The following is a 56784-nucleotide window of genomic DNA, read 5'->3' on the forward strand; positions in this document are numbered from 1 at the left end:
AGGACGAGGTGTTCGCGGAGGCCGGCACAGGGCTCTGCGCCACCATCGGGCCCGGGACCGCGACGGCCGTCCCCGTTCCCGGCGGTGTCCTGGTCAACGGTTCGTGGCCGTTCATCAGCGGCGCCCTCAGCAGCACCTGGCAGCAGGTCGCGGCGATCTTCCTGGACCCGGACGGGCAGCCGTACCCGGTGATGGGCCCGGTCCCGGTGTCGGAGCTGGAGATCGTCGACGACTGGCACACCGGCGGTCTGCGCGGGACCGGGAGCGTCACCACGACCGCGAAGGACCTGTTCATCCCGCAGGAACGCATCCTGCCGGCGCCCATGGTGCTCGGTGGCCAGTCGGTCTCCAAGCTGAACGCCGACTCGCCGATGTACCGGGCTCCGCTCATCGTGGTGGGCGCGGCGTCCACGGTCGGGGTCGCCGTCGGCATGGGCAAGGCGGTGCGGGACCTCTTCTTCGAGCGGCTCCCCGGCCGCAAGATCACCTACACCGAGTACCCGAGCCAGAGCGAGGCCCCGGTGACCCATCTGCGGGTCGCCGAAGCGGTGATGAAGCTCGACGAGGCGGAGTTCCACGCGACCCGGCTGGCCGCCCAGCTGGACGCCAAGTGCGCCTCGGCCGAGCCCTGGGAGATGGCGGAGCGCGGCCGCAGCCGCGCGGACGAGGGCTCGGCCGTGCGGCTGACCCGGGAGGCGGTGGAGATCCTCGCCTCGTCCAGCGGCGGCTCCGCGGCCTACACCAAGGTGCCGCTCCAGCAGGTGGCCAACGACCTCCAGACCTTCGGCCTGCACGCGATGATGAATCCGGATGTCAACGCCGAGACCTACGGCCGGATCCTCTGCGGCCTGGAGCCCAACACCTACTACATCTGACCGGTGCCGAGCCGCCCCCGGCACGAGAGAGTCCACCAAAAATCCTGAGGAGTCGTCATGTCCACCCTTGGAATCATCGGCAGCGGAGTCATGGGCACCGTGATCGCACGGCTCGCCGTCGGGAACGGCATTCCGGTCGTGATGTCCAACTCCCGCGGTCCCGAGAGCCTCGCCGGCCTCGTCGCGGACCTGGGCCCGCTGGCCACGGCCGGCACCGTCGAACAGGCCTCCAGGGCCGGCGAGTTCGTCGTGATGGCCCTGCCGGTCACCGACTACCGGTCCGTCCCGGCGGCGCCGCTGCGGGGCCGGACCCTGCTGGACACCAGCAACTACTACCCGATCCGCGACGGCCGCATCGAGGAGCTGGACTCGGAGAAGCTGACCACCAGCGAGCTGATCCAGCAGCACTTCGACGGGGTCCACCTGGTCAAGGCGTTCAGCGGCATCCTGGCCCACCACATCACCCAGCTCGCCCGGCCCTCCGGCCATCCGGAGCGCAGCGCCGTGGGCATCGCCGGCAACGACGCCTCCGCGAAGACCGGGGCGTCGGCGCTGATCAACACGATCGGCTTCGACACCGTCGACGTGGGATCGCTGGCGGACAGCTGGCGCATCGAGCCGGAGACCTCCGCCTACACCTGGCTCTACATGGCCGACAAGGACACCGCCTTCGAGGACCGGACCGAAGCCCTCGGGGCTCCCCTGCCGGCCGCCGAGCTGCGAGCGGCGCTGGTGAACGTCGAGAGGGTACGGGTGGCGGACCGCACCTTCTGACCCCTGCCCGGTGCCCGGAGGAAGCGGGGAAGCCCGCCGGCGACAGCGGGCTTCCCCGCGGGGGCACAACCGACGGACCGAGAGCGTGGGGACACCACGATGAGCGAGATGGACCAGCAGCAGACCCGTACCGGCGGCTGCCTGTGCGGGAAGATCCGGTACAGCGCGCACAGCCGGCCGTTCTACCCCCATGTGTGCAGCTGCCCGCACTGCCGGAAGCTCTCCGGCGGCCCGATGATGGCTTTTGTGGGCTTCCCCCTGTCCGGCTTCGCCTGGGACGGTCCGGGCGGCGAGCCGACCTGGTACGCGACCTCGCCGGGCGCCGGGCGCGGGTTCTGCGGCGAGTGCGGCTCCCGGGTGTGCGCGCTCGACGACGGCTCGGACGCCGTATTCGTGACGATCATGAGCCTGGACGACGACCGTGTGCTCGTCCCGCGGAACCAGCACTTCCGCGACGACGCCGTGTCCTGGCTCCCTCAGGTGCCGGAGCCCGCGGCCGCCGTGTGACCGGGGCCCCGCACCCCCTGCGGCCAGGTACGACGAGAGAAACGGGCGTCCACGACGTCCCGTGGAGCGGACCGAGAGTTCCGCCCGGCGAGAAGGAGCGGTATCCATGAACTACGCCGAGATCGTGCACCTGATGGAGACGGACCCGGTGATCCGGACGCTGATCGAGGCACCGATCCCGATGCGGCTCGGATACGTGGGGCTGGACGGCCACCCACGTGCGGTGCCGGTCTCCTACATGTGGAACGGCAAGGCCTTCGTCTTCGCCACCCCGACCGGAGCGTACAAGGTCAAGGCGCTCAGGGCGCACCCGCAGGTCGCCTTCACGGTCGACACCACCACCTACACACCGCTGATCATGAACGTACGCGGAACGGCCTCGATCGAGATCCGGCAGGGGATCCCCCAGGAGCACATCGACGCGTCCCGGCGGAACATCGGCGACGAGGCGCAGATGGAGGAGTGGATGCGGGTGAAGCGGGAGAGCACCAGCGAGATGGCCGTGATCTCCATCGTCCCCACTCATGTCGTCGTGTGCGACTTCGTCACCCGCTTCCCGCCGCCGCGGGCCGTGAACTACGCCCAGGCCTACGGCGCGGAGCGGGACTGAGGCCGGCCGGAAGGCGAACGCCCTCGGCGGCCTGCACCGCTGTCGGCCCGAACGAGCAGCCCCTCTTCCGGTCCGCACCGGACCGGAAGAGGGGCTGCGGGAGCACCCGGGCTCAGGCGTCCTACTTCCACTGGATGATCTGGAGGTAATTCCCGTCGGGGTCGGCGAACGTACCGAACTTGCCCGGCTCGCGGTCCTCGATCGAGATCCACTCCGCGCCGGCGGCGCTCAGCTGGGCCTCCACCGCGTCGAAGTCGTCGACATGGAAGTTGACGATCGAGCGACCCGGCTGGTCGTTCTTCGCGTCGATGTCGTCGCGCTCGCAGACGACCAGGTGGAAGCCGCCCAGGTCGATCGGGCCATCGCCGGTGAACTCCGGGGCCAGCGCCTTGATGTACCAGGCCTTCAGTTCCTCGGGACGAGTCGAGCCGACCAGCATGCTTCCGGGCTTCAGTGTCGCCATGTCGAATCTCCTTGATGTGTGATCTCAGGTCGCGGCAGCGGCTGTCGCCACGCCACGCCTCTCGGTGCTGTGCGAAGTCATCCGCCTCGACGGCGCGCTCGACGACCACCGCCCGGTGGCACCGGCCGGCCGCGGAGACTTCCACCGTAAGGTGCCGTCCCGCCGGGAAGCCGCAGGTTGCCGCACCGCGCGCCCGATCCGGTCGCCGAGGACCAGCCGACCTGCCCGGCGGCTGGTCCGTCGGATTCCGCAACCAAAGTGTTGCACGTCACTCAAGTCTCACGCAACCCAAACCTTGCGCAACACCCTGCCACCTCCGGAAACGCGGCTACACGTGTGCGCAGATCCCACACGGCATCCCTCCCCCGCGGCAGTACCGCCCGCCCCCGCTGAACGCAACCTTTCGATTGCGCCTGACGATCCGATGTGCAACCATCGGGTTGCTGGCAAGAGCACCAATGAAGGAGTCCCTCATGAGCGAACGGCTGATCGAACGCGAAACCCTGATCGCAGCCCCCGTGGACCGGGTGTGGTCGCTGGTGACCGAGCCGGGGTTCTGGGTGGCCGACCCGTCCAGCCCGTCCGGCACCGCTGCCGTCGAGGGCGAATCGACGGTGGCCAAGAACGCCGAGTACGGCAGCTTCCCCGTGCGGGTGGAGAAGGTGCGGCCGCAGACCTATGTGGCGTACCGCTGGGCCAGCGCGTTCCCCGGTGAGGAGCTCAGCGAGAACAACAGCACCCTGGTGGAGTTCACGCTGACCGCCGAGGGTGACAAGACGCGGCTGCGTGTCGTCGAGAGCGGGTTCGCGGCGCTGGCCGGGTCCGAGGATCTGCGGGCCAAGGCGCACAGCGACAACGCCGACGGCTGGCCCCAGGTGCTCGACGCGGTCAAGACGCGCGTCGAGGCGTCGTCCGTGTGACGGACGAACGCCAGGGCTCCGTCGGGGTGGTCGACAGCGTGCTGGTCGCGCTGGCCGACAACACGCGACGTGAGCTGTTGCAACTGCTCGCCGCACAGGGCGAGGCCACGGCGACGACACTTGCCGAGAGTCTTCCGATATCACGGCAGGCGGTGGCCAAACACCTCGCCGTCCTGGACGCCGCCGGACTGGTCTCCGGCAGCCGGGTCGGACGCGAGGTCCGCTACGCGGTGAAGCCGGCGACCCTCGACGCGACGGCGCGGTGGATGACCATGCTCGCAGCCGACTGGGATCGGCGTCTGGCGAAGATCAAGCACGTCGCCGAGTCAGCGGAACGGCACGACACCCCTTAGACCCTGTCGTCCCATTCCCCTCCGTCGCACGGCCCGCCCTCCGGGCGAACGACGGGAATGGGGCGGCAGCCCCCAGCACTCCCCCAGCTCCAGGTCACCCCGGCAGGGGAACCGGACTGACGGCCGGTCAAGCGTCGGCCCGGCGCCCGGTGACGCGTGCCGCCGGGCGGCACGGTCGGCCGACGCGGTGACCGTTCACGAAATCGGACTCTCGATCGAGGGAACCATCTCATGACGACCGACGCAGGTAAGAGCGAAGCGAGCTCAGCTCCACGTTTCAACAGCAGGGAACGGATGATCCTCTTCCTCCTGCTCGGGTCCGGATTCATGCTGTCCGTCGACTTCTCGATTCTGAACGTCGCGCTGCCCGAGGTCGGCGCGGGCGTCGGGCTGGGGCTGTCCGGGCTGCCCTGGATCACCTCGGCCTACGCCCTCCCGGCGGCGGGCTTCGCCCTCCTCTTCGGACGGATGGGTGACCTGTTCGGCCGCCGCCGGCTCTTCATAATCGGCCTGGCACTGCTCGGCGCAGCCTCACTGCTCGGCGGATTCGCCCAGAACCCCGAGGTACTGCTGACGGCCCGCGCACTTCAGGGCTTCGCTACCGCGATGGCGATCCCCGCGTCCCTGTCCCTGCTCACCAGCACCTTCGCGGAAGGCGCACAGCGAGACCGGGTCCTCGGCCTCAACGGCGCGCTGCTCTCCGGCGGCTTCACGGTCGGCGCACTGGTCGGCGGAGTCCTGGTCAGCCTGCTCAGCTGGCGAGCCGCGTTCTTCATCAACGTCCCCGTGGCGGTGGTCATCCTGGCGTTCACCCCCTCGCTGCTCAAGGAGAGCAGCGTCCCCGACCGGGTGAAGCTGGACGTGCCCGGGGCGGTGACCGCGGCCGGCGGTCTGCTGGCCGTCATCTACGCGGTCATCGAGACGAACATCTACGCGGCCGTCATCGGTGTGGTTCTGCTGGCCTCGTTCTGGATGATCGAGCTGCGTTCACCCGCGCCGCTCGCCCCGGTGCGCATCCTGAAGCGGCCGACGGTGAAGTGGGGCAACTACGCGGGTCTCGTGGTCTTCTCCATGGGGACCGCCATGATCTTCCTGATGACCCTCTACCTTCAGAACGTCCTGGACTACTCCCCGCTGATCACCGGCCTGGTCTTCGGTGTCCCGGGGCTGGCGGCCATGGTCGCCGGGGTCATCGCCGGGCGCTCCATCGGACGCCACGGCAGCCGGAAGGTGCTGGCCGTGGGCATGTCCGTGCAGGGCCTGGCGATCGTTCCGCTGATCTTCCTCGGCACCGACCGGGTGGCGCTCGCGATCGTGATCCCCGCGCTGTTCATCGCGTTCTTCGGGCATGTGACCTCCATCGTGGCCTACACCGTGACCGGCACCTCGGGCCTGCCCAACGAGGAGCAGGGCCTGGCCACGGGCATGACCGCGATGACCCAGCAGGTGGCCGTCACGATCGGCATCCCGATCCTGAGCACGGTCGCCGCGACCCAGGCGGTGGAACTGGACGGCCTCCACCTCGCGCTCATCGTGAACGTCGCGGTGACCCTCGCGAGCGTGGTCCTGGTCTGGCTGGGGTTGCGTGCCCGCGGCGCGGACGCTCCGGCGGCAGTCGTACCGCTGCCGGGGCAGGCCGACGAGGCGTTGGCCCGTCCGCTGGACTGACACCTGGCCCCACCGGAGTCGCACTCGACGGAGTGCGACTCCGTCGTCCTCCGGGCCGGACCGGTGCGCCCGGATGACTGCCCGGCGGCCGTCCCTGGCGGGCCCCGTGGCCCCCGCGCCGCTCACCGCTCCCCCGGCACCCACTGCGCGTGGAAGCCGTGCGGCACCCGCACCGGCAGCGGGACCACGGCGACGGGCGGCCCCGTGAAGTCGGCGGTGTCCAGGACCACCAGTTCACTGCGGTCGGTGGCGGGGTCGTACACCAGGGTCAGCAGCCAGCCGTCGGCCTCCGCGGCCCGCGCCTCGCGCGGCAGGAAGACGGGTTCCCCGGTCAGCCGTCCGCCGGCGAGGACATGACGTTCCGAACGGCCGGTGGCGAGGTCGTGCCGCAGCAGTGCCGGGCCGCAGAGGGCGGCGCCCTGGCCCGCGTCGAGTTCGACGGTGAAGGCGTACCGGTACGGCAGTCCCGTGCACCGCTCGTCGATCAGCGGGAACTCCTGCACCCGGCTGTCGAGTTGCCGCTCCGTCACGGCGCTCTCCCGCGGATCGAGGGTCCAGCGCCACAGGGTGGGCGCCGACTCGCTGGCGTGCAGCCGGTCACGGTCGAAGGCCCGCTCGTGGCGGATCACGTCCACGGTGATCCGGCCGTCGCCCTCTTCGAAGGCGTTGACCGGGTGGAAGACGAAGCAGGGTGCGACGTCGAGCCAGAGTGCGGACGCGGCCGTGCCGCCGCGGGGCACGATCCCGATCCGGGCGCCGTGGTCGTGCTGCCAGGAGTACGGCACGGGCGAGCCGGCCCGCGCCTCGGCGGGGTCGTGGGTCACCGGCAGGTCGAAGAGGACGGCGTGGCGTTCGGTGAGGGCGAAGGAGTGCATCCAGGGGCGGCCCTTGACCGGGATCGGCAGTGCTTCGCGGACCCGGCCCGCGACGTCGAGGGTGAGCAGGACCGCCTCGTCCCTCGCGTGGTCGGTCGCGACCGCGAGGAGTTCGCCGGTGACCGGGTCGGTGAGGGGGTGCGCGCAGAAACCGCCGGGCAGGGTGCCGTCGAAGTCGGTGCGGGCGCGGGTGGCGAGGCCGGAGTCGATGACGAGCGGCAGGGCGGTTGCGGCGGCCACGGCCAGGGTGCGGCCGGCGTGCCGGACCAGGTTCGCGTTGACGTTGTCGTCCGGTCCGTTGCGGGGCCCGGGAGTGGGCAGTTCGTTGAGCGCGCCGCTGATCGCGTCGGTCCGCAGCCAGCGGTTGCGGTACGACAGCGCGCGGCCGCCGCCCAGCCGGATCGCGTGCACCATCCCGTCGCCCCCCAGGGCGTGGTCGACGGCGGGGTCGTGGGCGCCCCGGGCATTGGGCCCGATCCGCAGGAAGGTTCCGTCGAGCTGCGGCGGCAGCGTGCCGCGCACCGTCAGCTCGGTGTGGTCGGTCTCGGCCGACACCGGCTGGTAGCCACGCCCGAGAAGGTGCACCGTGCTGTGCGGGAGTGTGCCGCGGGCAGGGTCAGTGGTGCGAGGCATGGCCGCCTCCTCCGTTGAGTATCACCGTTACGTAACGCTGTCACGGAATAGCGTCACAGCCGCCCGCCATACTGTCAAGGGTGAGCCCACGCCGAGTTGACCCGAACCTCCGCCCCCAACTCATCGACGCCGCGGCGAAGCTGCTCGGCGAGGAGGGGCCGGCCGCACTGTCCACCCGCAAGCTGGCAGCCATGGTGGGCACCTCGACCACGGCCGTCTACACGCACTTCGGTGGAATGGACGACCTGGTGCGCGCGATGGTCCACGAGGGGTTCAGGCTGCTCGGTGACAGGATGAGGGCGGTCGAGGAGAGCGACGACCCGGTGGCCGACGTGCTCGCGCTCGGCTGGGCGTACCGGGACAACGCCCGGGAGCACTGGCACCTGTACAACGTGATGTTCGGCGGTTCGGGCCTCAGCGGCTTCTCCCTCACCGACGCCGACCGGCAGCACGGCCGCTACACTCTGGACATCCTCGTCGGAGCGGTCAAGCGCTGTGCCGCGACCGGCCGCTTCCGTCCCTTCGACCCCGAACTGGTCGCCCATCAGCTGTGGATCGCCCTGCACGGCCTGGTCACCCTGGACCTCGGCGGCTACCTGGTCGAGCCCAACACCGCGGACGTCTGCTTCGAGGCGCAGGTGAGCGGAATGATCCTGGGCGCGGGGGACGATCCGCGGCGGGCCCAGGAGTCCCTGGCCAGGGCCGCACAACGGCGGCTCCGGACCCAGTAGGGCCCAGAGCCGCCGTCGGTGGTTCCGCCGGGGCGGAGGGAAACCCGCTACGCGTTCCAGGGAGCCGTCGGGAACCATATGTAATCGAGCTTGCCCAGCATCCGGATGTCCCAGTAGATGACCGTGAACGCGCCGGCCACGAGGAACGCGGACGCGGTCAGCGTCGCCACCCGGCCCGGCTTGGTGGCCAGCCAGCGCTGGACGGGCCGGCTGAGGCTGTAGGACAGGAGCAGGAAGATCACCGCCATCACCAGGAAGTTGCCGATGGACTGGAGCGAGAAGGCGACCGCCCCGAAGAGCGGGTTGTGTTCCTCGGCCGCCTGCCGGAACAGGTTGCGGAACAGCGGGTAGGGGCGGCCGATCAGGAAGGCCCCGACCATGACGCCGATCAGTACCAGCGGAGCGTTCGGGTGCCGGCGCGAGAGTGCCGCCAGCGGGTCGGGGACCAGACCGGCCGCGGCGAGCCCGAGCACCAGCATGAACAGGCCGAGCACTCCGTACACGATCATGGCCTGGGCGATCCGGGGCGAGATGCCGTGCGTCTGCGCCGTCGAGAACTGCGGCATGTGGGTGCCGACCAGACCGACCAGCACCCCGTAGGCGGCCGAGACCGGCAGCATGCCGGCCGCCATCCAGCCCAGCGGCCGCAGCGCGTGTGCCAGCCGCTGACGGCGGGTGAGGCTGATCTGCCCGACCAGCGGGCCCACCGCCCCGAACACCGCCACGTTGCAGGCGGTGAAGGAGCCGGCCAGGCCGGACACCAGGGCGAAGAGCACCCCGGCGCCGATGCCGGACAACTCCGTTTCCTTGGCGTCATGGCCGAGCAGTTGGCTGGCGGTGCGGAAGCCGATCTCGTCGTCCGCCAGCTTCGAGGACCATGCGTAGGCGATCAGTAAGCCGCCGAGCAGGCTGAGCACGAGGAGCAGGACCCGGCGGCGCGGGAACAGGCCGTTGACGAAGAGCGACGTGGCGTGCGGCGGGGCCGTCGGGGCCGGAACGGAGGTGGTGTCGGTCACGTGAGGTCTCCTCTGGGGCTGGGCGGTGCCGGAACCGGTGCACGAGGTCCGCCACCCCGGCCGCTCCCGTTCGGAACGGCCGCATGCGAGACCTCGGATGTGGGGACGTGCGGGCGACGCGACTGATTGTCGGGACCCGGCCCGCTCCGTGCCTACTCCTGAATTGCCCGGTACCGGCACGGCAGAAGTAGTACGGCGGGCCGCGGAACCGGAGCATGTAACCGGAGAGCTGCGGCCGTCCGGGCGCGCGGCGGGCTGGAGGGCAACGATGAGCGCGAGCTGGCGAGCGGTCAGGCGCCGTCTGATGACACCGAGCCACAACGAGACCAAGCTGTCGACCCGGGGCTTCCACGAGAAGAGCCCCGAGGCGCGGGAGACGCTCGAAACGGTCGGGGCGACCTTCCTCGACGGGTACGCGTTCGCCGTCGAGGCACGCGACCAGGACGAGGCGCACGAGCGGCTGGAACGGATCCCGGTGCGGTTCCGCGGCTTCGCCTACGAGGGCGCGGCGATGGGACTGGCCATGCTGGACGGACTTCCGGTACCCGGCAACGGCCGGGTACCGGCCTTCCTGGCGGGCCACGGCGCCCCGCACGGCTACATGGTGCACGTCGGGGTCGGCTGGGCGATGGCCCGGCTGCCCCGCTTCCGGTGGGCGTCCATCGCGCCCGCCGACCCGCTGCTGCGCTGGCTGGCCCTGGACGGATACGGCTTCCACCAGGCCTACTTCCGTACCCAGCGCTATGTGCGCGAGCAGTACCGGGACCCGTCCTTCCGGTGGCCCGGCGACGAGACCCGGCGGTACGCCGGGCACGCCGTCGACCAGGGCATCGGGCGGGCGCTGTGGTTCATCGGCGGCACCGACCCGGCCGTGGTCGCGGACCTGGTGGACAGCTTCGCGGCGGACCGGCGGGCCGATCTCTACAGCGGGGTCGGCCTGGCCGCCTGCTACGCCGGCGGTGCCGGCGAGGCCGAGCTGCTGTACCTGCTCGAACGGGCCGGTCGCTACCGGCCGCAGCTCGCCCAGGGCGTGGCCTTCGCCTCGACCACCCGGGTGGAGTCCGGACTGCTGACACCGCACACCGAGATGGCCGCGCAGCTGATCTGCGGTATGAGCCCGCGGCAGGTCACCGAGGTCTGCTCGCACGCCCGGCCCGATCCCGTCGTGGACGGCCGGCTGACGGCGTACGAGGTATGGCGCCGGGAGATCGCCGAGCGGGTCTCCAGCGACGCCCCCGAGGCGCGGGCATGACCGGCGTGGACTCGGCCCCGGCCCCGGCCCCGCCGGGCGGCGGCCGGCCGCGTCGGCCACCGGGGCCGTCGCGGGCCGGCACCCCGGTGCTCCTGGCCCGGATGGCATCCGACCGGCTGGCGGTGATGACCGAGGCGGCGGCCACCTACGGCGACGCGGTACGGCTGCCGCTCGGCCCCAAGACCCTGTACTTCTTCAACCACCCCGACCACATCCGCCGGGTGCTGACCGACAACAGCGCCAACTACCACAAGGGCATCGGTCTGGTGCACGCCCGCCGCGCGCTCGGCAACGGCCTGCTGACCAGTGAGGGCCCGCTGTGGCGTGCCCAGCGCAAGGTGATCCAGCCGGCGTTCCAGCCGCGCCGGATCAACCGGCAGATCGGGGCCATCGGCGAGGAGGCGATGCTGCTGGCGGACCGGCTGAGGCGGTCGGCGGGCGAGGGAGCGGTGGACATCCGGCAGGAGATGACCGGGCTCACCCTCGGGGTGCTCGGCCGCTCGCTGCTGGACGCGGACCTGGGCGCGTACGAGTCCATCGGCGAGGCCTTCGAAATCGTCCAGGACCAGGCCGTCTTCGAGATGATGAGCCTGAGTTCGGTGCCCACCTGGGTGCCGCTGCCCCTGCAGCTGAGGTTCCGCAGGGCGCGGGCCGAACTGAACCGCATCGTGGCCGCGCTCGCCCGGGAGCGGGAACTGCACCCGGCTTCCGACGGCACTCGCGACGACGTGCTCTCGCGCCTCATCGACGCGACGGCCGACGAGCGGGATCCGGCGGTCCGGCAGAACCGGATGCGCGACGAGCTGATCACCCTGCTGCTCGCCGGGCACGACACCACCGCCAGCACCCTCAACTGGACGCTGTATCTGCTGGACCGGCACCCCGAAGCGGGCGACCGGGTACGCGCCGAGGTCGACGAGGTGCTGGGCGACCGGCTGCCGGCCATCGAGGACTTCCACCGGCTCACGTACACGTCGATGGTGCTCCAGGAGGTGATGCGGCTGTACCCGGCGGTGTGGCTGCTGCCGCGCAGGGCGCTGGCGGCGGACGAGATCGGCGGCTACCGGGTGCCGGCCGGCGCCGATGTGGTGCTGTGCCCCTACACACTGCACCGGCACCCGGACTTCTGGGAGGACCCGGACCGGTTCGACCCGGAACGCTTCGCCACGGGCCGCTCCGCGGGCCGGCACCGGTACAGCTACGTACCGTTCGGTGCGGGACCGCGGGTCTGTGTCGGCAGCAGCCTGGGGATGATGGAGGCCACGGTGGTGCTCGCCGTCCTGCTGCGCCGGCTGCGGCTCTCGGTCCCCCCGGGTCACAAGGTGCGGGCCGAGCCGATGCTGACCCTGCGGGTCAAGGGCGGCCTGCCGATGACCGTGGAGGCGCGGAACTGACGGTGTGCCGGCGAGGACGGACCGGTCACGCCAACGGCCGCCCCGGGCAGCAGTGGCCCGGGGCGGCCGTTCGTGTTCCGGAATCCGCCGCGAGGTGCGGCGGGCAAGCGGGAAGCCCGGCCGGGGCAGTCGGCCGGGCTTCCCGATCGAACCGGGGTCAGGCGGCGACGCGGCGGAAGGCCCCGCCCAGGAAGAGCAGCGGGTCCTCGCCCGACGCGTTGCCCGCGCCCAGTACCGAGCCCACGAAGATGGTGTGGTCACCCCCGTCGTGGATGGCGCTGAGCCGGCACTCCAGCCATGCCTGGACGTGGCCCAGCACGGGGGCTCCGGTGTGCCGGCCGGGTTCGTGGTCGATGCCGGCGAACTCCGCCGCACCGCGCGGGCGCGAGTGGTCGGCGAAGTGGCGGGCCACCCACTCCTGGTCCCGGCTGAGCACCGAGACCGCGAACGCCTGCTCGGCCAGCACGAGTTGGTGGATGGCCGCCGACTTCACGACGCACACCAGCACCTGGGCCGGTTCGAGGGAGACGGAGGTGAAGGAGTTGGCGGTCATGCCGCGCGGAGCGTCGCGTCCCGCGGTCAGTACGGTCACCCCGGTGGCGAAGCGCCCCAGCACCCCGCGCAGTGCGCGACGGTCGTGGATGTCCGCCTCGGGCGCCTCCGCGGGAAGTGGCGGCAGGTCGAGCGGACCGGGCAGCGGAACGGAGGCGGATGGGACGATGGACATGTGGATCACCCCGCAGTAGTTGTGAGCGTCCGGGAGGACGCCGTACCGGTGACGCTGTAAGGGACCAGGGCGAGCCGCAGGGGCTCGGGGACCCTGGTCGGGCGGGTGTCGGTGTTGGGGCCGCGCATGCAGGCGATCCTCTGCTGCCCGCGCGCGACCAGGGTTTCGCTTCCGTCCGGCCCGAGCCGCACGTAGTCGAAGGTGAAGGCGATCTGGGTCTGGGTGAGGTCCAGCAGCCGCATCCGGATGGACAGTTCGTCGAAGGCGGTGATCTCGGCGAAGAACTCGCAGTCCACCTTCAGGGTGAACAGTTTGAGGTCGGCCCGGATGTCGGCGAGCACGTCGGGTGCCCGGTCGCGCAGGAACATCTCCCGGCAGCGGCCCTGCCAGCGGAGGTAGTTGACGTAGTAGACGTTGCCGACGAGGTTGGTCTCCTCGAAGCCGACCAGGTGGCGGTACTCGTAGTAGGCCGGTTGCGTCATCGGGTCCCCTCGGTCAGCACGGTGAACGACACCGGATCGGCGACGCCCTCCAGGGCGGTCGCGAAGGACGTGATGCGGTGTGCGCCGCCGCGGAAGGCCACCCAGCCGGCCGGCAGTCCCGCGTCGCCGTCCAGGCTCGGCGCGGCCACCGCGTGGCCCGCCTTGCGCAGCGTCTCCACCGCGCCCCACACCCGGGTGGCGGCCAGGCTCAGCGCCTCGCCCCGTCCCTCGGCGAGCAGCCGGGCCAGCGCCAGGCCGTCGGCGCCCAGCAGCGCGGCCCACTCGTCGGCCGGCCGCTCGGCGGCCACCTCGACGTCGCAGGTGACGGCCCGGTCGGCGACCACGGCGAAGGTGACGCCCGCCGCGTGCGAGGAGGACACCCGTCGTGGGCCGGCCAGTTCGGGCCGTCCGTCGGGCCGGTGGTGCACCTCGGTGGTACGCCCCAGCGCCCAGCTCACCGCCTGGGCGGTGCGCTGCCGGCGCTCGTCCACCGAGGACCCGTCCACCGGGCCTCCGGGCAGCACGACGCACCGCAGTGGGTGGCCGAGCGCCGCCTCGGCGCGCCGTTCCAGGAAGGGGCCGAGCAGGGCCGGCAGCCAGGGACCGGCTCCGTCCTGCTTGCGCACCGCCTGTAGCAGCAGGCCCTCCCAGCGCTCGACCAGCCGGCCCGCCTCGTCGCGGACGTCCAGGTCGTAGAGGTAGCTGTCGCCGTCCCGGGACCGCTCGCGGGCGTCGAGGAACAGCAGTCGCCCGGTGTCGTCCGCCGGCCGGTCCGCGAGATGCAGCCGTGCCACGCTCACCGGCAGCAGTGTGGCGTCGGGCACGCACGCCTGGATGGAGTGCATGAGCGCGTCACGGGTACCCGGGTCGGCCAGTACCAGTTCGCCCGGGTGGTAGGCGGCGAACCAGTCGGCCCGGGGAGTGTCGTCGATCTCGGCCAGGCAGTGCTTGGCGGCCAGGTCCCGGTAGCCGAGCAGCCGCTGGAAGCGGTCGCCCTGGAAGAGCACCGGCCCGTACAGCTCACCGGGTGCCAGCGGCACCCGTGGCACCTCGTCGGTGACCGGCGCCGGGTCACCGGCCGGCCCCGGCCCGCCGAAGCGCAGGGTGGCCCGGAAGTGGTCGGCCTGGAAGCCGGTCTCACTGCTGCGCACCACCGCCTCGACCGTGTCGGGTCCGGTGACCAGGGCGGCCACCCGCAGAGTCGTCGTGCCGTTCACCGGGACCACGATGGGCCGCAGGAACCCCATGTCCTCCAGCACCGGGGTGGACCGGTGGCCGGTCAGCGCGGTGGCCACCTGGGTCATGGCCTCCATGCCGAGGACGGCGGGGAAGAGCAGGTCGCCGTCCAGCAGGTGGTCGGCCAGATAGAGATCGCTGCCGGCGCCGAGTTCGGCGTCCGCGACCAGTTCGATGCCGGGGTAGTGCACCTGGACGCGTTCCAGGAACCGCAGCAGCGGGGGTTCGCGCTGCTCCAGGGTGAGCGTCGGCAGGCCGCCGGCCCGGCCCATCACCACCAGGGCCGGCGGGACGGTGGTGTCGGCCAGGAGCCGGCCGAGCAGTTCCACGCCCTGGTCGGCGGGGATCGGCTCGATGCCTTCGCGGACCAGCCCCTCCAGGACGCCCAGCCGCTCCCCCATGCCGGCACCGGACCAGACCGACCACTCCAGTGCCAGGCAGCGGCAGTCGGGGTAGTCCTGCTGGAACTGGACGGTCAGCTCGGTGAGCCAGTCGTTGGCGGTGGCGTAGTCCGCCTCGCCGCGCAGTCCCGCCCGGCCGATGATGCTGCCGAAGGTCACGAAGAGCCGCAGCGCCGCCGGGTCGATCGCGGCCAGTACGGCCTCCACGCCGTCGATCTTGGTGGCCAGTGTGCGGCGGAACGAGTCCTCGTCCAGGTTGGCGAGTGCCTGCGGCTGGTTGCGGCCCGCGCCGTGCAGCAGGCCGGTGACCGGGCCGAGCGCCTGGGTGATCTCGCCGACCGCGGCCTTGACCTGGTCGACGTCGGTGACGTCGGCCCGCGCGTAGTGCACCCGGACACCCGCCGCCTCCATCCGGGCCAGGTTGTCCGCGAGTTCGGCGTCCTCGGCGGGGTCGGAGCGGCCCATCAGGCCGATCGCCGCGCCGTTCTGCCCGGCCAGCGAGATGGCGCACTCGGCGGTGATGCCCTTGCCGCCACCGGTGATCAGCAGGACGTCGCGGGCGTCCAGCGCCTGGTGGGTGGAGTCCCTCGCCAGCTCCACCGCCCGCAGCACCGGCTCCCGCCGCACGCCGTCGGAGTCGTAGTGCACCCCGCTGAACCCGGTGGTGGCCAGCACGTCCGCGGTGATCCGGACGCTCATCCGCTCGGCGGCGTCGGCCGTCATGTCCTCGGGCAACGGCAGGGTGACGACGGTGACCGGGATGTCCGGTGCCTCCAGGTGCAGTGTCTTGGCCAGGCCGGCCGCTCCCCTGCGGTCGCCGACGGCGACCAGCCGGGTGCCGGCGGCACGCCGTTCCGGGTCTAGTGCGGCTCGGGCGGCGTCGAGCATCAGACCGATGTGCTCGTGACCGCAGTCGCGGGGCAGGGCGAGCAGGACGCCCGCGCCGGGCCCGGTCGCGCGCAGCTTCTCGGCCAGCGGGCCGGCCAGCGGATGCCGGTCGGAGGCGAAGACCTCCCAGTCGCCACCGGGCCCGGCAGCGGGGCCGCCGGGCAGCTCGGCCGGTGTCAGATCGACGACGAACGGGCGTACCCAGCTCGCGACGCCGGGGGCGGCGGACGGCTGGTGCTCGTCGGGCGACTGCTCGGCCAGCTCGTCGAGGAGTTCGGCGAGCTGCCCCAGCGTGGAGGTGGCGAACGCGGTGGTGACCATGGGGGCGGAGATGCCCAGCTCCTGGGCGGCCTGGTTCATGATCTGGCCGACGGTGATGGAGCTGAGGTGCAGTTCGTCGAGCGGGTTGGCCGCCGGATCGACCGTTTCGACCGGGAGTTCGGCACGCTCGGCGGCCAGCCGGAGCAGTACCTCCAGGCTGGAGGCGTCCTCCCCGTCGGCTGCCGCGGTGCCGGCGGTGGCCGCGAGAGCGGTGGGCTCGGGCAGCGCGGCCGGCATCGACTGCTCCAGCACGAAGTCCTCGCCGTTGGACTCGCAGGGGCTGGCGAAGAACAGGAACTCCTTGTCCAGCGGCAGCGGCCGGGTGAAGCGCCCGGCGAAGAGCCGGCTGTGCCGGACCGGCGCGCCCATCGTCCAGGCGGCGGCGACCGTGCCGAGCAGCCCGGTCAGTGACAGGGCGTCCGCCTCGGTGGCGACCGCGGGCACATCCGGCAGGATCTCAGCGGCCAGCGACTTCAGCACGTGGCCCGGTCCGACCTCGATCAGCAGGTCCACCTCGCCGTCCATCTTCTGGAGCGCCTCGGTGAACCGGACCGGTTGCAGTACCTGGCGGGTGAGCAGGTCCACCACGTCGGTGTCGGCGGGCAGCAGCCCGCCGGTGACGCTGGAGACCAGGCCCTCGCCGACCGGGCCGAACCGCTCGGTCGCCAGGTGCTCGGCGAGTCCGGCCGCGGCCGGGGCGACGGCCGGTGAGTGGAAGGCGTGCGAGACATTGATCCTCGCCATGCCGACGCCCTGTGCCGCCGCCAGCGCGCAGACCCGTTCGACCGCCGCGACCGGGCCGGACACCACGGTCTGCCGCGGGCTGTTGTAGCCGGCGATCACCACCGGCTCGCCGGCGGTCAGCGTCTCGGCCAGTTCGGGGGTCGTCGCGAGCGCCGCCATCGTGCCGTCCCCGTCGCTGGCCTCGGCCATGATCCGGCCACGGGCGCCGGCCGCGCTCAGCACGGTCGGCTCGTCCATCGCGCCCGCCCAGTGCAGGGCGGTCAGTTCCCCGAGGCTGTGCCCGGTGGCCCGGACCGCCTCGATGCCGAGGATGTCCAGGATCCGCAGGCCCGCGACCGAGGCGGCCACGATACGGGGCTGGGCGACGTCGGTGGCGACCAGGTCGCCGTCGGTGGGCAGCGAGAGCCGGTCGTACAGCTCGTCCACGGCGGCGAACCGGCGGCGCAGCGCGCCTCCGTCGCCCCGCTTTCCGGCGCCCTGGCCGGGGAAGAGGAAGGCGATCCGGGGGGCCGATCCGGCGCTGCCCAGGAAGACGCCCCCCGGGGTGTCCAGCAGCGAGCGGACCCCGGCGGCCAGTTGACCGGCCAGCTCGGTGAGCCGCTCGGTGGCCTGTTCGGGCGAGGCCACGAGCACCGCGGCGCGCAACGGCCGGCCGTCCAGCTCGCCCTGCAACGTGGCTGCCAGGTCACCGAGTTCGGCGTACGACAGCTGGGCGCAGAACTCGGCGAGGCGGGTCGCCTTCTCCCGCAGTTCCTCCGGGTCGGCGCCGTCCAGCAGGAACAGCTCGGCGTCCTGCCGGGAGGCGACCAGTTTGCGGGTGACGCTCGGCACGGCGCTGCGCCGCAGGCCGTCGGCGTGCTCGACCACGACGTGGGCGTTGATGCCGCCGAAGCCCATGGAGGAGACCCCGGCCCGGATGGGCATGTCCTGGGGCCACAGCTCGGCGCGGTCCGGGACCCGCAGCGCGGGCTCGGGGCCGAGGAGTTCGGGGTGCGGGTCGAAGTGGCTGGTGGCGGGCGGAATCACCTGGTGGCGGACCGCGAGGATCGCCTTGAGGAGCCCGGCGACGCCGGCCGCCGCCTTGGTGTGGCCGAAGTTGCCCTTGACAGTGCTCAGGGCGGCCGGGGCGAGAGCCCCGGAGGCGCGGCGGGCCTCGGTGAAGGCGCGCAGCTCGGTGGCGTCACCGACGGCCGTTCCGGTGCCGTGGCCCTCCAGGAGGCCGATGGTCTCCATGCCGAAGCCGGCCGTGCGGTAGGCGCGTCGGATGGCGAGCCGGTGGCCACTGGCCTCGGGCCGGGTGATGCCGCCCTTCCCGTCGGAGGAGTAGCCCCAGCCCGCGATGGTGGCGTAGCGGAACCGGCCCTGCGCGCGGGCGTCCTCGTCCCGCATCAGGACGAGCATGCCGCAGCCCTCGCCGGGCCAGAAGCCGTTGGCGCCCTTGTCGTAGACGCGCATCTCGCCGGTGGCGAGCGCGCCGGTCTTGGCGAAGCCGATCACCTCGAAGGGGTCGATGCTCAGGTCCACACCGCCGGCCACCGCCACGTCCATCGTGCCGCGGGCCAGCGCGTCGCACCCGGTGGAGACCGACAGCAGGGAGGACGAGCACGCGCCGTCGACGGTGAAACCGCCGCCCTTGAAGTCGAAGTGGTTGCAGATGCGGCCGGCGATGGTGTTGGCCAGGCCGCCGGCCAGGGTGTCCTCGCCGATGGGCGGGAAGGCGCTCTTGTAGCGCTGTTCGAGGCCGTCGAGGAACGCGGTGAGCGCCTCGTCGTCCCAGCCCTGCTCGCGCAGCGCGGCGCCGACGGTGCGGCGGACGTACGGCCAGCGCAGTCGCATCAGATTGGCCCGGCTGAACTCCCCGGTGAGGGTGTTGCCGATGATGACGCCGGTGTTGACGTCCGCCAGCCCCTCGCCGAACGGGAAGCCGGCGTCCTCCAGGGCGCGGGCCGCGGTGTCCAGGGCGAGCCAGTGGGTCATGTCGGTGGAGCGGAAGGTGCTGCCCGCCACCCGGTAGCGGACCCGGTCGAACTCGAATCCCTCGATCACCGCGGCCTTGGCGCTGTAGAAGCGGTCGGGGGCGGTGGGGTCGGGTGAGTAGTAGTCCTCGGCGCGCATCCGCTGGTCGGGCAGTTTACGGAAGGCACGGCGGCCCGCCAGCACGTTCTGCCAGAGCTGTTCGGGGTTCTCGGCGTCGGGGTAGCGGCAGGCGATGCCGACCACCGCGATCCGGCCGGAGGGTTCCCGCTCGTCGTTCTCGGCCGTGGTCACGGGCCTCGGTCCGCTTGCGGTCATGCCGCCACCGCCTCGTTGCCGGCCAGACGCCGTGGCTCGGCGGGCTGCTCCACCGTGCCGCTCGTCGTGTCGTTGCCCCGGCGCCGTTGCAGGCCGTGGGCGACCCACCAGCCGATACCGCGGACGGCACACACGATCGTGGTGGCGAAGAAGAGGGTGTAGACGACGTTGAAGACCATCAGCAGTCCGTAGACCATGGCGACCGAGGAGCCGAACATGAACTGGTTGAGGGGCTTCGAGGGGGTGGTTCCGGGGTCGGTGATCATGTAGTTGGTGAAGAGCACGAAGGCGACACCGCTCATCGGTCCGAGCGCGGACCAGATCGCCACGTCCCATATGAAGTGGCGCAGCACCGCTTGGATGACGAAGGCGCCGAGCCAGCCGACGATCAGCGGTATCCGCTTGGTCAGCATGGCGTTGATGACCGTGCCGGCGGTGGCGATGACCAGCGGGATGCCGACCCGGAAGAACGTGTTCGCGTTCTCGGTGAACTCGTACGGCGGGGCGATGCTGATCCAGGAGCCGAACATGAGCAGTGAGACGGTGATACCGAAGTTGGAAGGGTTCATGTAGTGCCGCATGCGCCCGTTGATCGGTGCCTGGAGGACGTGTTTGCCGGCCACACCGATGAAGACACCGAGCAGGATGGGCAGCAGCAGGTCGTTGGCGTAGAGCAGCATGTTCACCGCGAGCGCGGTGATGTGGGCGGGCAGCAGGAACTCGTACACCCTGCGGAACCCCCCGCCCAGGAAGCGGGCCCGGCGGTTCTGGGCCCAGGCGCTGATCACCTCCAGCACCATCTCGACCGCGTAGGCGAACGGCGCGCAGATGATCGGCCACAGCCAGGGCTGCTCGAAGCCGAGCAGGGTGTAGCCCAGGATGTTGAACACGCTCATGGAGATGGCGAAGTTGCGCAGTGCCAGGTAGCGGGGGTCCCGGTTGGGTTTCTTCTTCTCGGTGGGGGGCTGGGCGGCGTGCGGAGCCGCCTTGACGGTCTGGGAACGGTTGTCGGTCATCGGCTCGTCACCTCCTGGATGTCGTCGGTCAGCATGAGGGTGTGGCTGCCCGCGGTGAGCTGCTGGGTCTTGGTGTGCAGGCCGCCCTCGCTGTCGTGCCATGTGAAGTGCGCCTTCACCGGGCCGGTGTAGGTGTCGAGGCCGAAGCGCACGTCGAAGCTGCGGAAGCCTCCGTGCCCGCCGCCGCCGTCGAGCTGGGCGATCTGCCGCCCCTGCGGCGTGGTGATGCTCACCGTGGTGCCGTACGCGGGCGAGCCGGGGGCGGCCAGTCCCTCTCCGGCGGTGGCGTCCGGCGCGGGCCGGTACAGCCGCAGTGTCAGGTCGTTGCCCAGCTTCGGGGCCTGGTTGGCGTAGAAGGCCGGCGGGCCCCACTGGCGGGCTATCGCGAAGTCCAGCGCGCCGCTGCCGGTGGTGTCGGCGGTGGCGATCGCACGGGTCGGGATCGGGACGTCGAGGCCGAGCTGCTTGCTCACGTTCGCGTACTTGCCGCTGCTGGTCCGGGCGTAGAACGCCATCACCTCGTCGCCGGCCAGGTCGTCACCGGGGCCGACGTGCGGCCACATCGCGGGGTTGGAGAGCAGGTTGTCGTTGGTCATGGCCAGTTCCTGGAGCCATGGCCAGCGGTCGATCTCGCCCTTGACGAAGCCGTCGGCCTGCAGGATGTTCTGCTGGCCGTTGTTGAGGAAGTCGCCCATCTTGGCGTCCCAGCCCCAGCCGGTCCAGGCGACGCCGTTCTTCTGCGCCTCCTGCTTGAACGGGGCGATGCCGTCCCGCAGTTCGGCCTTCGCGGCGGCCGGGCTGTCGGCCTTGTTGATCCAGAGGAAGTTGCTCTCCTCCAGGCCCCAGGCGACGGTGATGTTGCTGACCATCATGTCGAAGCTGCCGTTGCCGTCGACGTCACCGAAGTCGACCCCCATGCCCTTGAAGGAGCCGTTGCCGAGCACGAACGACTTCGGGGTCGTCGCGGTGCGCTCGCCCTTGGCCTCCGTGAAGCGGATGTTGCCGGGGGTGGAACGGTTGTGCAGCAGGTGCCCGTGGCCGAAGTCGTTGGCGATGTAGACGTCGGGCAGACCGGAGCCGGTCAGGTCGGCGCCGGAGATGGCCAGCGTCCAGCCGGTGGAGTTCTCGTACGGGATGGCGTCCTTCTCCTCGACGAAGGAGACGTCCGGGTCGGTGCCGGCCGAGCCCTTGTACCAGCGCAGCACGTGGTCACCGCCCGCGTTCTTCGCGCTGGACAGCGAGTCGTTCATCTCGACGTTGTTGAGGCCGTTCGGGTCGAGCACGTCGGAGTCCGGGAAGTAGTTCCCGACGATCATCGACGGGTGGCCGCTGCCGTCGAGGTCGGCGACGTAGACGGCGTCGGTGTTCCACCTCGGTCCGTGGTACTTGCCGTCGAGACTCTGCGAGGCGACGACCTCGCGCGGGACGTACGCGGACTCGGACGGGGTCTTGGCGTCGGACTTCGCCAGGAACAGCACCGGGGTGCGTCCCCAGTAGGTGACCAGGAAGTCGTTGCGGCCGTCGCCGTTGAAGTCGCCGGGGGTGCAGCCGGTGGGCGCCATGGCGTCGTCCATCGGCAGCGGCTTGCCGTCCAGCACGAACGGGGTGAACCGGTCGGCGGTACGAGCGGTCGGGGTGTAGGTGACCACGACCGAGTCGGTACGGGTGTCGACGATGCACATGCCGTTGGCGAGTCCGTGGCCGGTGACATCGTTGACCGCGATGCTGGCGCCGACCGAGGAGATCCAGGCGCGGATCTTCTCGTAGGCGGGGTTCACCTCACGGATCGTCTTCTTCGGCTGCGAGTCGTATCCGGGCGGCATCGCGATCGGCATTTCCTTGAACTTGTACGCCGCAGCAGCCTCGTCACCGCCCGCGACGGACACCGATGTACGGACGACGAAGAACAGCGAGGTCGCCACCAATATCGTGACCACCCCTGGTATGAGCCTGCGGAATCGCTGTCGGTACGACATCCCAATTCCCTCCCGTGAACGAGAAATGAACGGCTGGCCGAGGTCATTGCGAATGTAATTCCGAAATTACTGTCGCAGTACCTGGCACTTGAGGATCTACCACCCCGGCAAGGGCTGCTTCTCTGACGTTGCCACGGTTCGAAGGGGGCACTTGCCTTCAGTGCGGGGAATATCCACGGCCCTGGCCATTGAGCAGTCTCGGAGAAGACCGGATGCGGGCGGCCTGTAAAACTCGGGTGAGATCGGACCCTGTCGAATCACAGTCTGGCGAGGTTTAAATCCATGACGCACACGTATGACGCGATCATCGTCGGGTCGGGCTCCGCGGGTGCGGCGCTCGCAGCCCGGTTGAGCGAGGACCCGGCCCGTTCGGTGCTCCTCATCGAAGCGGGCCCGGACTTTCCCGATGCGGCCGACATCCCGCACGACATCACCAACGGCAATGCCATGTCGATGAGCAAGCACGACTGGCACTACCGCGCGGAGATCATGGACGGCCGGCGCATCCTCTTCCCCCGAGGAAAGATCACCGGCGGCTCGTCCGCGGTCGGTGCCACCATCGCGCTGCGGGGTGTGCCCGAGAACTACGACAAGTGGGCGGCGGCGGGCAACCCGGCGTGGGCGTACGAGCAGGTGCTGCCGTACTTCCGCCGGCTGGAGGACGACCTGAACTTCGAGGGCCGGTACCACGGCAAGGGCGGCCCGGTACCGATCCGCAGGTTCCAGCCGGACGAGATGACCACCATGCAGCGCGCCTTCACCGAAGCGAGCCTGGCGGCCGGATTCCCCGAGGTCTCCGACCACAACCACCCCGAGGCGACCGGTATCGGCCCGATCCCGTCCAACCGGCGCGACCCCCGCTTCCGGGTCTCGACGGCGATGGCGTACCTGACGGGCGAGGTACGGGCGCGGGAGAACCTGACCATCCGCAGCGGGACGCTCGTGCACGAGGTGCTCTTCGAGGGCGACCGCGCGGTCGGCGTCCTGGTCTCGGCCGGTGCCGGCGAGCCGGAGGAACTGCGGGCGCACAAGGTCGTCCTGTCGGCCGGAGCGGTCAACACCCCGACGCTGCTGATGCGTTCGGGAATCGGCCCGGCCGACGACCTGACCGGGCTCGGGATCGACGTCCGGCTGGACCGGCCCGGGGTCGGCGCCCATCTGATGGACCACCCGCGGACCGGGGTGTTCATGCGGCCCAAGGAGGGGGCCCTGGACGAGAACGTGCCGTTCCTGCAGTCCATGGTGCGGACCACGGCCAAGGGGTCGACCGACTTCAACGACATGCAGTACTACATGGTCAACCACTTCGACCTGGAACTCTTCCCCGAGCTCCAGATGCTGGCCGGCGCTTCGATGATCTTCGGTGTGATGGTGGTGGACCAGCAGCCGGAGTCGGTCGGCCGGCTGCGGCTGGCCTCGGCCGACCCGGCGGCGGGGCCGGACATCCAGCTCGACTTCCTCTCCACCGAACGGGACCTGGAGAAGATGGTCCAGGGCGTCCGGACCTGCTGGGAGCTGGCCAACCACCCGGGGATCGCCTCGCGGGGCGACGGCTTCATCGTGCTGAACGACAAGCTCATCGAGAAGGACGCGATGGTCGAGCAGTACGTGAAGGTGAGCCTGGACAGCGGCTACCACCCGGTGGGCACGGCCCGCATGGGCACCGCTGACGACGCGGGCGCCGTGGTCGACGAACAGCTGCGGGTGCACGGGGTGCAGAACCTGTACGTGGCCGACGCCTCGGTGATGCCGAGCATCGTCAACTGCAACACCAACCTCACCTCGATCATGATCGGTGAGCGGCTGGCGGACTGGCTGCGCGCCGAGTGAACTGATCCCGCCAGGCCTCCTCCTCCGACGGCCGTTCCGGCGCCTGCCGCGCCGGAACGGCCGTCCGTATGTCCGGGATCAGGACCCGCCGGCAGGCGCACGCAGGGCAATTTGAAAGACGAGACGCCGTCACCATTCCTGCCACCATGAGAGAAAACAACGCCGCAATTACCCGCCGGACAGCAGACCCGGATATATTCCCGTTTTTCTGAATTGGTTCGCGGGGCGGCTCCCACAATCGGAAGAAAAGGCGATCATCCATGACCGATCCGAATGTGCTGAGCACGGTCCGCGTCCCCCTGGTGGGGGAGGACGAGGCCCAGGGCAGGACCGCGGAGCTGTACGAGGCGATCAAGTCCCGGATGGGCATTCCCTTCGTGCCGGACATGTTCCGCCTGGTGTCCAGCCGGCCCGACCTGCTGGAGGTCGTGATCGCCGGCTACGGCGGCGTGTTCAACGACGGCGTGCTGCCGCGTGCGACCCGCGAGATGATCTCCGCCTGGAGCTCCAAGGTCAACGGCTGCCCGTACTGCGTGGGCACCCACAACTGGTTCCTGGCCCAGTTCGGCGGCGACCAGGAACTCACCGACGCGATCGCCGGCTCCGCCTCGGTCGAGGACCTGCCGATCGACGAGCGCACCAAGGAACTCATGCGCCTGGTCACCCAGATCTGCACGGGTGCGTTCCGGGTCACCGACGAGGACTGGGCCAGGACCGAGGCCGCGGGCTGGACCAACGCGGAGATGCTGGAGGCGGTGTTCACCGCCTCGCTGTTCGCCTTCATCAACCGCCTGGTGGACGGCCTGGGCCTGGGCGACTCGGTGGCCCGCAGCCGGATCGCCTCGCAGCCGGAGGACGCCACGGTGTCCGAGCAGCGGCTGGCAGAACCCCGGTGAGCAGCCCCTCGCGCGCGATCCTGCTGACCGGGGCGTCGTCGAGCACCGGCAGATCCTCCGGCACCGGAAAGGCCGTGGCACTGCGGCTGCACCGGGCCGGCTGGCCGGTCTACGCGACCGCGCGGCAGCCCGGGGCGCTGGCCGAGCTGGAGGCCGAGGGCATCCGGGTCCTCCGACTGGATGTCAACGACGAGGATTCGATGACGGCCGTCGTCGACACGATCACCGCCGAGCACGGCTCGGTCGGCACTCTGATCAACAACGCCGCCTACAGCCTCAACGGCACCATCGGCGAGACCCCGATGGACGAGGTGCGCAGCCAGTTCGAGACGAACATCTTCGGACTGTGCCGGCTCACCCAGCTCGTGCTGCCCGGCATGCGGGCCCGGGGCAGCGGCCGGGTGGTCATGATGTCGTCCATCTTCGGTCAGTTCGCCACCCCGGGCCGCGGCTACTACCAGGCCACCAAGCACGCCCTGGAGGCCATCAGCGATTCGCTGCGCCTGGAGGTGGACACGTTCGGCATCAAGGTGGTGCTGGTCGAACCGTCGCCGGTGCTCGGCGGGTTCGTACCGATGTCGGTCGCCGACCTCGGGATGTCCGGGCAGGAGCGGGGCGGTGTGTACGACGACTTCTGGCGGTACTTCGTCGACTGGCACGGCGCCTACCGGGAAACGGAGAAGCCGAGCGGCCGGGGCCGGATGGCGGTGCGCGCGGAGACCGTGGCAAAGGTCATCGAGAAGGCGGTGACCAGCGACAACCCGAAGATCAGGTACCGGATCGGCATGCCGTCCCGGTTGCTGCCGCGGATGCGGTGGACCATCGGGGACAGGTTGTTCGAACGCTTTGTCCGGGCGTTCTTCCCCATTCCTTAGGGCGTGCCGTCACCGTGGCTCCGCCAGGAACGTCGGCGGGGCCCGGTGGCGCGGCCGCACGGAGGCGGAACCCGATGGCAGACCGCGCCGTCAACTCGTTTGGTACCGGCCGTCAGACCGCAAGAATGAAGAAGGAGGAACCCCGCATCGGTGTGACGATTGACTGGCGCACCGAAGGACATCCGCTGAGGAGCTGAGGGAAGTGCCACCGATGTTTGAAGGCCACGCGGAGCCACCGCGGCGCGGCATCACCGGTCCGGATCCCGGAGCGGACGCATGAAAGACCCGAGACTGCTCGTGCAGTCGCCGCTCAGGAGGCTGTCCCTGCTCCAGGTCCGGCACATCGCGACCGTGCAGTTCGGTGAGGCGGCCGGCGACACCGCCCGGGTCTACCGGGAGCTCGAACGGGACTTCGGGGTGCTGGCTCCGCCCATCGCCCTGCACGCCCCGGTGCCGGAACTGCTCGCTGCCTCCTGGATGACGCTGCGCGAGACCATGCTGGTCGACGGGCTGGTGCCGCGGGCCTCGAAGGAAGCGGTGGCCGCCGCCGTGTCACGGGGCAACCAGTGCCCGTTCTGCACCACCATGCACTCCACGATGCACAACTCCCTGACCGCCCGGCCCACTTCATCCGGGCGGGGCACGAAGGCGGCACCGGACGGTGGCGCCGGGACGGCCCCGGACCAGTTGACGGCGTGGATCGGCTCGGCGGGCAGGCCGCCGTTCGCACCCGAACTGATGCCGGAGCTGGCCGGGACCGCGCTCTGCCTCCAGTACCTCAACCGGATGGTCAACGTCTTCCTGGGCGCGCAGCCGCTGCCGCCGCACGCCCCGGACCGGGCTGTGGGCCCGGTGCTGCGGGTGCTGACCGGCCTGATGCGCAGCTCTGTCCGGGCCAGGGCGCGGCCGGGTACGTCGCTGTCGCTGCTGCCCGAGGCACCGCTGCCGAAGGACCTGGGCTGGGCGGAGGCCGATCCTCGGATCGCCGCGGCGCTGGCCAGGAGCACGGCGGCCGTCGAGCTGACAGCGGCCGAACTGGTGCCGGAGCCGGTCCGGGAGCTGGTGGCCGCCGAACTGGCCCGCTGGGACGGCAGCGACCCCGGTCTCGGCCGGGCCCGGCTGGACGCACCGCTGCGGGAACTGCCGCCGGCCGACCGGCCGGCGGGCAACCTCGCGCTGCTCACCGCCCTGGCCTCCTACCGGGTGGACGACGAGGTCATCGCGGCCTTCCGGCAGAACGGCGCGGGTGACCGGGAGATCCTCGCGGTCACGTCATGGGCCGCCCTGCGGGCGGCCCGGCGGCGCAGTTCCCAACTGCTCCGCGACAACTGAACAACCGGCTCCCCTCGGGTTGGAAGCAGTTGTTCCACCCATCGCCTCGCGGTGGTGTTCCGGCATAGGGTCCGTGCGCCCTGAATTCTCCAGGTGTGGATACCGATGCAGCGCAGCGGGATCCAACACTTTCATGTCGTCGCCCGAAAGCGGGTCCCATTCCCGCCGACCGGCCGGCGGCAGGCGCTGCCCTGCGCGTCCGGTCAGGACGCACTCGCTTCATCGGCACGCTCGGAGAAATACCGTGCAAATCTTTGCGGTACACATTATCGCACCGACAGAGCGTCAGTTCTGAGATGTTGCTCGGCCATTTCCGTCAGGACGCATTCGATTCATCGACAAGCTTGGAGCACTGCCATGCAGGTCGCCGTTGAGCGCGCGATAGCGACGATGTGGGACCGATACGAGGAACCACTCTCGCTCGACGAGATCGCCAACACCGCGATTCTCAGCAAGTTCTACTTCTCCCGGGTGTTCCGCAATCTAACCGGGACATCTCCGGGCCGATTCCTTTCCGTGGTCCGGCTGCACCAGGCGAAGAGCCTGTTACTGGAGACCAATCTCAGCGTCACCGAGATCTCCTACCGGGTCGGTTACAACAGCCTCGGCACCTTCACCAGCCGGTTCACCCGCAGTGTGAGCCACTCCCCGGCCCGCTACCGGGCACTGGCCCGTGCCGGGCTGCTCGCACCGAGCGGCGGGTCCGCCACGGGGCCGCAGCAGCTCCTCGACAGTGGCCGGCCCACCAGCGAGCTCGAAGGCACCATCCGTCTCCCCGGCACCGCACAGCCGGTACGGATCTACGTCGGTGCGTTCCGTGAGTCCATCGTGCAGGGCCGTCCGACCGCCTGCGCGATCCTGGACGGGCCCGGATCGTTCTCGCTGCGCCTGCCGGAGGGCGCCTGGTACATCCGGGCGGCCGTGCTCGCCATGGACGACCCGCCCTCGCCGCTCGGTCAGCGGCGCCCGCTGCTGGTGGCTTCGAGCCAGGTGCTGAACGTACGGCGGGACCAGGACACCCGGGTCAACCTGATCGGCCGTCCGCTGACCCCCCTGGACCTGCCGATCCTGCTGGCGCTGCCGGAGCTGGACTTCTCGGGTCTGCCGAAGGCGGGCGGCGCTCCCTTCGAACTCCCCGCCATCACCGGCACCTGACCGCAGGTGCGAAGGAGACGCACAGGCCGGCGTACGGACGGGCCGCACCGCTGGAGAGCGGTGCGGCCCGTCCGTACGCCGGCCCCGGCCGGTGCGGTCCTGCCGGGGCCCTCGCGGGGCCCGGTACGGGTCAGAACCCGCGGACCGGCTCCACCTCGTTCGCGGGCGGCGCGAACGGCCCCCAGGCGAAGGCCGGCATCCAGGTCACCGACGGGTCCCCGGACCAGCGCAGGTCCTCGATCTGATGCCAGGTGCGACGGCCGGTCAGCGACCGGAACACGTCGAAGGCCGGGCCGTGAACGGTGGCGACGGGAGCCCCCTCCCCCACCACCCAGTCCCGCTCCGGGGTGTCGATGCGCAACGCGGGCAGATTCCCGCCGTGCAACGCGAGGCCGAAGCCCATGGTGGCCAGGTCCAGCGCGCCGGGGAACGCCGGATGGCCGTGCGGCGCGACCGTCTCCCCCAGGCCGACGCGCAGGTCGATCTCGTGCGAGAACACGTCGAGCAGCAGGATGCGCCGCCGCAGTTCGGGGGTGCGGTCCAGCGCCTCGCGCAGCTCGCCGTCCAGGGCTTCCCACCGGTCCAGCAGACCGGGCAGGCCGACGCCCTCCGACGGGCGCAGATCGATCTGGTTGTCCTCCAGGGCAACGAACGACTCGCATATGTGGACCAGGTGTCCGATCAGGTCGCGCACGCTCCAGTCGGGGCAGGCGGGCACGCCGGCGAAGGCCGTGTCCGGCGTCCGGGTGACCAGACCGGTGATGTTCTTTCTGGTCCGCCGGTAGGCGTGGTGCTGCTCGGCCGGATCGTGTCCGGTCCCCGCCGCCGTCATGACCCGCTCCGCTCGCCCGCGGTGCCGGCCTGGCGCCGCGTCAGCATCCCGGTCCGGTACAGCCAGTTGGCGGTGTCGGCCATCGTCGTCGCGACGGGCCGCGCCGTGGGTACGTCGGCCGTCGCGGCCCGGGACACCGGTACCGCGTGCACGCAGGTGTAGGCGGCGCCGAACTCGGCGGGGATGTGCCACGGCCACCACCGCTGGACCGCATCGGTGACCCGGGCGGCGGGAAGCATGGCCCGCCCCGGCAGCCGCAGCGTCGTGAGCCGGCGGCCCGTCGCCGCGCGGAGCTGGGCCAGGTAGTCGGCCGTCGTCACGTACCGGTTGGGCCCGAAGACCCGTACCGGCTTGTCCGGCGGCGGGCCGAGGGCCAGCCCCCCGAGTACGGCGGCGGTGTCACGCACGTCGCCCAGCGGGAATCCGCCGGTGGGCCAGAGCGGCATCAGGCCGCGCAGCGCGTCGCGCAGCCGGCCGGTCTGGTCACCGAGCCCCGGGTCGTCCGGGCCCAGCAGGGCCGGGGGGTAGACGATGTGGACCGGCGCCCCGTCGTCCTGGTGCCGCCGGGCGAGCGTCTCGCAGGCCGCCTTGCTCGCCAGGTAGGGCTCGCCGGGGTCCCCCACCGGGCTTTCGGCGCGCAGTTCGGAATCGGTGGTGGGGATCAGCGCGCCGACGGTCGAGACGTACAGCACCGTGCCGGCCCCGGCCCGGACCGCCGCCTCCAGGACCGCCTCGGTGCCCGCCACATTGGTGCGGGTGATGTCGTCACGGCGCCTGCGGTCGAAGGAGTAGACCGACCCCAGGTGGATCACGGCGTCGGCGCCACGGACCGCGCGGGCCGCCGCCGCCCCGTCGGCGACGTCGCCGGTGACGGTCTCCACCGTGTCCGGGTCGACGCCGAGCGGGCCGAGCGCGGGCGCCAGCCGTAACCGGTCGCGCACCAGCAGCCGGATCCGGGCTCCACCGGCCGCGAGGGCGGCGACCGTGTGCGAGCCGAGGAAGCCGGTGCCTCCTGTCACACAGACCAACATGTCGTTCCTCCTCTTCCGTCCCCTGCTCGACGTGTCGCGTCGGCCGCCGTCGCGGCCCGTCCGCAGGCGTGTCGGTCCGGCAGGAGCTGTCGGGTGATGTCCGCCGTGCGGCGGCCCGTGCCGTCCGCCGCCTCGGTCCGCACGAAGGCGGGGACAGGCGACCGCAGACCGTACGGGGTGCGGCGGGGCCTGCGCGGTTCTCAGGCGGCCCACCCGCCGGAGGGCCCGTTCCCGCGGCGCTCGGAGTCCACCTGGACGTCCTTGGCGAAGGAGGCCATGAGTACGGGAACCGCCTCGGCCTGGAAGTCGACCTCGGAGTCGAACTCCTTGATCATTCCTTCCAGCACCAGCAGCGACAGCAGCGGAAAGGCGAACTCGGCAGCGGCGAAGACGCCGAAGTCCTTCTGGAGCTTGAACAGCCTCGGCGCGAACGCCCCGAGGTCGAAGTCCTTCGAGAGCGCCCCGGCCACCTCGTCCACCAGCTCCGTCACCGCGCTGCGGAATCCCTCCCGGTCCATGTCTGCGGGGAGCCGCGCGGCGCTGTCGAGCACGATGTCCGCACACTTCGGGCCGTTGCCCTGGGCCATGTTGAGGAAGAAGCCGGCGAAGGAGCGCCGCACCGCGTCGGGCAGCTGCACCACGAAGCCGGCGTCGAGCACCACGACCCGTCCCTCACCGTCCAGGCAGAGGTTGCCCGGATGCAGGTCGCAGTGCACCACACCGTCCACGAAGAGCATCCGGTAGACCGCCCGCAGGACGTCGCGGACCACCTCCTGGCGGCGGGCCATCGACATGCCGTGGGGCCGGAACCGGCCGATGTCCGGGACGAACTCCATGGTGAGCACCGTCGGTCCGCACAGTCCCTCGACGGGAGCCGGGATCCGCAGTTCGGTGTGGTCGGAGAGGTTGCCGCGCAGCGCGAGCAGGGAGTCGTGTTCGGCGCTGAAGTCGAGCTGGCGCAGGACGGCGCCGCCGAGCTGTCCGATCATCTCCTCGGCGGGCAGGTCCCGCATGCTCGGCAGCAGCCGGCCGGCCCGCGCGCCGAGCAGGGCGAGGCGCAGATCGGCCTCCAGCACCGGGCGGATGCCGTGCCGCTGCACCTTGACGGCGACCTCGGTACCGTCGGCGAGCCGTGCGCGGTGCACGCTGGCGATACTGCCGCAGGCCACCGGCTCCCAGTCGAACTCGGCGAAGGCATCGGAGAATCCGGCCTCGGCGAGGGTGCGGGCCACCGCCGCCCGCCTCGGCTGCCGCACCTCGTCGGCCAGTTCACCCAACGCGTCGCACCAGCGTTCGGGGACCAGGTCGCGGCGCGTGCTGAGCAGTTGCCCCGCCTTGACGAAGAACGGCCCCAGCGCGGTCAGCAGCCGGGGAGCGCGGTGCGCCAGCCCGGCCCGGCCACCGCGGGTCATCGTGTGCGGCAGGGCGGCGATCAGATGTCCGGTGACGATCAGGGCGGTGGCACAGGCGCGCTTCGGCAGCAGCCACCAGCTGGTCCGTTGTTCTCGCACGGCAACCCCAGATCCCTCGTGTCGGGCGGACCGAAGACGGCCCGCCAGCTAGAAAAGCAGCCCCCGGGCCGGTGATCTATACGCCATATTGCTCACTGCGGTGCCCGGCCCGTGCCGGGCGGTCCGACGTAGGACTGCGCGATGTCCAGCCACTGGCCGGCCTCCGTCCCGACAGCGGTCAGCGCGAGGTCGTCGCGGTGTCTGCGCCGGGTGACGAGCAGACAGAAGTCCTCGGCCGGGCCGGTGATCCGCTGCCCGGCCTCCGGCGGTCCGAAGGCCCACAGCTCCCCGGACGGGGCCGTCACCTCGAAACGGAACGGCTCGGCCGGAGGCCGCAGACCGCGGGCGCGGTAGGCCAGGTCCCGGGTGCGGGTCCCGAGGAAGACGATGTGGCCGATCCGGTCGGTGAGCACGCGCGGACGCCCGAGGCCGTCGCGGATGTCCTGGCCGTGCGCGTACAGCTCCGCCAACGCGACCGCGGCGAGCACACTGGCCGGCAGCGGCCCGGCCGGCCACGGCACCGGATCACGCCGTTCCAGTGCGGCCAGCCCCTTCTCGGCGGCTTCCCGTTCCTCGGCCCAGCGACGCAGCAGACCCGGGACCGGCTCCGTGACGTACTCGGCGAGCCCGGCGTCCATCCCGGACTGGAAGTCCTCCCGGACCGGCGCGGTCTCGGCCGCGAAGGCCTCCGCGTCGCTCACCGCGAGCCGGACCAGACGCGAGACGTACGCCAGGTGAGCCACCTGGTGACGGACCGTCCAGGAGGCGGCGGGGGTCGCCGCCTCCCACTCCTCGGGGCTGAGTCCTGCCACGAGATCACCGAGTTCGGTGCCCTCCACCGCCAGATCGGCGTACACGTCCTGCATTGCGGTCACGTGGCCATTCCTTTCGACGCGCCGGAGAACACAGCGGGCGAACCGGGTCCATCTTCCGGGCGGGGACGGACCGCCGCTTCTTCGCACGTGCTCTGCGCGCCGCCTTCGACGCCCCGGAAGTGACGGACCGACTTGTCCTCCCCGGCGAGGCGGCGCAGGGCGAGCAGCGCCGGTTCCAGAAGGAGACACACCAGCACCGCGCGTTCGGCGGCCTCCCGCGGCGCCCACGCGCCGTCCAGCTGCTCGATGTCCAGCTCCGACGCACGGTCCGCCAGTCGCGCGTAGGGCAGCAGCGTCCGCCAGTCGATCTCCGTACCCAGCTCCGACAAGGCATGCAGAATCTCGCCGAGGCTCCGGGCGGCGGCGGTGCCGGAGTCGACGTCCCAGCCCATCTCGGCGATCAGGCTCCACGCGCCCGCGACGCCCGGAGCCTCCGCCCGCTCGTGGTCCCCGTCCGGCGAGGCCGGCCCGCCGTCGATCAGTCCGAGGATCCGGTACGGATCCGGCTGCCGCGCCATGGTGCCGAGAACCTTCCCGGCCGCACCGACCGACAGCCGGCGCACACCTGTCAGTGCCCGGATCAACCGCAGTCGGTGCAGGTGCTCCTCGCCGTAGTCGGCGCGGGTCGCGCTGACGCGCCGGCCCGGGGACAGCAGCCCTTCCCGGAGGTAGTACTTGATCGTCGCGGCCGGCATCCCGCTGAGGCTGCTGAGTTCCGCCAACGTCATGGGGCCCCGCCCGTCCGCGGCGGTGCCGACGGAGTACCGGGTCCCGTCCTCACATGCGAAGTGCCCCGGCCCGCGCCCGGCTCCTCGGCGGGGTGCCGCGGGTCACCCGCGGACGTGGGCGGCTGCCGCCGCTCGTCGTCCGGACCGGGCGGCGGGCCGGTCCCCTCCCCCTCGGCCACCGGAACCGCGCATGCGTGAAGTGGTTTCGTCAAAGGGGTCCCTCCCCGGAGAACGGGCTCCTGACCAGGCCGGCCGACGCGGCGGAACGAGTCTGTCGCCGGATCCGGCGATCTGTCTTCTCGTCCGTTGCCCGGTGCGGATCGTCTCCGCATCGGTGCGGAACCGGCCGGCGGTCACGAAGGCGCCCTCTCCGGGGCCCGGACGGCCACCCGCGTTGCCGTCAGGCGGCCGTGGCCTTGGGGACCGTGGGGACCTACGTGCTCACAGCAGCCCGAGCGACCGCAGGGCACGGCGCTGGGCCGGGGAGGGGTGGGAGGGCCAGTAGACGTAACAGACCCCGCCCGTACCGCTCTTGACCTTGCCCTCCGCGTCGTAGCGCTTCGTGCGCAGCCAGATCGTCTCCCACTCGTGGCGGCGGTAGACGTGGCGCACCGCCTCGTCGTCCGGTGACGCGGGGTCGTTGGCGATGACGTCGCCGTCGGGGGTGAAGCCGATGACGGTCATAAGATGGCCGGAGGTGCCGTAGCCCGCGCCGGTCAGTTCCTCCTTGAGGAAGGACTGCGAGGTGATGACCGGGATGCCTGCCCGGACCAGGGTCTCCACGTCCTTGAGGGAGCCGAGCCGGGTCACCGCGGCGCTCATGTCACGGTAGGTCGCCGCGTAGGCGGCGTTGAACGGCCAGTTGCCGCAGCCCTCGTACTGGTTGTCGTACGTGAAGCGCGCGGCGTGGCAGACCTGGGGGTCCTGGAGTCCGGGCTCGACCCAGGCGAGGTCGTCGGCGGAGGGGGTGCGGCCCCAGTACTCGATGATCATCTGCGAGGAGGTGGGGCTGCACCACGCCTCGCCGCCGTTGTCGTATTCGGGGTACTGCCCGACGTGGACGTTCTGCGAGTAGCGCGGCACCGGCAGCTCACGGACGAGGCCGGGGGTGCTGGCGGGGACGGTGAAGCGGTCGGGGATGTCCGAGGCCATCGCGCCGATCCGCCACACGGTCGGGGTGAGCCGGCTGCCCGGGGTGCGGTAGAGGGTGAGCCGCAGCCGGTAGGAGAGCAGGCGCAGGCCGCTCGCCGCGTCGTCCACCGAGAAGGTGTCGGTCCAGACGGAGCTCTTGCCGTCGCTCTGGTCGTCCACGGAGGTGCGGCGGATGTCGCCGTCGCCGGCCGCCCAGCGGCCCATGACGTACCAGGGGGACTCGGTGCCGTCCGAGTAGCGGCCGCACAGTTCGATCCGGATCCAGGTGCCGGCCGGGGTGTCCGCGTTCCAGGAGGCGATCACCTCGGTCGCGGGGACGGTCGAGCGGTGGACGGGTGAGGTCCAGGTCGCGTAGTCCCACGCGGCGGTGGTGCCGGTGTGCGGGTCGGTGTAGTCCGTGCGGCCCAGCGAATGGCCGATGACGAGCCCGGCGCGGCGGCCGGCGACCGCGCGGGTCCCGGCGCCGTGGCCGCAGCGCCAGTCGGTGTACGTGGTCCAGGCGTGGTTGTCCACCGAGGGGGGCGGGGCCGTGGGGCGGTGGTGCGGGGTGGCGGCCGCCACAGTGGCGGTGGAGAGCGTTCCGGCGCCGGCCGCGGCCGCGATGGCGGCGGTGAGCACGGTTCGGCGTGAGGTCGGACTGGGCATGGGCGAGACCCCCGGTCGTCGGCGGAATGGGGCTGCGGTGCACAACAGTGCGCCAACTATCGCGGGTCGCGTCCCGGTTCGGCCAGCGATTCGGCCCGTGCCGGTCAATCAATATTGGTCTCGACCACTGGCGTGACCTGCGGCTGCGCGGGAGCGCCCGCAGGGCGCCCGGCTCGTAGGCTGGGTGCATGAACGACCTCTCGCACCACGCCGCGCGACTGCGCGCCCTCGCGCCGTCCTGCGGACCGGTGCGGCTCGTCGCCGTCGACGGCCACGCCGGATCGGGCAAGAGCACCTTCGCCGAGCGCCTCGCCGAGGCGCTCGGCGGCGCCCCCGTGCTGCACCTGGACGACCTGGCGACACACCAGGAGCTGTTCGCCTGGACGGACCGGCTGCGCGAACAGGTGACCGAACCGCTCTCGCGGGGCGAGCCCGCGCGCTACGCGCCGTACGACTGGACGGCCCGGACCTTCGGGCCGCCGCGGACCCTGGAGCCCGCGCCCGTGATCCTCATCGAGGGGGTCGGCGCGGGCCGGCGCGCGCTGCGCCCGCTGCTGGCCCGGCTGCTGTGGATGGACCTTGCGGCCGAGGAGTCCTGGGAGCGCGGGCGGCGGCGGGACGGGCCCGCGCTGAGCGCGTTCTGGGACGGCTGGACCGCCGCCGAGACCGCGCACTTCTCGGCCGACCCCTCGCGCCCCCATGCGGACGCTCTGGTACGGCAGTTGCCCGTGGGGTACGAGTGGCTGGAAGGGCCCGTACGGGCGCGCTGCTGAACCGTTCCGTCACATGGTGTGACCGTTTCGCGGCGCCGTACCGAGCAGTCGGAAATCGCCCGGGAAGTACCTCAACTCCGCTTGACCCGGGGGCGGTACAGGTCTTACGTTCTCAATGTGCGGCTTTTCGGAGCCCCCACAGACGCGAAGCCCCCGGTTGTTCCCCCGTGATCGGGGGCTTCGTCCTGTGCTCCCCGCACCTCCCCGGCCGCCACCGGACCCCTCCCCCTCACCCTGGGTCACGACGCGTCTTCGGCCTGCGGCACCCTTAGTCGGATACTCCCTGCACAGGTACGATGCCTCTCGGTGCGGTCAATTCCCGTCCACGGCACAGTGTTTCGGCGCGCCTCGGCGGGCTTTCGGGCGGCGGGACATCCTGGGGGCACGTTTGTGGGGGACCTGATGGACATCGGCACGCAGGGCGCGCAGGCCCCCGCCGACCTCGCCTGGCTGCGGGGCGTGGACGCCTACACGATGGGCGCGTATCCGCAGGCCGAGGAGGAATTCCGGGCCGCGGTCCGCCACGATCCCGGCATGGCGGACGCCTGGCTCGGGCTGCACGCGCTGCGGGTCGACACGGCGTCCGCGCTGCTGCACATGCACCGCCACCGCGACCGCTTCGGCGAGCAGCGCAGCCGCTACCGACGCACGCTCAACTCCTGGTACTGGCTGGGCTGGTGGGTGCAGCCGGTGCTGGAGAGTCCGCGGGACCTGCTGCTGGCACACGCCTCCCACTGGCTCGACGGCCGCCATGTGCCCGAGCTCGACCGGGCGCTCGCCGCCCTGGCGCCGGTGGACACCGACCCGCAGGTCCGCTTCCTGCACGCCTGCCGCTCCTACCTGGTCAAGGACTGGGAGCAGCTCGTGCGCCACACCGAGCGGTTGGTGGACGACCCGATGCTCGGCATCGAGGCGGGGCTCTTCGGCGGTATGGCGCGGGTGCGGCTGGAGATGTACGGGCAGGCCGAACCGATGCTCGCGACGGCCCTGATGCGCTGCCGCAGCGAGCAGCCTCAGCGCAAGGAGCTGCGCTACTGGCTGGCCCGCGCACACGAGGGCACCGGCCGCAGCGCCGCCGCCCTGCCGCTCTACCGGGCCGTGCACCGGATCGACCCCGCCTTCATGGACACCTCGGCGCGGCTGGCGGCCATCGCGGACTACGACGGGCTGGACGGTTCCGAGGACCTGCCGGGTCTGGCCACGGTGTCGCTGACCGGTCTGGAGGCGGATGTGGCCTTCGCGGAGGGCAGGACGGACGGCGACTCCTCGCCGGGCGCCGACCTGCCGGACGGCCGGGACCTGCCGCCGGGCGGTGAGGCGCAGGATCTGCCCGGGTCCGTGGTCCCCCCGCCGGCCGGCGGGGCGCGGGCGAAGACCTCCGTCCCGGGGCAGCCGGCGCCGCAGCCCTTCCCGGCCGGGCCCAGCGACCCGGCCCTGCTGGCCGAGGCGCTGGCCGAGCTGGAGCGGATGGTCGGCCTGGAGCCGGTGAAGCGTCAGGTCAAGGCGCTCTCCGCGCAGCTGAACATGGCGCGGCTGCGGGCCGGCCAGGGGCTGCCCGTACAGCCGCCGAAGCGGCACTTCGTCTTCTCCGGTCCTTCCGGCACCGGCAAGACGACGGTGGCCCGCATCCTGGGCCGGGTGTTCTACGCGCTGGGCCTGCTCGGCGGGGACCATCTGGTGGAGGCCCAACGGGCGGATCTGGTGGGCGAGTTCCTGGGCCAGACCGCGGTGAAGGCCAATGAGCTGATCGATTCGGCGCTGGGCGGGGTGCTCTTCGTGGACGAGGCGTACAGCCTCTCCAACACCGGGTACAGCAAGGGCGACGCATACGGCGACGAGGCCCTTCAGGTGCTGCTCAAGCGGGCGGAGGACAACCGGGACCATCTGGTCGTCATCCTGGCCGGCTATCCCGAGGGCATGGACCGGCTGCTGTCCACCAACCCCGGGCTCTCCTCGCGCTTCACCACCCGGGTGGACTTCCCCAGCTACCGGCCGCTGGAGCTCACCGCGATCGGTGAGGTGCTGGCCGCGGAGAACGGCGACGTGTGGGACGAGGAGTCGCTGGACGAGCTGCGCTCGATCAGCGGCCATGTGGTCGACCAGGGCTGGCTGGACGAGCTGGGCAACGGCCGCTTCCTGCGGACGCTGTACGAGAAGAGCTGCGCCTACCGCGACCTGCGGCTCTCGGGCTGTACGACGGTGCCGACCCGGGACGACCTGGCGACGCTGCGGCTGCCGGACCTGATGCAGGCGTACGGCGAGGTGCTGTCGGGGCGCGGTCCGGTGGGCCGGGGGCCGCAGGAACCGCCCGTGCTGTGAACCACGCACCGCACCCCCGGCCGCCGGGAGGTTCCGGCGGCCGGGGGTGCGGGTGTGCGGTTGCGGTTGCGGTTGCGGTTGCGGTTGCGGTTGCGGTTGCGGTTGCGGTTGCGGTTGCGGTCAGCCGACCAGGGCCGTGACCCCGTCCGGGTCCGCGGTGCGCTCCTCGGTGCGGCGGGGCTCGGTGACCCGGTGCGCCGGGTCGCGCACCTCGCCGACCAGCATTTCGAGGACGTCCTCCATGGCGACCAGACCGAGCACCCGGCCGGAGGCGTCGGCGACCTGGGCGAGGTGCGTCGCGGCGCGGCGCATCACGGTGAGGGCGTCGTCCAGCGGGAGTTCGGCCCGTACGGTCGCCATCGGGCGCCACAGCTGCTGCGGCACCGCCCGGTCGCCGTCCTCCAGGTCCAGGACGTCCTTGACGTGCAGGTAGCCCATGAACGGGCCGCCGCCCCCGGCGCAGACCGGGAAGCGCGAGAAGCCCGTGCGCACGGTCAGCTCCTCGATCCGGCGCGGGGTGACGGAGGGGTCCACCGTCACCAGCGTGGCGCGGTGCAGCAGCACGTCGGTGACGGGCCTGCTGCCCAGCTCCAACGCGTCCTCCAGCCGCTCCTGGGCCTCGGGTTCGAGGAGCCCGGCCTGACCGGAGTCCTCCACGAGGCGGTTGAGCTGTTCGCTGGTGAAGACGGCCTCCACCTCGTCCTTCGGTTCGACGCCGAAGAGCCTGAGCACCAGCCGGGCGCAGGCGCCGAGCGCCGCGGTGACCGGGCGGCACAGCCGGGCGAAGCCGACGAGGCCGGGGCTGAACCACAGCGCGGTCTTCTCCGGCGCGGCCATCGCCAGGTTCTTCGGGACCATCTCGCCGATGACGAGGTGGAGGAAGACGACGAGGACGAGCGCCAGCACGTAGCCGAGCGGGTGGATCAGTCCCTCGGGCAGGTGCACCGCGGCGAAGACCGGCTCCAGGATGTGGGCGACGGTGGGTTCGGCGACGGCTCCCAGGGTCAGGGAGCAGACGGTGATGCCGAACTGGGCGGCCGCCATCATCTGCGGCAGGTTCTCCAGGCCGTACAGCACCTGGCGGGCCCGGCCGGAACCGGCCGCGGCGAGGGGTTCGATCTGGCTGCGGCGTACGGAGACGAGAGCGAACTCCGCGCCGACGAAGAAGCCGTTCGCGAGGACGAGGAATCCGGCGAAGACCAGTTGGAGCAGGCTCATCGCGCCGCCTCCAGGACGGGCCGCTGCGGGGCGTCCGCCCCGAGAACGCCGGCCGTGCGGACGAAGCGGACCTTCTCGGCCCGGTAGTGGCCGACCTGGCGGACCGCGATCCGCCAGCCGGGCAGCTCGGCCCGGTCTCCCGGCGCGGGAATGCGGCCCAGCAGGTCGGCGACGAGCCCGGCCACCGTCTCGTACGGGCCGTCGGGCACGTCGAGTCCTATCCGGCGCAGGGTGAGGACCCGGCAGCTGCCCTCGGCATCCCAGGCTGGCCTGCCGTCCTCGGGCGGCGCGGGGGCCAGCTCGGGCCGGTCGGCGCCCTCGGCGTCGTGCTCGTCGCGGACCTCGCCGACGAGCTCCTCGATGATGTCCTCCAGGGTGACGACCCCGGCGGTGCCGCCGTACTCGTCGACGACGACGGCGATCGGCTGCTCCTCGCGCAGCCGCTGGAGCAGCTGTTCGACGGGCAGTGTCTCGGGCACCAGCAGCGGCGGCACGGCGATCCGGCCGGCCGGGGTGCGCAGGCGTTCCGCGGCCGGGACGGCGAGGGCGTCCTTGAGGTGGATCATGCCGACGACCTCGTCGATGCGCTCCCGGTAGACGGGGAAGCGGGAGAGACCGGTGGCGCGGGTGAGGTTGAGGACGTCCGCCGCGGTGGCGGAGGTCTGGAGGGCGCTGACCTTCACACGCGGGGTCATGACGTGCTGGGCGGTGAGCCCGGCGAGCGACAGGGTCCGTACGAAGAGGTCCGCAGTGTCCTGTTCGAGGGTGCCCGCCTCGGCCGAGTGCCGGGCGAGCGAGACCAGCTCACCGGGGGTCCGGGCGGAGGCCAGCTCGTCGGTCGGCTCGACGCCCAGGAGGCGCACCAGCCGGTTGGCCGCGGTGTTCAGGGCGCCGATGACCGGCCGGAAGACACGCGTGAAGCGGTCCTGCGGTCCAGCGACGAACCGGGCGACCTGGAGCGGCTTGGAGACCGCCCAGTTCTTCGGGACGAGTTCGCCGATGACCATCTGGACGGCGGCCGCGAGCAGCATGCCGGTCACCACGCTGATGGTGGGGACGGCTCCGTCGGGCAGGCCGGTCAGGGTGAAGGGGCCGTTCAGCAGCCGGGCGAGCGCCGGCTCGGCGAGCATGCCGACCACCAGGGAGGTGATGGTGATGCCGAGCTGGGTGCCGGAGAGCTGGAAGGAGAGTTCGCGCAGGGCGCCGACGACGGTGCGGGCCCGCCGGTCGCCCTCGGCGGCGGCGCGCTCGGCGTCCGCCCGTTCCACGGTGACGAGCCCGAATTCGGCCGCCACGAAGAATCCGTTGGCGAGGATGAGAAGGAATGCCGCGCAGAGCAGCAACAAGGGGGTTGTCATGCCGCCGCCTCCGCTGAGGGGGCGGCGCAGGTACTACCGGACGATCCGTCCATTGCTGGAGGGAGTCACTCCTCGGGTCGCAGGAAAGCCCCGCCGGCCTCATGGGCCTTTGGTGCGGGGCGGGGCGCGCACAGGGCGCCGCCGTCTTCCAGAGTAATCAACGAGAGCCCCTGCGGGGCAGGGGGCTCAGCCGTTGTCCGTGCCGGTGCCGCGTGTCTCGGCGAGGTCCCGGAGGGCGCGGGCATCGCGGATGGCCTGCTGCTTGGCGATTCCGGGCTGGATGCCGAGGGCGGGCATGCTGGTGCCGTCGCTGAGGTCCAGGAAGACCCACGGATCGCCGGCCCGCAGGTTGACCCGGACGATTTCCGCCCATGAGAGCCGCCGGGTGCGCGTGAGATTGACCACGGTCACCCCTTCGTCGTCCGCGACGACCTTGGGGCGGCTGAGCAGCGCCAGGACGCCGAAGAAGAGCAGCGCGGTGAAGACGAAGCTGACCCGTTCTCCCCCGCTGAGCTGTTCGAGGGTGAAGGCGACGACGGTGATGACGGCGAACATCGCCGCCCCGACCGTCAGCAGGACCACCCGGGTGCGGGTGGGCCGGAAGGTGACCGGCAGGGCCGGCGCGCCGGGCGGGGGTGTGGCGTCTGACATGTGCTTCTTCTGTCTCCCGCCGTCAGAGGCGGCAGGCGTGGATGGCCGTGGTGAGGATGGCGCGGGCGCCGAGGTCGTACAGGTCGTCCATGATCCGCTGCGCCTCCTTGGCGGCGACCATGGAGCGGACGGCGACCCAGCCCTCGTGGTGCAGCGGGGAGATGGTCGGCGACTCCAGGCCCGGGGTGAGGGCGACGGCGCGCTCCAGGTGCTCGACGCGGCAGTCGTAGTCCATCATCACGTAGCTGCGGGCGACCAGGACGCCCTGGAGGCGGCGCAGGAACTGCTGGACCTTGGGCTCGTCGGCCGGGGCGCCGGTACGGCGGATGACGACCGCCTCGGACGTCATGATGGGCTCGCCGACGACTTCGAGGCCGGCGTTGCGCAGGCTGGTCCCGGTCTCGACCACGTCGGCGATGACCTGGGCGACACCGAGTTCGATGGCGGTCTCGACGGCTCCGTCGAGGTGGACGACGGAGGCGTTGGCCCCGGAGTCGGCGAGGTGCTTGGCGACGACGCCCTCGTAGGAGGTGGCGATCGTCAGACCGTCGAAGTCCTGCGGGCCCGCGACGGTGCCCGGCTTGGCGGCGTAGCGGAAGGTGGAACGGGCGAAGCCGAGCTGGAGGATCTCCTCGGCCTCGGCGCCGGAGTCCAGCAGCAGGTCGCGGCCGGTGATGCCGATGTCGAGGCGGCCCGAGCTGACGTAGATCGCGATGTCGCGGGGGCGCAGGTAGAAGAACTCGACCTGGTTGGCCGGGTCGACCAGGACGAGTTCCTTGGACTCCTTGCGCTGCTGGTAGCCCGCCTCATGGAGCATCGCCATCGCAGGCCCGGAGATAGCACCCTTGTTGGGGACGGCGATGCGCAGCATGAGGTCGGGTTTCCTTTGCGAAGGGGTGGCGGGATACGTACGGGAGGTGCGGGGAGCCGGGCTCAGAGGTGGGCGTAGACGTCGTCCAGGGAGATCCCGCGCGCGACCATCATCACCTGGACGTGGTAGAGCAGCTGCGAGATCTCCTCGGCGGCGGCGTCCTTGCTCTCGTGCTCGGCGGCCATCCAGACTTCGGCGGCCTCCTCGACGACCTTCTTGCCGATGGCATGGACCCCCTTGTCCACCAGTTCGGCGGTGCGGGAGGTGGAGGGGTCGCCGTTGGCGGCCTTGAGCTTCAGCTCGGCGAAGAGCTCTTCGAAGGTTTTGTTCGCCATGATGTGCTCAGAATACGGGGTGCCGGGCCCGCACTCAGCGCCAGGGTTCGCTGACCGAGCGCAGTGTGGCGGCGGTGGCGACGGCGGCGGTGACCGCTTCGTGCCCCTTGTCCTCGTTGGACCCTTCCAGGCCGGCGCGGTCGAGTGCCTGCTCCTCGGTGTCGCAGGTGAGGACGCCGAAGCCGACCGGGACACCGGTGTCGACGGCGACCTGGGTGAGACCGTTGGTGACCCCGTGGGACACGTATTCGAAGTGCGGGGTGCCGCCGCGGATGATCACGCCGAGGGCGACGACCGCGTCGTATCCGCGCCCGGCCAGCACCTTCGCGACGACCGGGAGCTCGAAGCTGCCCGGGACCCGCAGCAGGGTCGGCTCGTCGATGCCCAGCTCGTGCAGCGCGCGCAGGGCGCCGTTGACGAGTCCGTCCATGACCTGCTCGTGCCACTGCGCGGCGACGACCGCCACGCGGAGGTCGCCGCAGTTGCGTACGGACAGTTCGGGTGCGCCCTTGCCGCTCATGTCTCTCCTGCTTCTGTGTACGGGTGAGTGCTGCTGCTACTGGTTGCCGCAGGTCGCCGCGGTGGCGGCGTCGAGCCAGGGCAGGTCGTGCCCCATGCGGTCGCGCTTGGTGCGCAGGTACCGCAGGTTGTGCTCGCCCGCCTGGACGGGCATCGGCTCGCGGCCGGTGACGGCCAGCCCGTGCCGCACGACCGCGGCGGTCTTGTCCGGGTTGTTCGTCATCAGGCGCAGGCTGCGCACGCCGAGGTCCTTGAGGATCTGGGCGCCCGCCGCGTAGTCCCTGGCGTCGGCGGGCAGGCCGAGCTCCAGGTTGGCGTCGAGCGTGTCGACGCCCCGCTCCTGCAGTTCGTACGCGCGCAGCTTGGACAGCAGGCCGATGCCGCGGCCCTCGTGGCCCCGCAGGTAGACGACGACGCCGCGGCCCTCGTCCGTGATGCGGCGCATCGAGGCGTGCAGCTGGGGACCGCAGTCGCAGCGTTCGGACTGGAAGATGTCACCGGTCAGGCACTCGGAGTGGACCCGGACCAGGACGTCCTCGCCGTCCCCGATGTCGCCGTGGACCAGCGCGACGTGCTCGACGCCGTCCACGGTGGAGCGGTAGCCGTACGCGGTGAACGCGCCGAAGCGGGTCGGCAGCCGGACCTCGGCCTCGCGGCGGACGGTCGGCTCGCTGGTGCGCCGGTAGGCGATCAGGTCCTCGATGGAGATGATCGTCAGTCCGTGCTTGCGGGCGAAGGGCACCAGCTGGGGCAGGCGCAGCATGACGCCGTCCTCGCCCGCGATCTCCACGATCGCCCCGGCGGGCCGCAGCCCGGCGAGCCGGGCGAGGTCGACGGCCGCCTCGGTGTGGCCGTTGCGGGCGAGCACCCCGCCGGAGCGGGCGCGCAGCGGGAAGACGTGGCCGGGGCGCACGAAGTCGCCGGGGCCCGCGGTGCCGTCCGCGAGCAGGCGCAGGGTGGTGGCGCGGTCGGCGGCGGAGATTCCGGTGGACACGCCGTGGGCGGCGGTGGCGTCGACGGAGACGGTGAAGGCGGTCTTCATCGACTCGGTGTTGTGGTCGACCATCTGCGGCAGTTCGAGCCGCTCCAGTTCGTCGCTCTCCATGGGGGCGCAGATGAGGCCGCGGCACTCGCTCATCATGAAGGCGATGATCTCGGGGGTGGCCTTCTCGGCGGCGATGACGAGGTCGCCCTCGTTCTCCCGGTCCTCGTCGTCGACGACCACGACGGGCCGGCCGGCGGCGATGTCCCGGACGGCCTGCTCGACGGGGTCGAGCGAGAGGTCGTCGGCGGCTGCTTCGTGTTCCCGGTGCAGCCAGGTGGGCTGGGCTGTCATGCCGTGGCTCCTTCCAGAGCGGGTGTCCGCGTACGCAGCCACCAGTCGCGCATGCCCCACAGGACGAGGGCCCCGTAGACGACGTAGATGAGACCGGAGAAGGCGAGTCCGCTGTGGAAGTTCAGCGGGACGCCGACCAGGTCGACCAGGAGCCAGGCGAACCAGAACTCGACCATGCCGCGGGCCTGGGCGAGCATCGCCACGAGCGTCCCGGCGAAGATGTAGGCGTCCGCCCACGGGCTCCAGGAGAGCGAGGGGAAGGCGGTGAACAGCCCGCCGACCGCGAGGGTGCCGAGGGCGGCCCCGCCGGCCAGGTAGCCGCGTTCGCGCCAGGTGGCGAACCGTACGGCGATGGAGCCGTCCTGCGCCCGCTGCCGGCCCCGGGTCCACTGCTGCCAGCCCCAGACGGCGACGGCGATGACGATGACCTGCTTGCCGACGCTGCCCGCCTGGTGGACGGAGACGTTGGCGGCGACCAGCACGGCGCCGGACAGGAGCTGGGCGGGCCAGGTCCAGATCGAGCGCAGCCAGCCCAGCGTCAGGGCGATCAGCCCGATGGTGTTGCCGATCATGTCGGACCAGATGATGTGCTGCCCGAGGACGGTGAAGGCCTCGGAGTTCAGCCAGTGCAGGGCGCTCATTCGACCGGCTCCCGCTTCTGGTTCCCGGGCGCGGAGTCACCGAGCAGCCGCTCGACGTACTTGGCGATGACGTCCACTTCGAGGTTGACCGGGTCGCCGGGCTGTTTGATGCCGAGCGTGGTCAGCGCGAGGGTGGTGGGGATGAGGCTGATGGTGAAGAAGTCGGGTCCGGCGTCCACGACGGTGAGGCTCACGCCGTCGACGGTGATCGAGCCCTTCTCCACCACGTAGCGGGACAGGCCGTCCGGCAGGGAGACCTTCACGATCTCCCAGTTCTCGGACGGCCGGCGCTCCAGGATGCGGCCGGTGCCGTCGACATGGCCCTGGACGATGTGTCCGCCGAGCCGTCCGCCGAGCGCCATGGGGCGTTCCAGGTTGACGCGGGAGCCGGTCGTCAGGGCGCCGAGGCTGGAGCGGTTCAGCGTCTCGGCCATCACATCGGCCGTGAACTCGTGCTCGCCGAGGTCCACGACGGTCAGGCAGACGCCGTTCACGGCGATGGAGTCCCCGTGCCCGGCGCCCTCGGTGACGACGGGGCCGCGCAGACGGAAGCGGGAGGCGTCCTCCAGCTTCTCGACGGCGACGACCTCACCCAGTTCTTCGACAATTCCGGTGAACACTCAGTTTTCCTTCCGGGCGGCGGGGCCGGGTACGGCGGTGACGCGCAGATCGGGGCCGATGCGGACGGTCTCCGTCACATCGAGGCGCAACGCCTCGGTGAGGGTGGAGATTCCGGCGTCGGCAAGGGCCGCGGGGCCTGCGCCGAGGAGTACGGGAGCGAGGTAGCCGACGACCTTGTCGACCAGTCCCGCGGCGATGAAGGCGCCGGCCAGGACCGGGCCGCCTTCGAGGAGTACGGAGCGCACGCCGCGCGCGTGGAGGGCGGCGAGCAGTGCGGGCAGGTCGAGGCCGGGTCCGGTGGCCGCGCGGGGCAGGCGCAGGACGGCCTCGTCGGGGAGGTGGCGGCTGTCGGCGTCGTCGGCGACCGCGATCAGGGTGGGGGCGCCGGCGTCGAGGACCCGGGCGCCGGGCCGTACGGCGGTGGCCCGGGTGTCGACGACGACGCGCAGGGGCTGGACGGCGCCGTCGATGCCCCGCACCCCGAGCTGGGGGTCGTCGGCGCGGGCGGTGCCGGAGCCGACCACGACCGCGTCGGCCTCGGCGCGGAGCCGGTGGACGTCGGCGCGGGACTCGGCGGAGCTGATCCAGCGGCTGGTGGCGTCGGCGGCGGCGACCCGGCCGTCCAGGCTCGCCGCGTACTTCCAGGTGACGTGCGGGCGGCCGAGGCGCACCGAGGTCAGCCAGGCGGCGTTGCCCGCTTCGGCCTCTTCGGCGAGAAGGCCCGCCTCGGCCTTGATCCCGGCGGCGCGCAGGGTGTCCGCGCCGCCGGTGGCCCGCGGGTTCGGGTCGCCGACGGCGTACACCACGCGGGCGATGCCGGCCTCGATGAGCGCCTGGGCGCAGGGGCCGGTGCGGCCGGTGTGGTTACAGGGTTCGAGGGTGACGTAGGCGGTGCCGCCGCGGGCCGTGCCGCCGGCCGCGCGAAGGGCGTGGATCTCGGCGTGCGGGCCGCCGGCGCGCTGGTGGAAGCCCTCGCCGACGGTCTGCCCGGACGCGTCGAGGACGACGCATCCGACGACCGGGTTGGGGCTGGTGGAGCCGAGGCCGCGGGCGGCGAGCGTGATGGCTCGGCGCATGGCGGTGGTGTCGGCTGCGGTGTCCACCGGGTCCTCCTGCCTCTTCGGGCACGGACTCCGGGGCCTGTCGATGACGACAGATGAAGCGGAACGCACGACGGGGACGCCGGATGCCGGAAAACACGGATGGCCCGGTTGCCCGAAAACCATCCGCCGACGGCGGCGTACCCGCGAAACGGCCCGCCGCGCACTGCCTCCCATCCGGACTTTAACCGTCGGTCCAGGAATCCCACCTGGTCAACCGGCCGCTGGATGCGGACGGGTCGCGGACTATAACCGCCGGTTCGGAATTGCACCGACCCCGGAGTGCGCTGCTGCTGGTACACGATCAGTGTGCCACGACCGGGCATGACCCATACGGGCGAACGCTGTGGAGTGGCTCACAGACACCGCGTGACAAGGGCTCTTTTCGGACACCCGCACAGGAATGAACCACGAATGGTCCAGACCTATTGACGCACTGGTCTAGTCCTCTTAATCTCTGCGTCACCTCCGAGGAACGGTTCCCCGGCGTGCGCACGCCCGGGACCCAACACGACCCACCCCCTTGTCAGTTGTGTTCTGCCGACCTCCCCAGGAGGAACCGAACGTGCTGTCCCCCACCCGTGCGAGAGCCACGCTCCTCGCCGCCGGCGCCAGTGTCGCCGCGCTGCTGCTCGGCTCGCTCTCCGCGACCCCCTCGCAAGCCGCCGACCAGGAGTCCTGTCGCCCCGACGGGCTCTACGAGACGCCGGGCGTCTCGGTCCCCTACTGCTCCGTGTACGACTCCGAGGGCCGCGAGAAGATGGGCGCCGACCACCCGCGGCGCGTCATCGGCTACTTCACGAACTGGCGGACCGGCAAGGACGGCAAGCCGGCCTACCTCGCCTCCGACATCCCCTGGGACAAGGTCACCCACCTCAACTACGCCTTCGCACACGTCGACGGCGCGAACAAGCTCTCGGTCGGGACGGACGGACCGGAGAACGCGTCGACCGGCATGACGTGGCCGGGAGTCGCCGGTGCCGAAATGGACCCCGATCTCCCCTACAAGGGCCATTTCAACCTGCTCAACAAGTTCAAGAAGCAGTATCCGAACGTGAAGACGATGGTCTCCGTCGGCGGCTGGGCCGAGACCGGCGGCTACTTCGACGACAGTGGCGAGCGCGTCGACTCCGGCGGCTTCTACTCGATGGCCACCAACGCCGACGGCTCGGTCAACCAGGCCGGGATCGACACCTTCGCGGACTCGGCGGTCGCCTTCATCCAGAAGTACGGCTTCAACGGCGTCGACATCGACTACGAGTACCCGACCACCATGAAGGACGCCGGCAACCCGCTGGACTGGACGCTGTCCAACGCCCGCCGGGCCGGTCTGGTCAAGGGCTACGCCGCGCTGATGAAGACCCTGCGCGAGAAGCTCGACCGGGCGTCCGCCGCCGACGGCACCCACTACCTGCTCAGCGTCGCCGCCCCCTCGTCGGGCTACCTGCTGCGCGGCATGGAGACCTTCCAGGTCCAGAAGTACCTGGACTACGTCAACATCATGTCGTACGACCTGCACGGCGCCTGGAACGAGTACGTCGGCCCCAACGCCGCGCTCTTCGACGACGGCAAGGACGCGGAACTCGCCCAGGCGAGCGTCTACTCGACGTCGCAGTACGGCGGGACCGGCTACCTCAACACCGACTGGGCCTACCACTACTTCCGCGGTTCGATGCCGTCCGGCCGGATCAACATCGGCCTGCCGTACTACACCCGCGGCTTCAAGGACGTGCAGGGCGGCACCAACGGCCTCTGGGGCAAGGCGGCTTCGACCGACTGCCCGGCGGGCGCGGGCCTGACCAAGTGCGGTGACGGCGCCGTCGGCATCGACAACCTCTGGCACGACGAGGACACCGCCGGCAAGGAGTCGCCCGCCGGCTCCAACCCGATGTGGCACGCCAAGAACCTGGAGAAGGGCATCGTCGGCGACTACGTCACGGACTACGGGTTCCCCGCGGACACGAAGCTGACCGGCACCTACGTCCGCAACTACGACTCCACCCTGGTCGCGCCCTGGCTGTGGAACGCCGAGAAGAAGGTCTTCCTCTCCACCGAGGACGAGCAGTCCGTGCAGGCCAAGGCGGACTACGTGGCCGACAAGGGCATCGGCGGCACGATGATCTGGGAGCTGGCCGGCGACTACGGCTGGGACGCCGCCAAGGGGCAGTACGAGCCCGGCTCGACGCTCACCTCCACGATGTACGACACCTTCAAGAAGGCCGCGCCGTACGGGGCCACGCGCTCCACCATCGACCTGCCGACGCAGGCGCTGGACATCGACGTCTCCTTCGGCCAGTTCCCGCTGGGCGACTCCAACTACCCGATCAGCCCCAAGCTGACGATCACCAACAACACCAAGACGACGCTGCCCGGCGGCACGGAGTTCCAGTTCGACTACTCCACCTCGGCGCCCGCCAACGCCAAGGACCAGTCGGGCTTCGGCACCACGATCGTGCGCAGCGACCACACCGCGGCGAACAACATCGGCGGGCTGAAGGGCGACTACAACCGCGTCTCCCTGAAGCTGCCGTCCTGGCAGAGCCTGGAGCCCGGTGCGTCGGTCCAGGTCGACTTCGTCTACTACCTGCCGACCTCCACGCCGTCCAACTGGACCGTGACCTTCGGCGGCACGTCGTACGCCCTCGCGGCGGACCTGGCCCGCGGCACGACGCTCGTCGAGCCGGACACGGGCTCGACTCCGACGCCCGACCCGTCCGGCTCCACCGGCCCGAGCCCCGACCCGTCGGGCGGCGCGTGCACGGCGGCGGAGTGGAACGCGAGCGCGGAGTACGGCACGGGTACGACGGTCAGCCACGGGTCGCACCAGTGGAAGGCGAAGTGGTGGACCAAGGGCGAGACGCCCGGGTCCACGGGCGAATGGGGTGTCTGGCAGGACCTGGGCGCCTGCTGATCCCCTCCGGGGGCGGGGCCCTTGGGTGGGGCGCCGGCCCCGTGGGGTCGCCCCGGTCCGGGCTCACCGGTTCCGTCCTCAATCGCCGGACGGGCTGAAAGGCACGCCCCGGCCGGCGGGTGGGGTCCGGGGTCCCTCCGGGGCGTCTCCTCGGACGACGAACGTTCCGCGGGTACGCAGTCGTACCCGGGTATCCGTTCGTCGTCCTGCGGGGACTCCCCTGCACGCCCCCGGACCGGCCGCCACGCGTCTGCGACAGACGTACCACCGGCGTACAGACGCAGGCGATCGTGGGTGGGGGCGTGCAGGGCAGTCCCCGCAGAAAATGGCGTACGACCCGGGTCCTGTGCGTACCCGGGTGAACACGCCATTTTTGAGGAGTCTGCCCGGAGGGACCCCACCCCCACCCACCGAACGGTGGGCGACCCGCACCCTACGGAGGAGGGCCATCCCCAGCCCGTCCGGCGATTGAGGACGCACCCCCCGCCCCCGCCGGGGCGAACAACGCGTCCTGGGCCGCCTCCCGCGCCACCAGCAGCGCCCCCCGCAGGACCGCCGTTCCCCCGAGCCGTCCCGCCCGTACCTCCGTCCGCAGCGGGGACATCGATTCCAGCCGCTCCGACACCCGGGCGGCCAACGCGTCGCCCCCCGCGTGCCCCACCTCGCCCGACAGGAGCACGAGCCCCGGGTCCAGGACCGAGGCGACGGCGGCGGCACCCAGCGCGAGGCGGTCGGCGAGGGCGCCGAGGTACGCCTCGCCGTCGCCCTCCCCCGCGAGCGCCGCCCGTACGGCAGCCGCCGCCCCCGGCTCCTGCCCCGCCGCCGGGGCGGCGATCCCGTGCGCGGCGGCCAGTTCGCAGAGCGGCACCGAACCGGCCAGGGAGTGGAAGCCCCCCTCGCAGTTGACGGCCGACGGCGTCCCTACCGTGCCGGGGACCGGCAGGAACCCGATCTCGCCCGCACCGCCCGACGCCCCCCGCCGCAGCTTCCCGTCCAGCATGAGCGCCGCGCCCACCCCGTGCCCCAGCCAGAGCAGGACGAAGGTGCCGGAGTCCCGCGCGGCACCGAGCCGGTGCTCGGCGACCGCGGCGAGATTGGTCTCGTTCTCGACGAGCACGGTCGCCGGCAACCGCTCCTGGAGCACCCGGACCAGGCTGCGGTGCCACGAGGGCAGCCCGGTGGTGTCCCGCAGCTCCCCCGTGACGGGATCGACGAGTCCGGGCGCCCCGATGCCGACGCTGTGCAGGGGCGCGCTCCCCGCGCTGCGGGCGGTGGCCGCCAGGAGGGCCGCGGCCTGCTCGACGGCGTCGTCCCCCTCGGTGTCGCTCCCGATCGGCAGGGTCGCCTCGGCCAGCGTCGCGCCCAGCAGATCGGTGACCACGACGGCGACGCTGTCGGTGCGCACGTCGAGACCGGCCAGCAGGGCGCGGTCCGCGACGATCCCGTAGAGCCGGGCGTTGGGCCCCCGGCGCGCGGCGCCGCTCTCACCGACCACATGGATCAGACCCGCGTCCTGGAGGCGCTCGACCAGGTCGGCGACGGTGGGCCGGGAGAGCCCGGTGAGAGTCTTCAACTGCGTGGCCGTCAGCGGGCCGTCCTGCTGGAGGAGCCGCAGAGCGAGCCGGTCGTTGATGGCCCGAGCGGTGCTCGGTGATGCGGGCATGCCGGGATCCTTCCAGATCACCGCCGCGGTGGAGGACCGGGCGATCTATTTATCAGGCAGGGTTCCTGATAGTTTACGGGCCGCACATCGAGGCGACGAACTCAGGGGAGGGCACGGCGGTATGACATCGGATTCCACGGCAACGGTCTTCGGCTCACACGAGGTGAGGCGGGCCAGGTATGCCGTCGCGGCGGTCTTCACCGTCCACGGCGCGGTGACGGGCAGTTTCGCCACCCGGGTGCCCTGGATCCAGGACCACGCCGGAGTCAGCGCGGGTCAGCTCGGCCTCGCCCTGGCGTTCCCCGCGATCGGCGCCTCGGTCGCGATGCCGCTGGCCGGCGCGGTCAGCCACCGCTTCGGTGCCCGGACCGCCCTGCGCGGGCTGCTGGCCCTGTGGACGCTGGCGCTGATCCTGCCCGCGCTGGCGCCCGGACTGCTCACGCTGTGCACGGCACTGTTCTTCTACGGGGCATCGGCCGGCATGTCCGACGTGGCGATGAACGCGCTCGGGGTCGAGGTGGAGAACCGTCTCGACAAGTCGATCATGTCGGGGCTGCACGGGATGTGGAGCGTGGGCGCCCTGATCGGCTCGGCGGCGGGCACGGTGGCCGCCCATCTGGGGACCGATGCCCGGCTGCACCACGTCATAGCCGCCCTGGTGCTGACCGCCCTGGGGCTGATCGCCTGCCAGTGGGTGCTGGACCTGCGCAGCGAGCCGGACGAGGAGCCGCCGCCGCGCTTCGCGCTGCCGCCGAAGTCGGCCCTGGTCATCGGAGCGGTGGGCTTCTGCGCGGTGTTCGCGGAGGGCGCCAGCCTGGACTGGTCGGCGGTCTACCTCCGCGACACGCTCGACAGTTCGGCCGGTCTCGCGGCCGCGTCCACGACCGCGTTCGCACTGACGATGGCGGTCGCCCGGATCGCCGGCGACCGGGTCGTCGACCGCTTCGGCGCGGTGCGCACCGTACGGTCGGGCGGCGTCCTGGCCACGGCCGGCGGGGTGCTGGTGGTCGTCGCCCCGCACCCGGCCCTGGCGATGTGCGGCTTCGGGCTGATGGGTCTCGGGATCGCCGTGGTGGTCCCGCTCGCCTTCGCCGCGGCGGGGCGCAGCGGCCCCAAGCCGGCCCAGGCCATCGCGGGCGTCGCGACGATCACGTACACCTCCGGGCTGATCGCCCCTTCGATGATCGGTTCACTGGCCGAGGCGACGTCGCTGGTCGTGTCGTTCGGTCTGGTGTCCGTGCTGGCGTTCGGTCTGGTGCTGGGTGCCGGGGTGCTGCGGGCCGGTGACCGCAAGGTGTCCGGGGCCGGTACGCGGGACGTGCCGGCGGCCGAGCCCCGCCCCTGAGCGGCCGGGCGAACCGGAGCGGGTGGGTCCGGCCGGGAGGCGCGCACCGGCCGGAACTAACATGGCGCTGATCTTTTCCGCGATGAGCGCCGAACCGGGCGAGGTGCCGGGCTCACGCACCTATACACAGGGAGCAACCATGGGCCTCGGCGTGCGCTGGACCTTGCACGGCGACGGGAAGACGCCGGCACCCGGAGCGGTGGTCCGTCCCGACGAACGGCTCTCCTGGCCCCGGACCTTCGGGCTCGGCGCGCAGCACGTGGTCGCCATGTTCGGCGCTTCGTTCGTCTCGCCGGTCCTGATGGGGCTCGACCCGAACCTGGCGATCATGATGTCGGGCGTCGCGACGGCCATCTTCCTGCTGGCCACGCGCGGCCAGGTGCCCAGCTACCTGGGCTGCTCGCTCTCCTTCGTCGGGGTCGCCGCGACGATCCGGGCGAGCGGCGGCGACAGCGCCGTGGTCACGGGCGCGGTCTTCGTGGTCGGGGCGGTGCTCTTCCTGGCCGGACTCGCGGTGCAGCGGTTCGGCGCGCGGATCATCCACGCGGCGATGCCGCCGGTGGTGACGGGCGCGGTCGTCATGCTCATCGGGTTCAACCTGGCACCGGTGACCGCGTCGACGTACTGGCCGCAGGACCAGTGGACCGCGCTTCTGGTGATGCTGTTCACCGGCCTGGCCGTGGTGTGCCTGCGCGGCTTCTTCTCCCGGATCGCGATCTTCCTCGGGCTCGTCTTCGGTTACGTCCTGTCCTGGGTGCTGGACCGCGTCCTCGGGAAGATCCACTCCCCCGCCGGCGGTGCCGAGGCCGTCGACCACTGGCGGCTGGACCTCTCGGGGGTGGGGAAGGCCGACTGGGTCGGGCTGCCGTCGTTCCACGCTCCGAGCTTCCAGTGGTCGGCGATCCTCGTCGCGCTGCCGGTGGTCATCGCGCTGATCGCCGAGAACGCCGGGCATGTGAAGGCGGTCGGCGAGATGACCGGTCGTTCGCTGGACGGCAAGCTGGGCACGGCGATCGCCGCGGACGGTGCCGCCTCGATGCTGTCGACGGCGGTGGGCGGCCCGCCGAACACCACGTACTCCGAGAACATCGGGGTGATGGCCGCGACCCGGGTCTACTCCACCGCCGCCTACTGGGCCGCGGCCTGCTTCGCGCTGCTGTTCGGTCTCTGCCCGAAGTTCGGCGCGGTCGTCGCCGCCATCCCGGGCGGGGTGCTCGGCGGCATCACCGTCATCCTGTACGGCATGATCGGCCTGCTCGGCGCGCAGATCTGGCTGAACGGCAAGGTCGATCTGCGCAACCCGCTGAACCTGGTGCCGGCCGCCGCGGGCATCATCATCGGTGTCGGCGGGGTCAGCCTGAAGATCACCGACAACTTCGAGCTCGGCGGCATCGCCCTCGGCACCATCGTCGTGATCACCGGCTACCACGTGCTGCGCGCCTTCGCCCCGGCCCACCTCAAGACGCAGGAGCCGCTGCTCGACGAGGGCACCTCCACGTACGACAAGGAGCCGCCGGCCGCCGGTTCCTGACCGGGTCAGCCGGTCGCGAGCGCGTAGGCGTAGTCGGGCGAGAACGAACCCGCCGGGCCCTGGCAGCCGTCGGACTCGCCCGGCAGCTTCACCCACAGATAGGCGTCGATCCGGGCCTCCCCCGTCCGCGTGGTGGGGGCCCGGCCCAGCGCCCGGCCCGCCGGATCGCACCACTCGTCGCCCCGGGGCGCCCCGTTCCCGTTGCGGCTGGTGTCGATGACGGCGCCCAGCCGCGCGGGTCCGCCGAGCGCGGCCAGCACCTGCCGGGCGTAGGCGGCCTCGTCGGCGGTGCGGTGGAAGTTCGACACATTGGTGAAGATGCCGTCACCGCTGCTCGCCGCCCCGGCCGCCCGCAGCGCCGCGGCCTGCTTCGCGGCGGGGTGCCAGCCCGAGTGCCCGCCGTCGAAATACACCTTGGCCTTCGGATTCGCCGCGTGCAGCGCGTCACCGGCCCGAGCCAGCGAGGCGTTGCGAGCCGCCAGGTCACCCGCCGACAGGCAGTCGGACTGCGCGACGGAGTCGGGTTCCAGGATCACGATCACCGGCCCGCCGCCGAGCCCGGCGGCGAACTCCCGTATCCACGCGTCGTACGCGACGAGGTCCGGCGCGCCACCCTCGGATGCCCCGCCGCAGTCCCTGCCGGGGATGGCGTACGGCACCAGGACCGGGGTCCGGCCGGTCCGGGTCGCCGCCGATGTGACCGCCCGGACCTGGCCGGTGATCTCCCCGGGGTTGTAGGAGGCGAACCAGACGGCGGCGGGCCGCGCCGCTATCCGCGTCTCGATCAGCGGGCGCCGGGGGTCGGCGCGGTGCGCCGCGACCCAGTCCAGCACCTGCGATCCGGGGTGGCGGTAGAGCCCGGCGGCGGGCGGTGCGGTGGTCCCGGTCGCGGAGGGCGCGGGTTTCGACGGCCGGGGCGAACGCGAGGCGCTGGAGGCCGGCGCGGACGGGGTGCGCGGGGCGGCCGTGGCGCTCGGCACCGCGGGCAGCGGCGCCGCCGTCGGTGACGCCGAGACGGCGGGGGCGGCGCGGGTGTCCTTGTCCTGACCGCCGAGGGCGGACATCACGCCGGTCGCCACGCCGGCGACGACCACCGCGGACGCGACGACGGCCATCGCCTGCCGACGCGCCCGTACCCTGCGCCGCCTGGACTCCCGCCGCGCGCCCCGATGGTGTGCGTGTACCCCCGACACTCCCCGCTCCCTTCCCCGCGTTACGGGGAGCTTAGGGGGTGTTCAGTCCTCCGGGAGTTCGACCGGGGCCAGCTCGTCGAAGAGATCGCCGGGGCCGGGGTTGGTCGCGTCGCTCGCGCCGCCGAAGTGGGTCATCACGCCCCAGACCGCGTTGAGCGCGGTCTGCACAGCGCCCTCGGCCCAGCCCGCGGTCCAGGAGATGTCGTCGCCCGCCAGGAACAGACCCCGCTTGTCGGCGGGCAGCCGGTCCTGCATGAAGTGGGTGAACAGGCGCCGCTGGTAGCGGTAGTGGCCGGGCAGGTTGGCCTTGAACGCGCCCATGAAGTACGGCTCGTTCTCCCAGGACACCGTCACCGGGTTGCCGATGATGTGGCCCCGGATGTCGACGTTCGGGTAGATCTCGCCGAGCGACTTCAGCATGACGTCCATCCGCTCGGCCGCCGACAGCGGCAGCCACTTCAGGCTGTCGTCGCACCAGGTGTACGAGAGACAGATGCTGGCCGGCCGGTCCGGGCCGTCGTCCAGGAGGTACGTGCCCCGGGTCATCCGGTCGGTCAGCGTCATCGACATGGTGTCGCGGCCGGTGGTCGCGTCCTTGTCCAGCCAGAACGGCCGGTCGACGGGCACGAACAGCTTGGACGACTCCATGTAGTGGGTGCGCTCCATCGCCGTCCAGTGGTCGATCGGGAAGAGCGCGTCGTCGCAGGCGATCTTGGAGAGCAGCAGCCAGGACTGGCCGGTGAAGACGGCCGCCCGGTAGGTGCGGATGTCGCCGGACGCGTCCGTGACGGTGACCCGGTTGCCGGCCGTGCGGTGCAGCCGGGTGACGGCCCCGCGCGGCTGCCCGTCGTGAAGCGAGGACAGCGAGGTGCCCAGCGGCCAGTGGACGATCTTCTGCGGTTCGCGTTCCCACAGGCGCAGCGGGAGCTGCTGACTGCCGCCGACGATGGAGCGGTGGTGGTCGTCCGCCTCGGTGTAGACGACGCGCAGGATCTCCAGGATGGAGTTGGGGAAGTCGGTGTCCCAGCCCCCGGTCCCGAAGCCGACCTGCCCGAAGATCTCGCGGTGGCGGAAGGACTTGAAGGCGTCGGACTCGCAGAGGAAGCCGTAGAAGGTCTGGTTGTCCAGCTTCTCGACCAGGCGGGCCCAGATCTCCCTGATCCGGGGAACATCGCGCTCGCGCATCGCCCGGTTCATGTCGGAGAAGTCGGCGCCCTCCTCCAGGCAGGCGTTCCAGGCGTCCATCACATCGCGGTAGACCTGCGGGAGTTCATCGATGGTCCGCGCGTAGTGCGACTCGCCCTTGAGGTCCACGACGGTCGAGGGGGTGGCCGGGGAGAGCGGGTTGGGGAACGCCTTCGTCTCCAGGCCGACCAGGTCGAT

47 protein-coding genes and 1 riboswitch (2 of these 48 running past the window's edge) are annotated in these 56784 nt (G+C 71.5%); of the genes, 20 read left to right on the top strand and 27 right to left on the bottom strand.

The window, feature by feature from the left end; translation table 11 throughout:
• The 4 genes from B082_RS0108045 to B082_RS0108060 form a co-directional block, all read left to right on the top strand.
• Positions 1–875 carry the 3' portion of an acyl-CoA dehydrogenase family protein gene (locus B082_RS0108045; RefSeq protein ID WP_018551300.1) on the top strand. 310 nt of this gene lie to the left of the window's left edge, so 875 of the gene's 1185 nt are visible here — the last part of the coding sequence; its start codon lies off the left edge, out of view; its stop codon occupies positions 873–875.
• A gap of 57 nt (positions 876–932) precedes the next feature.
• Positions 933–1649, top strand: coding sequence for an NADPH-dependent F420 reductase (locus B082_RS0108050; RefSeq protein WP_018551301.1), 717 nt, complete (start codon positions 933–935; stop codon positions 1647–1649).
• 99 nt (positions 1650–1748) lie between these two features.
• Positions 1749–2156 carry a GFA family protein gene (locus B082_RS0108055; RefSeq protein ID WP_037709689.1) on the top strand — a complete coding sequence of 136 codons (408 nt, stop codon included), beginning with the start codon at positions 1749–1751 and terminating at the stop codon, positions 2154–2156.
• A gap of 106 nt (positions 2157–2262) precedes the next feature.
• Positions 2263–2766: a pyridoxamine 5'-phosphate oxidase family protein gene (locus B082_RS0108060; RefSeq protein ID WP_018551303.1), complete on the top strand. Its 504-nt coding sequence runs from the start codon at positions 2263–2265 to the stop codon at positions 2764–2766.
• Positions 2767–2887: 121 nt separating this feature from the next.
• On the opposite strand, the gene B082_RS0108065 is transcribed toward B082_RS0108060, so the two are convergent.
• Positions 2888–3229, bottom strand: coding sequence for a VOC family protein (locus tag B082_RS0108065; protein ID WP_018551304.1), 342 nt, complete (start codon positions 3227–3229; stop codon positions 2888–2890).
• Positions 3230–3702: 473 nt separating this feature from the next.
• Here B082_RS0108065 and B082_RS0108070 point away from each other — a divergent pair, with 473 nt between their 5' ends.
• The 3 genes from B082_RS0108070 to B082_RS0108080 all read left to right on the top strand — a co-directional run bounded on the left by B082_RS0108070 (position 3703) and on the right by B082_RS0108080 (position 6170).
• Positions 3703–4149: an SRPBCC domain-containing protein gene (locus tag B082_RS0108070; protein ID WP_018551305.1), complete on the top strand. Its 447-nt coding sequence runs from the start codon at positions 3703–3705 to the stop codon at positions 4147–4149.
• The gene (locus tag B082_RS0108075) at positions 4146–4502 is read left to right on the top strand and encodes an ArsR/SmtB family transcription factor (protein ID WP_018551306.1); all 357 of its coding nucleotides are present in this window, start codon (positions 4146–4148) and stop codon (positions 4500–4502) included. Before B082_RS0108070 ends, B082_RS0108075 begins: the two co-directional genes overlap by 4 nt.
• A 294-nt stretch (positions 4503–4796) precedes the next feature.
• Positions 4797–6170, top strand: a complete 1374-nt coding sequence (locus B082_RS0108080; protein WP_018551307.1) for an MFS transporter — start codon at positions 4797–4799, stop codon at positions 6168–6170.
• Between the two features lie 122 nt (positions 6171–6292).
• Here the strand turns inward: B082_RS0108080 and B082_RS0108085 are convergent, their stop codons facing one another.
• Positions 6293–7678, bottom strand: coding sequence for a carotenoid oxygenase family protein (locus B082_RS0108085; protein ID WP_018551308.1), 1386 nt, complete (start codon positions 7676–7678; stop codon positions 6293–6295).
• Positions 7679–7758: 80 nt separating this feature from the next.
• Between B082_RS0108085 and B082_RS0108090 the strand changes: the two genes are divergently transcribed.
• On the top strand, positions 7759–8409 hold the full coding sequence (locus B082_RS0108090; protein ID WP_018551309.1) for a TetR/AcrR family transcriptional regulator: 651 nt from the start codon (positions 7759–7761) through the stop codon (positions 8407–8409).
• 47 nt (positions 8410–8456) lie between these two features.
• On the opposite strand, the gene B082_RS0108095 is transcribed toward B082_RS0108090, so the two are convergent.
• Positions 8457–9425 carry a hypothetical protein gene (locus B082_RS0108095; RefSeq protein ID WP_018551310.1) on the bottom strand — a complete coding sequence of 323 codons (969 nt, stop codon included), beginning with the start codon at positions 9423–9425 and terminating at the stop codon, positions 8457–8459.
• A gap of 268 nt (positions 9426–9693) precedes the next feature.
• On the opposite strand from B082_RS0108095, the gene B082_RS0108100 reads away from it, so the two are divergent.
• Together B082_RS0108100 and B082_RS0108105 are read left to right on the top strand one after the other, a co-directional pair.
• A complete protein-coding gene (locus B082_RS0108100; RefSeq protein ID WP_026249545.1) occupies positions 9694–10677 on the top strand; it encodes a DUF1702 family protein in 984 nt (327 codons plus the stop codon).
• A complete protein-coding gene (locus B082_RS0108105; RefSeq protein WP_018551312.1) occupies positions 10674–12071 on the top strand; it encodes a cytochrome P450 in 1398 nt (465 codons plus the stop codon). Before B082_RS0108100 ends, B082_RS0108105 begins: the two co-directional genes overlap by 4 nt.
• A gap of 157 nt (positions 12072–12228) precedes the next feature.
• Here the strand turns inward: B082_RS0108105 and B082_RS0108110 are convergent, their stop codons facing one another.
• Genes B082_RS0108110 through B082_RS0108130 form a run of 5 tightly spaced genes read right to left on the bottom strand, consistent with a single transcriptional unit; the run spans position 12229 to position 22115 of the window.
• Complete coding sequence (locus B082_RS0108110; RefSeq protein ID WP_078622531.1) at positions 12229–12798, bottom strand: flavin reductase family protein; 570 nt, start codon at positions 12796–12798, stop codon at positions 12229–12231.
• A 5-nt stretch (positions 12799–12803) separates the two neighbouring features.
• Positions 12804–13280 carry an acyl-CoA thioesterase gene (locus B082_RS0108115; RefSeq protein ID WP_018551314.1) on the bottom strand — a complete coding sequence of 159 codons (477 nt, stop codon included), beginning with the start codon at positions 13278–13280 and terminating at the stop codon, positions 12804–12806.
• Entirely contained in the window at positions 13277–19162 is a 5886-nt protein-coding gene (locus B082_RS0108120) for an SDR family NAD(P)-dependent oxidoreductase (RefSeq protein ID WP_078622530.1), read from the bottom strand. Before B082_RS0108120 ends, B082_RS0108115 begins: the two co-directional genes overlap by 4 nt.
• Positions 19159–20178, bottom strand: coding sequence for a hypothetical protein (locus tag B082_RS0108125; protein WP_018551316.1), 1020 nt, complete (start codon positions 20176–20178; stop codon positions 19159–19161). The genes B082_RS0108120 and B082_RS0108125 overlap by 4 nt, the downstream gene beginning before the upstream one ends.
• Complete coding sequence (locus B082_RS0108130) at positions 20175–22115, bottom strand: FG-GAP-like repeat-containing protein (RefSeq protein ID WP_037709694.1); 1941 nt, start codon at positions 22113–22115, stop codon at positions 20175–20177. The genes B082_RS0108125 and B082_RS0108130 overlap by 4 nt, the downstream gene beginning before the upstream one ends.
• 321 nt (positions 22116–22436) lie before the next feature.
• Here B082_RS0108130 and B082_RS0108135 point away from each other — a divergent pair, with 321 nt between their 5' ends.
• The 5 genes from B082_RS0108135 to B082_RS0108155 all read left to right on the top strand — a co-directional run bounded on the left by B082_RS0108135 (position 22437) and on the right by B082_RS0108155 (position 28242).
• Complete coding sequence (locus B082_RS0108135; protein WP_018551318.1) at positions 22437–23984, top strand: GMC family oxidoreductase; 1548 nt, start codon at positions 22437–22439, stop codon at positions 23982–23984.
• Positions 23985–24244: 260 nt separating this feature from the next.
• On the top strand, positions 24245–24880 hold the full coding sequence (locus B082_RS0108140; RefSeq protein ID WP_018551319.1) for a carboxymuconolactone decarboxylase family protein: 636 nt from the start codon (positions 24245–24247) through the stop codon (positions 24878–24880).
• Entirely contained in the window at positions 24877–25755 is an 879-nt protein-coding gene (locus B082_RS0108145) for an SDR family NAD(P)-dependent oxidoreductase (RefSeq protein ID WP_018551320.1), read from the top strand. Before B082_RS0108140 ends, B082_RS0108145 begins: the two co-directional genes overlap by 4 nt.
• A 276-nt stretch (positions 25756–26031) precedes the next feature.
• Positions 26032–27087: a carboxymuconolactone decarboxylase family protein gene (locus B082_RS0108150; protein ID WP_018551321.1), complete on the top strand. Its 1056-nt coding sequence runs from the start codon at positions 26032–26034 to the stop codon at positions 27085–27087.
• Positions 27088–27444: 357 nt separating this feature from the next.
• Positions 27445–28242, top strand: a complete 798-nt coding sequence (locus B082_RS0108155; RefSeq protein WP_018551322.1) for a helix-turn-helix transcriptional regulator — start codon at positions 27445–27447, stop codon at positions 28240–28242.
• 130 nt (positions 28243–28372) lie between these two features.
• Here B082_RS0108155 and B082_RS35810 read toward each other — a convergent pair whose 3' ends face one another.
• The 6 genes from B082_RS35810 to B082_RS0108185 all read right to left on the bottom strand — a co-directional run bounded on the left by B082_RS35810 (position 28373) and on the right by B082_RS0108185 (position 35016).
• The gene (locus B082_RS35810; protein WP_018551323.1) at positions 28373–29074 is read right to left on the bottom strand and encodes a maleylpyruvate isomerase family mycothiol-dependent enzyme; all 702 of its coding nucleotides are present in this window, start codon (positions 29072–29074) and stop codon (positions 28373–28375) included.
• On the bottom strand, positions 29071–30093 hold the full coding sequence (locus B082_RS0108165; protein WP_199783775.1) for an NAD-dependent epimerase/dehydratase family protein: 1023 nt from the start codon (positions 30091–30093) through the stop codon (positions 29071–29073). Before B082_RS0108165 ends, B082_RS35810 begins: the two co-directional genes overlap by 4 nt.
• Before the next feature lie 212 nt (positions 30094–30305).
• On the bottom strand, positions 30306–31616 hold the full coding sequence (locus B082_RS0108170) for an ABC1 kinase family protein (RefSeq protein ID WP_018551325.1): 1311 nt from the start codon (positions 31614–31616) through the stop codon (positions 30306–30308).
• A gap of 92 nt (positions 31617–31708) precedes the next feature.
• Positions 31709–32482, bottom strand: coding sequence for a TIGR03084 family metal-binding protein (locus B082_RS0108175; RefSeq protein ID WP_018551326.1), 774 nt, complete (start codon positions 32480–32482; stop codon positions 31709–31711).
• Between the two features lie 5 nt (positions 32483–32487).
• The gene (locus B082_RS35815) at positions 32488–33219 is read right to left on the bottom strand and encodes a MerR family transcriptional regulator (RefSeq protein ID WP_018551327.1); all 732 of its coding nucleotides are present in this window, start codon (positions 33217–33219) and stop codon (positions 32488–32490) included.
• Positions 33220–33660: 441 nt separating this feature from the next.
• Positions 33661–35016, bottom strand: a complete 1356-nt coding sequence (locus B082_RS0108185) for a peptidase C39 family protein (protein ID WP_026249551.1) — start codon at positions 35014–35016, stop codon at positions 33661–33663.
• 188 nt (positions 35017–35204) lie between these two features.
• Between B082_RS0108185 and B082_RS0108190 the strand changes: the two genes are divergently transcribed.
• Both B082_RS0108190 and B082_RS0108195 read left to right on the top strand, forming a co-directional pair.
• Positions 35205–35789, top strand: coding sequence for a uridine kinase family protein (locus tag B082_RS0108190; protein WP_018551329.1), 585 nt, complete (start codon positions 35205–35207; stop codon positions 35787–35789).
• A 402-nt stretch (positions 35790–36191) separates the two neighbouring features.
• Positions 36192–38108 carry an AAA family ATPase gene (locus B082_RS0108195; protein WP_018551330.1) on the top strand — a complete coding sequence of 639 codons (1917 nt, stop codon included), beginning with the start codon at positions 36192–36194 and terminating at the stop codon, positions 38106–38108.
• Between the two features lie 120 nt (positions 38109–38228).
• Here B082_RS0108195 and B082_RS0108200 read toward each other — a convergent pair whose 3' ends face one another.
• The 10 genes from B082_RS0108200 to ribD all read right to left on the bottom strand — a co-directional run bounded on the left by B082_RS0108200 (position 38229) and on the right by ribD (position 46761).
• Complete coding sequence (locus tag B082_RS0108200; protein ID WP_018551331.1) at positions 38229–39326, bottom strand: hemolysin family protein; 1098 nt, start codon at positions 39324–39326, stop codon at positions 38229–38231.
• On the bottom strand, positions 39323–40684 hold the full coding sequence (locus B082_RS0108205) for a hemolysin family protein (protein ID WP_026249553.1): 1362 nt from the start codon (positions 40682–40684) through the stop codon (positions 39323–39325). The genes B082_RS0108200 and B082_RS0108205 overlap by 4 nt, the downstream gene beginning before the upstream one ends.
• Before the next feature lie 186 nt (positions 40685–40870).
• Positions 40871–41335: a PH domain-containing protein gene (locus B082_RS0108210; protein ID WP_018551333.1), complete on the bottom strand. Its 465-nt coding sequence runs from the start codon at positions 41333–41335 to the stop codon at positions 40871–40873.
• A gap of 22 nt (positions 41336–41357) precedes the next feature.
• Positions 41358–42206, bottom strand: a complete 849-nt coding sequence (gene hisG, locus B082_RS0108215; protein WP_018551334.1) for an ATP phosphoribosyltransferase — start codon at positions 42204–42206, stop codon at positions 41358–41360.
• Between the two features lie 62 nt (positions 42207–42268).
• Positions 42269–42541: a phosphoribosyl-ATP diphosphatase gene (locus tag B082_RS0108220; protein WP_018551335.1), complete on the bottom strand. Its 273-nt coding sequence runs from the start codon at positions 42539–42541 to the stop codon at positions 42269–42271.
• A 34-nt stretch (positions 42542–42575) separates the two neighbouring features.
• On the bottom strand, positions 42576–43061 hold the full coding sequence (gene ribH, locus B082_RS0108225) for a 6,7-dimethyl-8-ribityllumazine synthase (RefSeq protein WP_018551336.1): 486 nt from the start codon (positions 43059–43061) through the stop codon (positions 42576–42578).
• A gap of 36 nt (positions 43062–43097) precedes the next feature.
• Positions 43098–44396: a bifunctional 3,4-dihydroxy-2-butanone-4-phosphate synthase/GTP cyclohydrolase II gene (locus tag B082_RS0108230; protein WP_018551337.1), complete on the bottom strand. Its 1299-nt coding sequence runs from the start codon at positions 44394–44396 to the stop codon at positions 43098–43100.
• Positions 44393–45037 (bottom strand): nicotinamide mononucleotide transporter family protein, encoded by a 645-nt coding sequence (locus B082_RS0108235; protein WP_018551338.1) that lies wholly within the window; start codon positions 45035–45037, stop codon positions 44393–44395. The genes B082_RS0108230 and B082_RS0108235 overlap by 4 nt, the downstream gene beginning before the upstream one ends.
• Positions 45034–45657: a riboflavin synthase gene (locus B082_RS0108240; protein ID WP_018551339.1), complete on the bottom strand. Its 624-nt coding sequence runs from the start codon at positions 45655–45657 to the stop codon at positions 45034–45036. The genes B082_RS0108235 and B082_RS0108240 overlap by 4 nt, the downstream gene beginning before the upstream one ends.
• Positions 45658–46761 (bottom strand): bifunctional diaminohydroxyphosphoribosylaminopyrimidine deaminase/5-amino-6-(5-phosphoribosylamino)uracil reductase RibD, encoded by a 1104-nt coding sequence (ribD, locus tag B082_RS0108245; RefSeq protein ID WP_018551340.1) that lies wholly within the window; start codon positions 46759–46761, stop codon positions 45658–45660.
• Between the two features lie 156 nt (positions 46762–46917).
• A riboswitch (FMN riboswitch) is annotated at positions 46918–47048 on the bottom strand.
• Positions 47049–47323: 275 nt separating this feature from the next.
• Here ribD and B082_RS0108250 point away from each other — a divergent pair.
• Complete coding sequence (locus B082_RS0108250) at positions 47324–49669, top strand: chitinase C-terminal domain-containing protein (protein ID WP_018551341.1); 2346 nt, start codon at positions 47324–47326, stop codon at positions 49667–49669.
• Positions 49670–50102: 433 nt separating this feature from the next.
• Here the strand turns inward: B082_RS0108250 and B082_RS0108255 are convergent, their stop codons facing one another.
• A complete protein-coding gene (locus tag B082_RS0108255; protein ID WP_018551342.1) occupies positions 50103–51332 on the bottom strand; it encodes an ROK family transcriptional regulator in 1230 nt (409 codons plus the stop codon).
• Between the two features lie 121 nt (positions 51333–51453).
• Here B082_RS0108255 and B082_RS0108260 point away from each other — a divergent pair, with 121 nt between their 5' ends.
• The gene (locus B082_RS0108260; protein WP_018551343.1) at positions 51454–52677 is read left to right on the top strand and encodes an MFS transporter; all 1224 of its coding nucleotides are present in this window, start codon (positions 51454–51456) and stop codon (positions 52675–52677) included.
• Between the two features lie 139 nt (positions 52678–52816).
• Positions 52817–54208: a uracil-xanthine permease family protein gene (locus B082_RS0108265; protein ID WP_018551344.1), complete on the top strand. Its 1392-nt coding sequence runs from the start codon at positions 52817–52819 to the stop codon at positions 54206–54208.
• A gap of 5 nt (positions 54209–54213) precedes the next feature.
• On the opposite strand, the gene B082_RS0108270 is transcribed toward B082_RS0108265, so the two are convergent.
• Together B082_RS0108270 and B082_RS0108275 are read right to left on the bottom strand one after the other, a co-directional pair.
• On the bottom strand, positions 54214–55323 hold the full coding sequence (locus B082_RS0108270; RefSeq protein ID WP_018551345.1) for a glycoside hydrolase family 6 protein: 1110 nt from the start codon (positions 55321–55323) through the stop codon (positions 54214–54216).
• 120 nt (positions 55324–55443) lie between these two features.
• Positions 55444–56784: the 3' portion of a flavin monoamine oxidase family protein gene (locus B082_RS0108275; protein WP_018551346.1), read on the bottom strand. Its footprint extends 360 nt past the window's final position; 1341 of the gene's 1701 nt are visible here — the last part of the coding sequence; its start codon lies beyond the right edge, outside the window — the gene reads right to left on this strand; it ends in the stop codon at positions 55444–55446.

It is taken from the genome of Streptomyces sp. ATexAB-D23, assembly GCF_000373645.1.
In the GTDB taxonomy this organism is placed as follows: Bacteria; Actinomycetota; Actinomycetes; order Streptomycetales; family Streptomycetaceae; genus Streptomyces; species Streptomyces castrisilvae.

What these genes read in the sequence shown, in the direction of transcription:
- B082_RS0108050 (WP_018551301.1), top strand. Translation starts at nt 933, where the DNA reads ATGTCCACCCTTGGAATCATCGGCAGCGGAGTCATGGGCACCGTGATC.
- B082_RS0108055 (WP_037709689.1), top strand. Translation starts at nt 1,749, where the DNA reads ATGAGCGAGATGGACCAGCAGCAGACCCGTACCGGCGGCTGCCTGTGC.
- B082_RS0108060 (WP_018551303.1), top strand. Translation starts at nt 2,263, where the DNA reads ATGAACTACGCCGAGATCGTGCACCTGATGGAGACGGACCCGGTGATC.
- B082_RS0108065 (WP_018551304.1), bottom strand. Translation starts at nt 3,229, where the DNA reads ATGGCGACACTGAAGCCCGGAAGCATGCTGGTCGGCTCGACTCGTCCC.
- B082_RS0108070 (WP_018551305.1), top strand. Translation starts at nt 3,703, where the DNA reads ATGAGCGAACGGCTGATCGAACGCGAAACCCTGATCGCAGCCCCCGTG.
- B082_RS0108080 (WP_018551307.1), top strand. Translation starts at nt 4,797, where the DNA reads ATGATCCTCTTCCTCCTGCTCGGGTCCGGATTCATGCTGTCCGTCGAC.
- B082_RS0108085 (WP_018551308.1), bottom strand. Translation starts at nt 7,678, where the DNA reads ATGCCTCGCACCACTGACCCTGCCCGCGGCACACTCCCGCACAGCACG.
- B082_RS0108100 (WP_026249545.1), top strand. Translation starts at nt 9,694, where the DNA reads ATGAGCGCGAGCTGGCGAGCGGTCAGGCGCCGTCTGATGACACCGAGC.
- B082_RS0108105 (WP_018551312.1), top strand. Translation starts at nt 10,674, where the DNA reads ATGACCGGCGTGGACTCGGCCCCGGCCCCGGCCCCGCCGGGCGGCGGC.
- B082_RS0108110 (WP_078622531.1), bottom strand. Translation starts at nt 12,798, where the DNA reads ATGTCCATCGTCCCATCCGCCTCCGTTCCGCTGCCCGGTCCGCTCGAC.
- B082_RS0108115 (WP_018551314.1), bottom strand. Translation starts at nt 13,280, where the DNA reads ATGACGCAACCGGCCTACTACGAGTACCGCCACCTGGTCGGCTTCGAG.
- B082_RS0108120 (WP_078622530.1), bottom strand. Translation starts at nt 19,162, where the DNA reads ATGACCGCAAGCGGACCGAGGCCCGTGACCACGGCCGAGAACGACGAG.
- B082_RS0108125 (WP_018551316.1), bottom strand. Translation starts at nt 20,178, where the DNA reads ATGACCGACAACCGTTCCCAGACCGTCAAGGCGGCTCCGCACGCCGCC.
- B082_RS0108135 (WP_018551318.1), top strand. Translation starts at nt 22,437, where the DNA reads ATGACGCACACGTATGACGCGATCATCGTCGGGTCGGGCTCCGCGGGT.
- B082_RS0108140 (WP_018551319.1), top strand. Translation starts at nt 24,245, where the DNA reads ATGACCGATCCGAATGTGCTGAGCACGGTCCGCGTCCCCCTGGTGGGG.
- B082_RS0108150 (WP_018551321.1), top strand. Translation starts at nt 26,032, where the DNA reads ATGAAAGACCCGAGACTGCTCGTGCAGTCGCCGCTCAGGAGGCTGTCC.
- B082_RS0108155 (WP_018551322.1), top strand. Translation starts at nt 27,445, where the DNA reads ATGCAGGTCGCCGTTGAGCGCGCGATAGCGACGATGTGGGACCGATAC.
- B082_RS35810 (WP_018551323.1), bottom strand. Translation starts at nt 29,074, where the DNA reads ATGACGGCGGCGGGGACCGGACACGATCCGGCCGAGCAGCACCACGCC.
- B082_RS0108175 (WP_018551326.1), bottom strand. Translation starts at nt 32,482, where the DNA reads ATGCAGGACGTGTACGCCGATCTGGCGGTGGAGGGCACCGAACTCGGT.
- B082_RS35815 (WP_018551327.1), bottom strand. Translation starts at nt 33,219, where the DNA reads ATGACGTTGGCGGAACTCAGCAGCCTCAGCGGGATGCCGGCCGCGACG.
- B082_RS0108185 (WP_026249551.1), bottom strand. Translation starts at nt 35,016, where the DNA reads ATGCCCAGTCCGACCTCACGCCGAACCGTGCTCACCGCCGCCATCGCG.
- B082_RS0108190 (WP_018551329.1), top strand. Translation starts at nt 35,205, where the DNA reads ATGAACGACCTCTCGCACCACGCCGCGCGACTGCGCGCCCTCGCGCCG.
- B082_RS0108195 (WP_018551330.1), top strand. Translation starts at nt 36,192, where the DNA reads ATGGACATCGGCACGCAGGGCGCGCAGGCCCCCGCCGACCTCGCCTGG.
- B082_RS0108200 (WP_018551331.1), bottom strand. Translation starts at nt 39,326, where the DNA reads ATGAGCCTGCTCCAACTGGTCTTCGCCGGATTCCTCGTCCTCGCGAAC.
- B082_RS0108205 (WP_026249553.1), bottom strand. Translation starts at nt 40,684, where the DNA reads ATGACAACCCCCTTGTTGCTGCTCTGCGCGGCATTCCTTCTCATCCTC.
- B082_RS0108210 (WP_018551333.1), bottom strand. Translation starts at nt 41,335, where the DNA reads ATGTCAGACGCCACACCCCCGCCCGGCGCGCCGGCCCTGCCGGTCACC.
- hisG (WP_018551334.1), bottom strand. Translation starts at nt 42,206, where the DNA reads ATGCTGCGCATCGCCGTCCCCAACAAGGGTGCTATCTCCGGGCCTGCG.
- B082_RS0108220 (WP_018551335.1), bottom strand. Translation starts at nt 42,541, where the DNA reads ATGGCGAACAAAACCTTCGAAGAGCTCTTCGCCGAGCTGAAGCTCAAG.
- ribH (WP_018551336.1), bottom strand. Translation starts at nt 43,061, where the DNA reads ATGAGCGGCAAGGGCGCACCCGAACTGTCCGTACGCAACTGCGGCGAC.
- B082_RS0108230 (WP_018551337.1), bottom strand. Translation starts at nt 44,396, where the DNA reads ATGACAGCCCAGCCCACCTGGCTGCACCGGGAACACGAAGCAGCCGCC.
- B082_RS0108235 (WP_018551338.1), bottom strand. Translation starts at nt 45,037, where the DNA reads ATGAGCGCCCTGCACTGGCTGAACTCCGAGGCCTTCACCGTCCTCGGG.
- B082_RS0108255 (WP_018551342.1), bottom strand. Translation starts at nt 51,332, where the DNA reads ATGCCCGCATCACCGAGCACCGCTCGGGCCATCAACGACCGGCTCGCT.
- B082_RS0108260 (WP_018551343.1), top strand. Translation starts at nt 51,454, where the DNA reads ATGACATCGGATTCCACGGCAACGGTCTTCGGCTCACACGAGGTGAGG.
- B082_RS0108265 (WP_018551344.1), top strand. Translation starts at nt 52,817, where the DNA reads ATGGGCCTCGGCGTGCGCTGGACCTTGCACGGCGACGGGAAGACGCCG.
- B082_RS0108270 (WP_018551345.1), bottom strand. Translation starts at nt 55,323, where the DNA reads ATGGCCGTCGTCGCGTCCGCGGTGGTCGTCGCCGGCGTGGCGACCGGC.